48 protein-coding genes and 2 pseudogenes (1 of these 50 cut by a window edge) are annotated in these 57671 nt (G+C 71.9%); 20 read left to right on the top strand and 30 right to left on the bottom strand.

Annotation, left to right across the window (positions count from 1 at the left end):
* Both F5972_RS26905 and F5972_RS39465 read left to right on the top strand, forming a co-directional pair.
* Positions 1-58, top strand: the final stretch of a protein-coding gene (locus tag F5972_RS26905; protein ID WP_150937114.1) for a hypothetical protein. The gene continues 146 nt to the left of window position 1, outside the view; the window shows 58 of its 204 coding nt (coding positions 147-204); the start codon falls outside the window, past its left edge; the stop codon is at positions 56-58.
* 15 nt (positions 59-73) lie between these two features.
* On the top strand, positions 74-724 hold the full coding sequence (locus F5972_RS39465) for a nucleotidyl transferase AbiEii/AbiGii toxin family protein (protein WP_150937112.1): 651 nt from the start codon (positions 74-76) through the stop codon (positions 722-724).
* On the opposite strand, the gene leuA is transcribed toward F5972_RS39465, so the two are convergent.
* On the bottom strand, positions 705-2429 hold the full coding sequence (leuA, locus tag F5972_RS26895; RefSeq protein ID WP_150937110.1) for a 2-isopropylmalate synthase: 1725 nt from the start codon (positions 2427-2429) through the stop codon (positions 705-707). The two genes, F5972_RS39465 and leuA, sit on opposite strands and share 20 nt — an antisense overlap.
* 306 nt (positions 2430-2735) lie before the next feature.
* Here leuA and F5972_RS26890 point away from each other — a divergent pair, with 306 nt between their 5' ends.
* From F5972_RS26890 to F5972_RS26875, 4 genes and pseudogenes are all read left to right on the top strand, one after another.
* Complete coding sequence (locus F5972_RS26890; protein WP_150937108.1) at positions 2736-2981, top strand: DUF2630 family protein; 246 nt, start codon at positions 2736-2738, stop codon at positions 2979-2981.
* A gap of 108 nt (positions 2982-3089) precedes the next feature.
* Positions 3090-4103, top strand: coding sequence for a GNAT family N-acetyltransferase (locus F5972_RS26885; protein WP_150937107.1), 1014 nt, complete (start codon positions 3090-3092; stop codon positions 4101-4103).
* 616 nt (positions 4104-4719) lie between these two features.
* Positions 4720-5502 (top strand): annotated as a pseudogene (locus F5972_RS26880) (alpha/beta fold hydrolase); the annotation flags it as partial.
* Between the two features lie 417 nt (positions 5503-5919).
* Positions 5920-8145 (top strand): tetratricopeptide repeat protein, encoded by a 2226-nt coding sequence (locus F5972_RS26875; RefSeq protein WP_191910325.1) that lies wholly within the window; start codon positions 5920-5922, stop codon positions 8143-8145.
* 140 nt (positions 8146-8285) lie between these two features.
* Here the strand turns inward: F5972_RS26875 and urtE are convergent, their stop codons facing one another.
* The 5 genes from urtE to urtA all read right to left on the bottom strand — a co-directional run bounded on the left by urtE (position 8286) and on the right by urtA (position 13024).
* Positions 8286-8978 carry an urea ABC transporter ATP-binding subunit UrtE gene (gene urtE, locus F5972_RS26870; protein ID WP_150937101.1) on the bottom strand — a complete coding sequence of 231 codons (693 nt, stop codon included), beginning with the start codon at positions 8976-8978 and terminating at the stop codon, positions 8286-8288.
* Complete coding sequence (urtD, locus tag F5972_RS26865; protein ID WP_225311917.1) at positions 8965-9711, bottom strand: urea ABC transporter ATP-binding protein UrtD; 747 nt, start codon at positions 9709-9711, stop codon at positions 8965-8967. Before urtD ends, urtE begins: the two co-directional genes overlap by 14 nt.
* A 74-nt stretch (positions 9712-9785) precedes the next feature.
* The gene (gene urtC, locus F5972_RS26860) at positions 9786-10871 is read right to left on the bottom strand and encodes an urea ABC transporter permease subunit UrtC (protein ID WP_150937097.1); all 1086 of its coding nucleotides are present in this window, start codon (positions 10869-10871) and stop codon (positions 9786-9788) included.
* Positions 10868-11722, bottom strand: coding sequence for an urea ABC transporter permease subunit UrtB (urtB, locus tag F5972_RS26855; protein ID WP_150937095.1), 855 nt, complete (start codon positions 11720-11722; stop codon positions 10868-10870). Before urtB ends, urtC begins: the two co-directional genes overlap by 4 nt.
* A 75-nt stretch (positions 11723-11797) precedes the next feature.
* The gene (gene urtA / locus F5972_RS26850) at positions 11798-13024 is read right to left on the bottom strand and encodes an urea ABC transporter substrate-binding protein (protein ID WP_150937093.1); all 1227 of its coding nucleotides are present in this window, start codon (positions 13022-13024) and stop codon (positions 11798-11800) included.
* Positions 13025-13206: 182 nt separating this feature from the next.
* Between urtA and F5972_RS26845 the strand changes: the two genes are divergently transcribed.
* The 7 genes and pseudogenes from F5972_RS26845 to F5972_RS26805 all read left to right on the top strand — a co-directional run bounded on the left by F5972_RS26845 (position 13207) and on the right by F5972_RS26805 (position 19208).
* On the top strand, positions 13207-13509 hold the full coding sequence (locus tag F5972_RS26845) for an urease subunit gamma (RefSeq protein ID WP_150937091.1): 303 nt from the start codon (positions 13207-13209) through the stop codon (positions 13507-13509).
* Entirely contained in the window at positions 13506-13889 is a 384-nt protein-coding gene (locus F5972_RS26840) for an urease subunit beta (protein ID WP_150937089.1), read from the top strand. The genes F5972_RS26845 and F5972_RS26840 overlap by 4 nt, the downstream gene beginning before the upstream one ends.
* Entirely contained in the window at positions 13882-15600 is a 1719-nt protein-coding gene (locus F5972_RS26835; RefSeq protein WP_150937087.1) for an urease subunit alpha, read from the top strand. Before F5972_RS26840 ends, F5972_RS26835 begins: the two co-directional genes overlap by 8 nt.
* 8 nt (positions 15601-15608) lie before the next feature.
* A complete protein-coding gene (locus F5972_RS38380; protein WP_225311908.1) occupies positions 15609-16856 on the top strand; it encodes an urease accessory protein UreF in 1248 nt (415 codons plus the stop codon).
* Between the two features lie 76 nt (positions 16857-16932).
* Positions 16933-17589: pseudogene (gene ureG, locus F5972_RS26815) on the top strand (urease accessory protein UreG); the annotation flags it as partial.
* 263 nt (positions 17590-17852) lie between these two features.
* Entirely contained in the window at positions 17853-18620 is a 768-nt protein-coding gene (locus F5972_RS26810; protein WP_225311907.1) for an urease accessory protein UreD, read from the top strand.
* Positions 18621-18728: 108 nt separating this feature from the next.
* Entirely contained in the window at positions 18729-19208 is a 480-nt protein-coding gene (locus F5972_RS26805) for a hypothetical protein (protein WP_150937086.1), read from the top strand.
* A 9-nt stretch (positions 19209-19217) separates the two neighbouring features.
* Here the strand turns inward: F5972_RS26805 and era are convergent, their stop codons facing one another.
* The 8 genes from era to F5972_RS26765 form a co-directional block, all read right to left on the bottom strand.
* A complete protein-coding gene (gene era / locus F5972_RS26800; protein WP_150937084.1) occupies positions 19218-20129 on the bottom strand; it encodes a GTPase Era in 912 nt (303 codons plus the stop codon).
* 1 nt (position 20130) lies between these two features.
* Positions 20131-20466: a cytidine deaminase gene (locus F5972_RS26795; protein WP_150937082.1), complete on the bottom strand. Its 336-nt coding sequence runs from the start codon at positions 20464-20466 to the stop codon at positions 20131-20133.
* The gene (locus F5972_RS26790) at positions 20463-21461 is read right to left on the bottom strand and encodes a hypothetical protein (RefSeq protein WP_150937080.1); all 999 of its coding nucleotides are present in this window, start codon (positions 21459-21461) and stop codon (positions 20463-20465) included. Before F5972_RS26790 ends, F5972_RS26795 begins: the two co-directional genes overlap by 4 nt.
* Positions 21462-21711: 250 nt before the next feature.
* A complete protein-coding gene (locus F5972_RS37485) occupies positions 21712-24075 on the bottom strand; it encodes a BTAD domain-containing putative transcriptional regulator (RefSeq protein ID WP_191910324.1) in 2364 nt (787 codons plus the stop codon).
* 39 nt (positions 24076-24114) lie between these two features.
* Positions 24115-25410 (bottom strand): hemolysin family protein, encoded by a 1296-nt coding sequence (locus tag F5972_RS26780; protein WP_225311905.1) that lies wholly within the window; start codon positions 25408-25410, stop codon positions 24115-24117.
* Positions 25407-25877 (bottom strand): rRNA maturation RNase YbeY, encoded by a 471-nt coding sequence (gene ybeY, locus F5972_RS26775; RefSeq protein ID WP_150937078.1) that lies wholly within the window; start codon positions 25875-25877, stop codon positions 25407-25409. Before ybeY ends, F5972_RS26780 begins: the two co-directional genes overlap by 4 nt.
* Positions 25878-25905: 28 nt before the next feature.
* A complete protein-coding gene (locus F5972_RS26770; protein WP_150937076.1) occupies positions 25906-26928 on the bottom strand; it encodes a PhoH family protein in 1023 nt (340 codons plus the stop codon).
* A 58-nt stretch (positions 26929-26986) separates the two neighbouring features.
* Complete coding sequence (locus F5972_RS26765; protein WP_225311904.1) at positions 26987-27331, bottom strand: histidine triad nucleotide-binding protein; 345 nt, start codon at positions 27329-27331, stop codon at positions 26987-26989.
* Positions 27332-27578: 247 nt separating this feature from the next.
* On the opposite strand from F5972_RS26765, the gene F5972_RS26760 reads away from it, so the two are divergent.
* Together F5972_RS26760 and F5972_RS26755 are read left to right on the top strand one after the other, a co-directional pair.
* A complete protein-coding gene (locus F5972_RS26760) occupies positions 27579-28058 on the top strand; it encodes a SigE family RNA polymerase sigma factor (protein WP_150937145.1) in 480 nt (159 codons plus the stop codon).
* Positions 28055-28729, top strand: coding sequence for a hypothetical protein (locus F5972_RS26755; protein ID WP_150937071.1), 675 nt, complete (start codon positions 28055-28057; stop codon positions 28727-28729). The genes F5972_RS26760 and F5972_RS26755 overlap by 4 nt, the downstream gene beginning before the upstream one ends.
* Positions 28730-28758: 29 nt before the next feature.
* Here the strand turns inward: F5972_RS26755 and F5972_RS26750 are convergent, their stop codons facing one another.
* The 3 genes from F5972_RS26750 to hrcA form a co-directional block, all read right to left on the bottom strand.
* A complete protein-coding gene (locus F5972_RS26750) occupies positions 28759-29493 on the bottom strand; it encodes a 16S rRNA (uracil(1498)-N(3))-methyltransferase (protein ID WP_150937069.1) in 735 nt (244 codons plus the stop codon).
* 166 nt (positions 29494-29659) lie between these two features.
* Entirely contained in the window at positions 29660-30796 is a 1137-nt protein-coding gene (dnaJ, locus tag F5972_RS26745) for a molecular chaperone DnaJ (protein WP_150937067.1), read from the bottom strand.
* Positions 30797-31810, bottom strand: coding sequence for a heat-inducible transcriptional repressor HrcA (gene hrcA / locus F5972_RS26740; RefSeq protein WP_111697206.1), 1014 nt, complete (start codon positions 31808-31810; stop codon positions 30797-30799).
* 175 nt (positions 31811-31985) lie between these two features.
* Here hrcA and F5972_RS26735 point away from each other — a divergent pair, with 175 nt between their 5' ends.
* A complete protein-coding gene (locus tag F5972_RS26735; RefSeq protein WP_150937065.1) occupies positions 31986-32801 on the top strand; it encodes a DUF3097 domain-containing protein in 816 nt (271 codons plus the stop codon).
* On the opposite strand, the gene hemW is transcribed toward F5972_RS26735, so the two are convergent.
* Positions 32798-34018, bottom strand: a complete 1221-nt coding sequence (hemW, locus tag F5972_RS26730; RefSeq protein WP_150937064.1) for a radical SAM family heme chaperone HemW — start codon at positions 34016-34018, stop codon at positions 32798-32800. The two genes, F5972_RS26735 and hemW, sit on opposite strands and share 4 nt — an antisense overlap.
* Positions 34019-34082: 64 nt before the next feature.
* Complete coding sequence (locus F5972_RS26725) at positions 34083-34385, bottom strand: hypothetical protein (RefSeq protein WP_150937061.1); 303 nt, start codon at positions 34383-34385, stop codon at positions 34083-34085.
* Between the two features lie 553 nt (positions 34386-34938).
* Here F5972_RS26725 and F5972_RS26720 point away from each other — a divergent pair.
* Positions 34939-36195: a glycoside hydrolase family 18 protein gene (locus tag F5972_RS26720; protein ID WP_150937059.1), complete on the top strand. Its 1257-nt coding sequence runs from the start codon at positions 34939-34941 to the stop codon at positions 36193-36195.
* Between the two features lie 59 nt (positions 36196-36254).
* Here the strand turns inward: F5972_RS26720 and F5972_RS26715 are convergent, their stop codons facing one another.
* The 3 genes from F5972_RS26715 to lepA form a co-directional block, all read right to left on the bottom strand.
* Positions 36255-37916: a cellulose binding domain-containing protein gene (locus F5972_RS26715; protein WP_225311903.1), complete on the bottom strand. Its 1662-nt coding sequence runs from the start codon at positions 37914-37916 to the stop codon at positions 36255-36257.
* 475 nt (positions 37917-38391) lie between these two features.
* Entirely contained in the window at positions 38392-39039 is a 648-nt protein-coding gene (locus F5972_RS26710; protein WP_150937057.1) for an MOSC domain-containing protein, read from the bottom strand.
* A gap of 69 nt (positions 39040-39108) precedes the next feature.
* A complete protein-coding gene (gene lepA, locus F5972_RS26705) occupies positions 39109-40962 on the bottom strand; it encodes a translation elongation factor 4 (RefSeq protein WP_150937055.1) in 1854 nt (617 codons plus the stop codon).
* A gap of 112 nt (positions 40963-41074) precedes the next feature.
* Between lepA and F5972_RS26700 the strand changes: the two genes are divergently transcribed.
* Both F5972_RS26700 and rpsT read left to right on the top strand, forming a co-directional pair.
* Complete coding sequence (locus tag F5972_RS26700) at positions 41075-42154, top strand: glycoside hydrolase family 18 protein (protein WP_191910323.1); 1080 nt, start codon at positions 41075-41077, stop codon at positions 42152-42154.
* A 138-nt stretch (positions 42155-42292) separates the two neighbouring features.
* Positions 42293-42565, top strand: coding sequence for a 30S ribosomal protein S20 (gene rpsT / locus F5972_RS26695; RefSeq protein WP_150937054.1), 273 nt, complete (start codon positions 42293-42295; stop codon positions 42563-42565).
* A gap of 216 nt (positions 42566-42781) precedes the next feature.
* On the opposite strand, the gene holA is transcribed toward rpsT, so the two are convergent.
* The 8 genes from holA to F5972_RS26655 all read right to left on the bottom strand — a co-directional run bounded on the left by holA (position 42782) and on the right by F5972_RS26655 (position 56151).
* The gene (gene holA, locus F5972_RS26690) at positions 42782-43747 is read right to left on the bottom strand and encodes a DNA polymerase III subunit delta (RefSeq protein ID WP_225311902.1); all 966 of its coding nucleotides are present in this window, start codon (positions 43745-43747) and stop codon (positions 42782-42784) included.
* A 77-nt stretch (positions 43748-43824) separates the two neighbouring features.
* Complete coding sequence (locus F5972_RS26685; RefSeq protein ID WP_150937050.1) at positions 43825-44112, bottom strand: hypothetical protein; 288 nt, start codon at positions 44110-44112, stop codon at positions 43825-43827.
* Between the two features lie 513 nt (positions 44113-44625).
* A complete protein-coding gene (locus F5972_RS26680) occupies positions 44626-47115 on the bottom strand; it encodes a ComEC/Rec2 family competence protein (RefSeq protein ID WP_225311901.1) in 2490 nt (829 codons plus the stop codon).
* A 191-nt stretch (positions 47116-47306) separates the two neighbouring features.
* Positions 47307-48341 (bottom strand): ComEA family DNA-binding protein, encoded by a 1035-nt coding sequence (locus F5972_RS26675; protein WP_225311900.1) that lies wholly within the window; start codon positions 48339-48341, stop codon positions 47307-47309.
* A gap of 175 nt (positions 48342-48516) precedes the next feature.
* Entirely contained in the window at positions 48517-49371 is an 855-nt protein-coding gene (locus tag F5972_RS26670) for a DegV family protein (RefSeq protein ID WP_150937045.1), read from the bottom strand.
* Between the two features lie 74 nt (positions 49372-49445).
* A complete protein-coding gene (hutI, locus tag F5972_RS26665; protein WP_150937044.1) occupies positions 49446-50654 on the bottom strand; it encodes an imidazolonepropionase in 1209 nt (402 codons plus the stop codon).
* A gap of 490 nt (positions 50655-51144) precedes the next feature.
* Positions 51145-52548, bottom strand: a complete 1404-nt coding sequence (gene hflX, locus F5972_RS26660) for a GTPase HflX (RefSeq protein WP_225311898.1) — start codon at positions 52546-52548, stop codon at positions 51145-51147.
* A gap of 102 nt (positions 52549-52650) precedes the next feature.
* Positions 52651-56151, bottom strand: a complete 3501-nt coding sequence (locus F5972_RS26655) for a BTAD domain-containing putative transcriptional regulator (RefSeq protein ID WP_191910322.1) — start codon at positions 56149-56151, stop codon at positions 52651-52653.
* A 208-nt stretch (positions 56152-56359) separates the two neighbouring features.
* Between F5972_RS26655 and F5972_RS26650 the strand changes: the two genes are divergently transcribed.
* On the top strand, positions 56360-57671 hold a 1312-nt coding region (locus F5972_RS26650; RefSeq protein ID WP_225311896.1), incomplete at its 3' end, for an FAD-binding oxidoreductase.

Genomic DNA, 57671 nt, shown 5'->3' with positions numbered 1-57671 from the left:
CTACGGACTGCCCGACGCGACCGGTCAGGAGTTCCTGGAGCACCTGACCCACCCATAAGGACAGCCGACCACATTGCAGCCCAGCGACGGGTTTCCCTATACCTCTCCTCACGCTTTCGGCGCCGCTATTACAGACCGCCTCAAGCAAACCGCAGGCGATTCCCCCTACTCGACGACCCGACGTCGCCGCCACTTCGCGTATGACCGCCTGCTCACGCGCCTGTTCAGAAGCGATGATGGCGGTTGGATTCTCAAAGGGGGCGTCGCACTGCTCACCCGTCTCTCCTCTGCCCGGCACTCGGCCGATGTCGACGTCGTGGCCCACGCCGACTCGCCGGAGGCGGGATTCGCAGCGCTACGCGCCGCCGCCGAAACCGACTTGGGCGACTTCTTCATCTTCCGCTTCGACCGCCCGCGAGCCCTGATTCAGGGAGTCGAGGGCATCCGCGTGGGCGCGTCGAAGCACGCGCTCGCTGACGAGCCTGGGTGCTACGCGCCCAGATGGATGCCGGGCGGAGGGGTGGGTGGGGCTGGAAATGACTCGACCGCGCTGCCGCGGGATCTGCGGTGTGCGCGGTCGAGGATCGACGTCGGGACCGGGATGCCGTCCCTACGCCCCGGCGCGCCGGCAGGTCGTGCCGGTCGCGCCCGGTCTTGGGGAGCGCCCGTGGATCAGAGAAGATCTAGGGCACTGCCGGCCGTCTTCAGCGGGTGGCGCGGTTGACGGCGGAGATGATGGCCTTGAGCGAGGCGGTCGTCGTGTTGACGTCGATGCCGACGCCCCACAGGACCTGCGTGCCGTTGGCGTCGCCGACCTCGCACTCCACGTACGACGCGGCCTTGGCGTCGGCGCCCGCGCTCATCGCGTGCTCGGTGTAGTCGAGGACGCGCACCTGCACCCCCACGCTCTCCAGTGCATCGCAGAAGGCCGAGATGGGGCCGTTGCCGACGCCCTCGATCTCCCGGATCTGGCCGTCGATCCGCACGTCGGCGTTGATCGCGTCCTTGTCGTCCACGGCGGAGGTGTGCCGGTGGGCCAGCAGGCCGATGCGGCCCCAGGGGCTGGCCGGGTTGGGCAGGTACTCGTCCGAGAACCGCTCCCACATCTCCGCCGCGGTGACCTCGCCGCCCTCGGCGTCCGTACGGGCCTGGATGACGCGGGAGAACTCGATCTGCAGGCGACGCGGCAGGTCGAGCTGGTGGTCGGCCTTCATGATGTAGGCGACGCCGCCCTTGCCCGACTGGCTGTTGACCCGGATCACCGCCTCGTACGAGCGGCCGATGTCCTTGGGGTCGATCGGCAGGTACGGCACGGCCCAGGTGAACTGGTCGACCGGCACTCCGGCCGCCGCCGCGTCGCGCTCCAGGTGGTCGAAGCCCTTCTTGATGGCGTCCTGGTGGGAGCCGGAGAAGGCGGTGTAGACCAGCTCGCCGCCCCAGGGGTGGCGAGGGTGCACGGGCAGCTGGTTGCAGTGCTCGACGACCCGCCGCAGCTCGTCCATGTCGGAGAAGTCGATCTCGGGGTCGATGCCCTGCGAGAACAGGTTCATCCCCAGCGTGACCAGGCAGACGTTGCCGGTCCGTTCGCCGTTGCCGAACAGGCAGCCCTCGATCCGGTCGGCGCCGGCCATGTAGCCCAGCTCGGCGGCGGCCACCGCGGTGCCCCGGTCGTTGTGCGGGTGCAGCGACAGCACGACCGAGTCGCGGTAGGCCAGGTTGCGGTGCATCCACTCGATCTGGTCGGCGTACACGTTGGGGGTGGCCATCTCGACCGTCGCCGGCAGGTTCAGGATCACCTTGCGGTCGGGCGTGGGCTGCCACACGTCGTTGACGGCGTTGCAGACCTCGACGGCGTACTCCAGCTCGGTCCCGGTGAAGGACTCCGGCGAGTACTGGAAGTAGATCTCGGTGCCCTCCATCGTGGCGGCCAGCTTCTTGCACAGCTTGGCGCCCTCGACGGCGATCGCGGTGATGCCGTCCCTGTCCTGGCCGAAGACGACCCGGCGCTGCAGGGTGGAGGTGGAGTTGTACAGGTGGACGATCGCTTGGCGGGCGCCGCGCAGCGACTCGAAGGTCCGCTCGATCAGCTCGGGCCTGGCCTGCGTCAGCACCTGGATCACCACGTCGGAGGGGATGCGGTCCTCTTCGATGATCTGGCGGATGAAGTCGAAGTCGGTCTGCGACGCCGCCGGGAAGCCGACCTCGATCTCCTTGTAGCCCATGCGTACCAGCAGGTCGAACATCTTCAGCTTGCGGTCGGCGTCCATCGGGTCGATCAGCGCCTGGTTGCCGTCGCGCAGGTCGACCGCGCACCACCGCGGCGCCTTCGTGATGACCTTGTCGGGCCAGGTGCGGTCGGTCAGCCGTACGGGCTCGTACGGCGTGTAGCGATGAAAGGGCATGGGGCTGGGCTGCTGTTCGGTGGTCATGATGCTCCTCGTCGGACGCGCGGCGGCCCCGTCTTCCGCCCACGTGAACACGACGATCCTGTCGTCACGATGGGTGAGGGGGCGCCGAGGGATGAACCAGGGCGGCCGACGCGCATGACTCTCGCCACCGCGGCGAGGGAGCCGGCCTCTTACAGGCCCTCGCCGCGGCGGATAAGAAGAAGAAGTCCGCGCAGCATGTCAAGCAGACTAGCAGACGCCTCAGCGGGACGAGACACGCGATCAGATGCCGAGACGGACCGCGGAGCGGGGGCGGGTTAGGGTGTGCCGTGACGAAGGAGGGGTCAGATGGAGGACAACCAGATCCTGGGGCAGATCAAGGACCTCGTCGAGGAGGAGCACTCGCTGCGCGAACGGCTCGTCGCGGGTGAGCTGACCTCCGAGGAGGAGCACACCAGGATCGCCTCGCTGGAGGAGCAGCTCGACCGCTGCTGGGATTTGCTCCGCCAGCGCCGCGCGCGGCGCGAGATGGGCGAGGACCCCGACAACGCCGCTCCCCGCCCCGTCAGCGAGGTCGAGAACTACCTGCAGTAAGTCCGTCCACGCCGCCCCGGCCCCTACCCGCGCCGTTCCACCGCCGCCGCACGACCGCCGCGCCAAAATGGTTCGCGTCGCGAAAAGGCGGTGCGGTTTCCTGTCGGCATGCACATCGAGCGCGTCGCCGCCGCGGAGCGGGAAGCCGGCCCCAAGGACGGCCCGGAGGACAGTCCGAAGGGCCTGGGCGGACTGTATGAGATCGCCCGGGTCTGCGCCCTGCCCGGCCCTGCGATGTCGTGGCCGCACTTCGTGGCGGGCGCCGCGAGCGGGTCCAGCGGTGAGCGTACGGAGACCTGGGTGGCGCGTGACGGCGGGCAGGTGGCCGGCGGTCACATCCTCCGCCTGCCCTCGCACGACAACACCCACGTCGCCCTGCTCCAGCTGATGACCCATCCCGGGCGCCGGCGCGAGGGCATCGGCGGAGCGCTGCTCGACCACGCCATCGCGCGGGCCCGCGCGGAGGGCCGGAGCGTGCTCGTCGGCGAGGCCCCCGCGGACGGCCCGGGCTCGGCCTTCGCCAACGCCCGCGGTTTCTCCCGCGCCACCACCGAGACCAGGCTGGTGCTCGACCTGCCCACCGCCGACTGGTCCGGCCTCGAACTCCTGCGGGCCCGCGCCGTACGGCACGCCACCGGCTACTCGCTCGAACGGTGGGCCGGGCCGACCCCCGCCGACCTGCTCGACGACATGGCCCGGCTGAACGAGGGCATGAACGACGAGCCGCTCGGCGACCTCGCGATGGAGGACCAGCGGTGGACCGCGGAGCGCGTGCGCGCCCGCGACGAGATGCTCTCCCGGGCGGGCCAGCGGACCTACACCGTGATCGCCCGGCACCTGGGCGGCGGTGGCCCGGCGGCATACACCCAGCTCATGATCGACGCCGAGCGGCCGGAGGGGTGGGTCCGCCAGTCCTCCACGGCGGTGCTCAAGGCGCACCGCGGCCGGCGGCTCGGCCTGGTGCTCAAGCTCGCCAACCTCATGTGGCTGCGCGCCTGCGAACCCTCGGCCGAGCGGGTGATCACGTGGAACTCCGTCGAGAACCCCCACATGCGAGCCATCAACGAGACGATCGGCTTCGAGGTCTTCGACACCTGGCACGGGCTGCAGCTCGCCATCTGACCATGGGCACGGTCTCCGCTCGTTCAGCCCTGTCCGGCGCCTCGGCGGGGCCACCAGGCTGACCGCAGGCGCGTCGAGGTGTCCCGATCCGCTCTTTCGATCGTGATTGATCTGACGACCGAATCCGCTGTACGAATAGCGGAGTCAGGGATCCAAGGTTCGACCGCAGCTCTCGTCCGTCCTTTTTGAGGGTTGTCGAAAACCGGCGCAGGTGGAGGGCGATGAATCGCTCGATCCGCAGCAGGAGGATCATCGTCAGGACGCTGTCCGGGCTCGTCTCAGGCACGATCGCCGGGGCCGCCTTGAGCGCGGCCTACCAGACCTACGGGGCCCGGCGTGATCGCCGCCGGTTCCCTCCGCCCGGTCGGATGGTCGACATCGGCGGTCGCCGGATCCACCTGTGGACCGCGGGCACCGGCTCACCGACCGTCGTGATCGTGCCCGGCCTGGGTGAGCCGCGACTGAACTGGGCCGCGCTGCTCCCCGAACTGGCGGTGGAGTCATCGGTCGTCCTGTACGACCGCGCCGGGCTCGGGTGGAGTGACCCGTCCGTGCGGGCGGGAACGGCGTTGAGAGCGGCACGCGACCTGCGACGCGCGCTGAACAGAGCGGGGATCCCCCCCCGTACGTTCTCGTGGGGCATTCCGCCGGGGGGAACATCGTCCGGCTGTTCACCGCCGAAACGCCTGACGCCGCCGCGGCGGTCGTCCTCGTCGATTCCAGCCATCCCGAGCAGATCCGCCTGCCGCACCGGACGAGAGCCGCCATCGCCCGGGAAATGCTGCGCTCGCGCCTCACGCCGCTGGGCCTGCGGCGCCTGGCCTTCGACGCCGGGTGGAGCGACCGCGCCCGCCGCGAAGCCGAGGCCCGGCGTCTGCCGTCCGATCCGCTCTCCACCAGGATCGCCTTCGACCTGGGCGATGGGCGACGCCGCGCGGGTCTGCGCGAGGCGGCGGCCGCGATCACCATCAATCCCGTACAGGTACGCCGCCGAGCGCCAGACCTCGGGGCGATTCCGGTCACGATCGTCTCCTCCAGCCCCGGCGAACCGCCGGAAACCGATACCAAGGCGGCCGCTGAACAGCGTCGTTTCTCCTCCGTCTGGTCGCGGCCACAGGCCGACCTGGTCCGGCTGTCCTCGAACGCCGAACACGTCGTCGCGGAGCATGCGGGGCACCACATTCACCGGGACCGGCCGGAGCCGGTCGTCAAAGTGATACTCGACCACGTTCGGCGAGCCCGGATCGCCCCTCACGGGCGGCAGCGGCGGAGACGACGGAGGAAGCGGTCGGGCCGTGCGCAGTGCCGGGTCCGTACGGCTCCCATCCCGAAGGGTGTGGAACCCACGGCGCGGCCAAAGGCGTTCACACGCGCGATCGCTTCCTCCCCTCCAGCGTAAGCGCCTTCCCTCGCAGCGTCTTCCCCCCACCCCGGCTGGACGGCACCGGCGACCATTGGCGAGGCTGAAACGGTCGCTTTCTCCGCCCGTGCGGCGAGGTGACACGTTCGTTACTCTGCGCGACACTTCTGGGGCCGGGCAGCACGCTGGAAGCATGGCGAATGCGAGGAACAGCTCAGCATCGGCGCCGCGACCAGGTGCGGCCGCCGGACTCGGCGCCAGTCCGGGCGTGTATCTACGACCGCATCTCCGATCTACGGAAATCGCATGGCGCCTCGCGGACCGTCGGCCCGGCCCGCAGCCGCACGAGGTGATTCGATGACGGGTGGATCAGGGGCTCGGCGGGGGCGTCTGGTCATCGTCGGGTTGGGTCCCACGGCCGGCGTGACCGCTGGAGGACTCACCAACCTGCTCACCATGACGTGGAACTGGTGGCTGTTCGGCGGGCTGGTCTTGATGACGAGCCTGGTGAGTGCGGGCACACTGATCGCTCTTCCGCGCGGCGGCCCGCCGCACCCGGTGACGCCTCAGGCAGAAAATCAGGAGGCCGGTGCGCTACTACAGCCTCCGTCCGGCACCCGGGTCTTCATAGGTCGCAGCAGGGAACTGCGCCGACTGACAGCACCTGCCTCCACGGAGAGCCGGCTCGGACCTCTCATACTGGTGATCACCGGTATGCCCGGGACCGGGAAGACCGAACTGGCAATCCGCGCCGCCCACGCACTCACCGCGCGTTATCCCGACGGATTGTTCTGGCTGGGCCTGCGCACCTATGCCGCGGCCGAATCCCGGATGACCAGCACCGAAGCGTTGCGCACCTTGCTCAACGCCCTGGACGTACCGCCCAACCCGAACGCCACCACTGTGAACGCACTCAGCCGCGAGTGGCGTGCCGCCACGATGGGCAAGAAGATGCTGATCGTCTTGGACGACGCCGATTCCGCCGAACAGATCCGCCCTCTGTTGCCTGCAGCGGAAGAAGCGGCGGTTCTGGTCACCACCCGTCACGTGCTGATCGGTCTCGACCCCGACCAGAGCATGACCTTGACACCGTTCACCCGCGCCCAGGCGGCCGGCCTGGCCGGAGCCATCCTGCGCCGCGCCGGGCTTCACGACCCCCAGGCGGTTGCCGCGATCGCCGCCGCCTTCCGGCTCCCACTCGCGATCCGTCAGATGAGCGATCTGAAAGCGGCCAACCCCACCCAACACATCCCCACCTCTCCTGGGGAGACAATCAGCGACGAGACGGCCGCTGCGTTCGCCCGCTCTCTCGCGGCCCTGACCAAGGCCGCTCGTCTCGTGCTGCGCCGTGTCGCCCACTACCCCGGCTCGCTGATCACCGCGCCCATCGCCGCCGTCCTCGCCGATCAGCAAATCAGCAAGGCCGCCACACTGCTGGCCACCCTCTATCAGCGCGGTCTGCTCATCGCAGACAACCGGACCAGCGGCGGCTACCGCATACACGACGCCGTACGCGCCGCCGCGCTGATCGAATCGGACAAGCGCGACAGCTCCCGACACCTGGCCGCCGCCGACGAACGACTCTTCCGGTACACGAGAAGCGCCATCGGCGCCGCGGTTCTGATGGTTGACTCCAATGCACTCATCGCCTGTATAGAGGCCGACGGACATCACCTGGCGTCACTTCTCCGGCACGAATCGGACGTCGCCGCGCTGCGATGGCTCGATCGGCATCACCCGGATCTACTCGCTGTGGCCCGCCGGTGCCTGTCCGCTCGCTCCCCCGAAGCATGGCGGCTGATCTACCAGCTGGAGTTCTACCAGCGGATGCGCGGCTTCTATACCGAGATCATCGAACTGCACAGCCAGGCGCTGAGCCTGACCCAGCACACCGGCGACTCTCTCGGTCAGGCAGCCATGCATCACAATCTCGGCCTGGTGGACATGCGCACCAGCAACTACCAAGCCGCGCTCGCGCGCTTTCAGACCGCGCTCGCGCTTTACGAGCAGGTCGGCAGTCGAGCCGGCCAAGCGGAGATCCACCACGAGCTCTCCAATGTCAACAAGTGGCTCGGCGACCTCGCCCAGGCCCGAGCCCACGCGACGTTCTGCTTCGAAGTCGCCTCCTCGGGCGAAGACCTCGTCGAGCTGGCATTCGCCCACGCCACCCTCGGCATCCTCGACCGGTTGGAAGGCAGCTACACCGCTGCCCGCGAACACCTCACCCAGGCGATGACACTGTTCGAGCAGGCGGGGCAACGCCGTGGCTTGGGCATCTGCCACCGGCAACTCGGCATGCTGGACGAGCGCCTGAGCCGGTACCACGACGCGCGAGCTCACCTGGACCATGCCCTCTCCCTGTTCCAAGAGTTGGGAGACCTCATGAACCAGGCTGACGCCCACCACAACCTCGCCGTCGTACACCGCGGGCTGGGCTCGCTGGTGACCGCCCACGAGCACGCCACCACCGCCCTCGTCCTGGCCTCGCAGATCAACCACTTCCAAGGACAAGCCGACGCGCACACGGAACTCGCCCAGTTGGCGCAGGCCACGGGTGACCACACGGCGGCACGTGCCCACCTCCACCACGCTCGCGACCTTCACCGGCGCCTCCACCAGCACGGCGAACCGGGTCCAGACGTTCTGGACGCCGGAGGTCCGGCGGTTCGGCGGGACGGCTAGGTTCAGAAGCCGCAGCATCGTTCACACGGCCCGGGCACGAGCCGCCGGTGTTCTCTGCATTCCGGCCGCATCCCCTCCGCTGACGGCAGTCACCTCCGGAACCGCGAGAAGGGGGCATGCGTATCGATCACAAGCAAGTGTCAGACCGACAGGAGGCGGTGGACCTCCTCGTCCCGCAGGTCCTGGGCCGCGCCGGAGCGCACCACATGCCCGGCGTCGAGGATCAGGAACGCGTCGGCCAGCCGCAGCGCGAGGTCCAGATACTGCTCGACCAGCAGGATCGCGAGCCCGGACGCGTGCAGGCGCTCGACCGCCTCCTCGATCTCCAGAATGATCGAGGGCTGGATGCCCTCGGTCGGTTCGTCCAGGATCAGCAGCTTCGGCCGGGTGACCAGGGCGCGGGCCATCGCGAGCTGCTGCTGCTGGCCGCCGGACAGGAAGCCCGCCGGCCGTTTGAGCAGCGGTTTGAGCCGGGGAAAGACCTCCAGGGCCTCCTCCACCGCCGCCTGGTCGCGGTGCGCGGACGCCTCCAGCGTGACCAGCAGGTTGTCGATCACGCTGAGCTGCGGAAACGTCTCGTGCCCCTGCGGCACGTAGCCCATGCCGAGCCGTACGCGCTGGTCGGGACGCAGGCGGGTGACGTCCCTGCCCTCGAACGTCACCTTCCCGCCGGTCGCCGGGAGCGCGCCCATGACGGTGTTGAGCAGGGTGGTCTTGCCGACCCCGTTGCGGCCCATCACGCAGACGAGGCGGCCGGGGGGCACCTCCAGCGAGACTCCGAACAGCACCCGGGCCCGGCCGTACCCCGCTTCGAGTCCCTCAACGGACAGCATCCTCGGCATCCTCCCGCGCGCGTCCCAAGTAGATCTCCTGCACGTGCGGATCGGCCCGCACCTCGTCGACCGAGCCCTCCATCAGCACCTTGCCCTCGTGCAGGACGGTCACCTGGGAGGCGTACCGGCGCAGGAAGTCCATGTCGTGCTCGACCACGATCACGGTGTGGTCGCGGGCGATCTCGGTGAGCAGTTCGCCGGTGCGCTCGCGCTCGTCGGACGCCATGCCGGCGACCGGCTCGTCGAGCAGCAGCAGCCGCGGCCGCTGGACGATCAGCATGCCGATCTCCAGCCACTGCCGCTGCCCGTGGGAGAGCACCCCGGCCCTGCTGCGCGCCAGCGAGGTCAGACCGATCGTCTCCAGCGCCGCCGCGACCTCCTCCGACACCCCGCGCCCGCGGCGCAGCAGCGACCACAGGGGACGGCGGAACGAGGCGGCGAGGTCGAGGTTCTCCAGCACCGTGAGCTCCTCGAAGACCACGGAGGTCTGGAAGGTGCGGCCCACGCCGAGCCGGACGATCTCGTGCTCCCTGCGGCCCGCGAGGTCCCGGCCCTCGAACCGCACCGTTCCCGCGGTGGGTTTGGTCAGGCCGGTGATCACGTCGATGAGCGTGGTCTTGCCCGCGCCGTTCGGCCCGATGAGGAACCGCAGCTCGCCGCGCCCGACCGTCAGGTCCACACCGTCGAGGGCCCGGAAGCCGCCGAACGCGACCTGCAGGCCCCTGATCTCCAGTAAGGCGGTCTCCTCCGGTAACGCGGTCTCAGATGCCGCCGTCTCCGCAGGCGTGGTCTCCGCTGGGGCCTCGCTCACGTCCCGGCCTCCCTTCTCCTCCGTACGAGCCCGGCGGCCAGTCCGGCGATGCCCCTGGGTGCGAGCGTCATGACGAGGACGAACAGGGCGCCCTGCAGGTACAGCCAGGCGGCCGGGAGCTCCTCACTGAAGTACGTCCGGGCGTAGCCCATGACCACCGCGCCGAGGATCGCGCCCGCGAGGGCGAACCGGCCACCGACGGCCACGCCGACCACGAGCTCCAGCGAGGGGACGACGCCGAGCAGCGCCGGCGAGATGATCCCGACGACCGGGACGAACAGCGCTCCCGCGATGCCGGCCATGCCCGCCGAGACGGCGAAGGTCAGCGTCTTCACGGTGGCCGGGTTGTAGCCCAGGAAGCGCACCCGGTCCTCGCCGTCCCTGACCGCCAGCAGCAGCCGCCCGAACCGGCTGCGGACGAGCTGCCGTGCACCCAGGTAGAGCACTCCCAGCACGACCGCCACCGTCAGGTAGAGGCCCCGCTGCGTCTCGTCGGCGGCGAGGTCCTGACCGAAGAAGTCGAAGAAGTTGGTCAGCCCGTTCGTGCCGCCGGTCAGCCCCTGCTGCCCGACCAGCAGGATCACCAGGGCCGCCGCCAGCGCCTGGGTGAGGATCGCGAAGTACGCCCCGCGTACGCGCTGGCGGAACACCAGCGCGCCGAGCAGCAGCGCGACCACGACGGGCACCGCGACGGCCATGGCGAGCGCGAAGACCGGGTTGCCGAACGGTGTCCAGAGCGCCGGGAGCTTCTCGACCCCGCTCCAGACCATGAAGTCGGGCAGGTCCCCGCCCGCGTCGTGGAGCTTGAGATACATGCCCATCGCGTAGCCGCCGAGGCCGAAGAACACCCCCTGCCCGAGCGTCAGCATGCCGCCCTGTCCCCACGCGAGGCCGATGCCCAGAGCCACGATCGCGTAGCACAGATACTTCGCCAGCAGCCCGAGGCGGAACGGCTCCAGCAGCAGCGGCGCCACGACCAGGGCGAGCAGCGCCACCGCCGCGAAGGCCGCCGGGCCCTGCCACCGGCGCGGCTCCCGCCGTACGACGGGGGGCGCCTCGACGGGCGCCTCGACGGCCGTCACGTCAGCGCCCGCGATCGGACGAAGAACAGCCCCTGCGGCCGGATCTGCAGGAATCCGATGATCGCCACGAAGACGATCACCTTGGCCAGGCTGGCGTCGCTCCAGAACTCGGCGTAGGAGTTCAGCAGGCCGAGCCCGATCGCGGCGAGCACCGCGCCGCGGAGCTGCCCGAGACCGCCCGCCACGACCACCAGGAACGCGTCGACGATGTAGTACGTCCCGAGCGTCGGCCCGACGGGCCCGATCAGCGTGAGGGCGACCCCCGCGACCCCGGCCAGGCCGGAGCCGATGAAGAACGTCCGCTGGTCGACCCGCCCGGTGTCGATGCCGCTGGTGGCCGCGAGCCTGCGGTTCTGCATCACCGCCCGCATCCGCCGGCCCTGCCCCGTCTTGTGCATGTACGCCCAGATGGCGAGCACCGACAGCACGGCGAGGGCCATGATGAACAGCCGGTTGTACGGCAGGATGCCGAGGCCGCCGCGCAGCCAGGCCGGCGAGACGACCTGCACGTTGGGCGCCCCGAACAGGTCCCGGGCCAGCTGCTGGAGCATCAGGCTGACTCCCCAGGTGAGCAGCAGCGTGTCCAGCGGGCGGCCGTAGAAGCGCCGGATCAGCGTGCGCTCCAGCACCAGGCCCATGAGCCCGGCGACCACGAAGGCCGCCGGCAGGGCCACCAGGAAACCCACGCTCTGCAGCAGGAAGGCCGTGTAGGCCCCCGCCATGATGAACTCTCCGTGGGCCATGTTGATCACGCCCATCTGCCCGAACGTGAAGGTCAGCCCGAGAGCGATGAGCAGCAGGACCGCTCCGATCGACAGTCCGATCGGGAGCTGGTTCAGCACCCCTTCCACGTCACCTCCCGACGTTGTCCCGCGCCGGGGCGCGGCGCGCCCCGGTCGCGGCTGTGCACGGTCATTCGGCGGCGGTCAGACCAGGCCGCCGGCCCAGGAGTACGTCTTGAGGTAGGGGTCCGGCTTGATCGGCTCGCCGGAGTTCCAGACCTCCTTGATCTGGCCGTCCGGCTGGACGACGCCGATGCGCGCGGTCTTGTACACGTGCTGGTTGTCGCCGTCGATCGTGACCTTGCCCTCGGGGCGGTCGAGCGAGACGCCTCCGGCCGCCTTCTTCACGGCCTCGACGTCGGTGCTCCCGGCCTTCTTGGCGGCCTCGGCCCACAGGTAGACGGCGTTGTATCCGGCCTCCATGGGGTCGGAGGTCACCTTGTCCGCGCCGTACTTGGCCTTGAAGGCGGCGACGAACTTCTGGTTCGCCGGGGTGTCGGTCGTCTGGTAGTAGTTCCAGGCCACGAGTTGCCCGGCGACGTTGTCGACGCCGATGCCCTTGACCTCCTCCTCGGCCACCGAGACCGACATGACCGGCATCTGCTCGGCGCTGACCCCGGCGCTCTTGAGCTGCTTGAAGAAGGCGACGTTGCTGTCGCCGTTCAGGGTGTTGAACACCGCGTCCGGCTTCGCCTCGGTGATCTTGTTGACGAGCGTGCTGTACTCGGTGTGCCCGAGCGGGGTGTACTCCTCGCCGAGGACCTCCATGCCGTTCGCCGCGGCGTACGCCTTGATGATCTTGTTGGCGGTTCTCGGGAAGACGTAGTCGCTGCCGACGAGGAAGAGCTTCTTCTTGCCCTTCTCCTTCAGGTAGTCGAGCCCCGGGACGATCTGCTGGTTGGTCGTGGCGCCCGTGTAGAAGATGTAGGGGGAGCTCTCCAGGCCCTCGTACTGGACGGGGTACCACAGCAGAGCCTTGCGCTTCTCGAAGACGGGGAGCATCGCCTTGCGGCTCGCCGACGTCCAGCCGCCGAAGACGGTGGCGACCTTGTCCTGCGCGATCAGCTTGGTGGCCTTCTCCGCGAACGTCGGCCAGTCGGAGGCGCCGTCCTCCACGACGGGCTCCAGCTTCTTGCCGAGCACTCCGCCCGCCGCGTTGATCTCGTCGATGGCGAGCAGTTCGGCGTCCCTGACCGTGACCTCGCTGATGGCCATGGTGCCGCTCAGGGAGTGCAGGATGCCGACCTTGATGGTGTTTCCGCCCCCGGACGAGGCCGACGTGTCACTTTTTCCAGATTGTCCAGCGCATGCCGCGAGCGTCACCGCCGAAAGCGCGATGACCGCCCCGGTACGCCATAATGAGTTACGCAAGTGCCTCTCCTTGCCGCCTACGGCCCCCGCGCCGATCCGTCTGCCGCAAAGGTGAGCGCGCGCTATTTCCCGTCGAAATCACGACGGTTAACAACTCATTAGCGAAGCCTCACCACCGTCCGGATACGCATACGAAATGCCTGGGTAACGCGGGAGAAACCGCGGGTACCTATCGTCCCGCCATGCGGCTCACTCCACACGAACAGGAACGGCTCCTCATCCACGTCGCCGCCGGCGTGGCCCGCGACCGGAAGGAGCGCGGCCTTCGCCTCAACCATCCGGAGGCGACGGCCCTCATCGCGTCCTTCCTCCTGGAGGGCGCCCGGGACGGCCGGAGCGTCGCCGACCTCATGGACGCCGGCCGCAGGGTGCTGCGGCGCGAGGACGTCATGGAGGGCGTGCCCGAGATGCTGGAGTCCGTGCAAATCGAGGCCACCTTCCCCGACGGCACCAAGCTCGTCACCGTCCACCACCCGATTCCATGACCGGGCCGAGTGGTGCGGGCGCGCCGGGCGAGATCCTGTACGGCGAGGGCGACGTGCCGCTGAACCCCGGCAGGGAGCGGATCACCCTGAGAGTCGTCAACACCGCGGACCGGCCGGTGCAGGTCGGGTCGCACTACCACTTCGCCGCCGCCAACCCCGGTCTGGAGTTCGACCGGGAGGCGGCCTGGGGCCGCCGCCTCGACATCCCCGCGGGCACCGCCGTCAGGTTCGAGCCCGGTGTGGAGCGCGACGTGACGCTGGTTCCGCTCGCGGGCGGGCGGGTGGTGCCCGGCCTGCGCCCCGAGTGGGCCGGGCCCCTGGACGAGAGACCGACGGGGATCGAAAGCCCGGCGGGGACCGAAAGGACGACGGGTGCCTAGCATCGAGCGCTCCCGCTATGCCGCGCTGTACGGGCCGACCACCGGCGACCGGGTGCGACTGGCCGACACCGACCTGTACGTCGAGGTGACCGAGGACCTCTCGATAGGGCCGGCCGGGGCCGGAGACGAGGCGGTGTTCGGCGGCGGCAAGGTCATCCGCGAGTCGATGGGACAGGCGCGCGCCACCAGAGCCGAAGGCGCGGCCGACCTCGTCATCACCGGCGCGGTGATCCTGGACCACTGGGGGATCGTCAAGGCCGACATCGGGGTGCGCGACGGCCGCATCGTCGCCATCGGCAAGGCCGGCAACCCTGACACGATGGACGGCGTCCACCCCGATCTGGTCATCGGCCCGTCCACCGAGATCCTCGCGGCGAACGGCAAGATCGTCACGGCGGGTGCGGTCGACTCGCACGTCCACCTGATCTGCCCGCAGATCCTCGACGAAGCGCTCGCCTCGGGCGTGACCACGATCGTGGGCGGCGGCACCGGGCCCGCCGAGGGCACCAAGGCCACCACCGTCACCGGCGCCTGGTACCTCGGCCGGATGCTGGAGTCCCTGGACGCGTACCCGGTCAACGTGGCCCTGCTCGGCAAGGGCAACACCGTCAGCGAGGAGGGGCTGCTCGAACAGCTCAGGGCCGGTGCCTCGGGATTCAAGCTGCACGAGGACTGGGGCACCACTCCCGCCGCCATCGACGCGTGCCTGCGGGTGTGCGACGCGACGGGCGTGCAGGTCGCCATCCACACCGACACCCTGAACGAGGCGGGGTTCGTGGAGTCGACCCTGGGGGCCATCGCCGGTCGCGGGATCCACGCCTACCACACCGAGGGCGCGGGGGGCGGGCACGCGCCGGACATCATCACGGTCGCCTCACACGCCAACGTGCTGCCGTCGTCCACGAACCCGACCCGGCCGCACACGGTCAACACGCACCACGAGCACCTGGACATGCTCATGGTGTGCCACCACCTCAACCCCTCCATCCCGGAGGACCTGGCCTTCGCCGAGTCGCGGATCCGGCCGTCGACGATGGCGGCCGAGGACGTGCTGCACGACATCGGCGCGATCTCGATGATCGGCTCGGACTCGCAGGCGATGGGACGCGTGGGTGAGACGGTCATCCGCACCTGGCAGACGGCGCACGTCATGAAGCGCCGCCGGGGCGCGCTGCCCGGCGACGGCCCGGCCGACAACCTGCGCGCCCGCCGGTACGTCGCGAAGTACACGATCAACCCGGCCGTCGCCCACGGGCTCGACGCGGAGATCGGCTCGGTCGAGCCCGGCAAGCTCGCGGACCTCGTCCTGTGGAGCCCGGCCTTCTTCGGGGTCAAGCCCGAGCTCGTGATCAAGGGCGGGGTCATCGCGTACGCGCAGATGGGCGACGCGAACGCGTCGATCCCGACGCCGCAGCCGGTGCTGCCCCGCCCGATGTTCGGCGCGGCCCCGGTCACCGCCGCGGCGACGTCGCTGCACTTCGTCGCGCCGCTCGCGCTGGAGGACGGCCTCGCCGACCGGCTGGCCGTCCGCAGGCGGCTGGCCCCGGTGGCCGACGTACGCGCCCGGCGCAAGGACGCGATGCCCCTCAACGACGCCCTGCCGGACATCCGGGTGGACCCGGACACCTTCGCCGTACACGTGGACGGCGAGCTCATCGAGCCCGCCCCGGCCGAGTCGCTGCCGATGGCGCAGCGCTACTTCCTCTTCTGAGAGGTGCGATGGACGGCATGCGCGGAGACCCGGCGGCACTGCTGCTGCTGGCCGACTCCCGGCTGCCCGCGGGCGGTCACGCCCATTCGGGCGGGGTGGAGGAGGCCGTGCGGCTCGGCACGGTCACCGACGTCGACGACCTCGCGCGGTTCCTGCGGGGCAGGCTCGCCACCGCCGGTCTCGTGACCGCGGCCCTGTCTGCCGCCGCCTGCGAGCTCGCGGCCGGCGAACCGGACCTCAACGGAGGACCGGACCTCCTTGGAGGACCGGGCGCCGTTGGAGGACCGGGCTCCGGTGGCGAAGCCGGAGAGCAGGCCACGGCCGTCGCACCCGGGCCGCACACCCCGCACGCCCGGCCGTACGCCGCCGACGTGTCGTGGCGGACGGGCGTCAACGGCGGGCCGGGAGCGGCGGCGGCCGGGGTCGCGGCGGCGGAGGACGTCCGCCGCCGGCTGTGGCGGCGGCTGGACGACGAGGCGGACGCGCGGACCGCATCGCCCGCGCAGCGGGAGGCCGCGCGGACCCAGGGGCGGCTCCTGCTGCGCACGGCCCGCCGGTTGTGGCCCTCGGCGGCCCTGGACACGCTGGCGCGGGCCATTCCGGAGGGCCCGCATCACCCGATCGCGCTGGGCGCCGCCGCGGCGTCCGCGGGCTGCGAGCCCCAGCAGGCGGCGCTGGCCGCCGCCTACACCTCGGTGACGGGCCCGGCCACGGCCGCGGTGCGGCTCCTCGGCCTCGACCCGGTGACCGTCCACCGCCTGCTCGCCGACCTCGCGCCGGCGCTCAACGACGCGGCGCACGCCGCCTGCGCGTCCCTCATGGACACGGTGCTGACGGAGCCGGTGCTGACAGACACGGCACTGATCAACGGAGTGCCGGCGGGCGGGACTCCGATGGACACGACACTCACGGGCACGACGCCGGCAGAACCGGCCCTGAGTGACCCGGCCCTGAGTGACCCGGCCCTGGGTGACCCGGCCCTGGGTGATCCGGCCCTGGGTGATCCGGCCCTGGGTGATCCGGCCCTGGGTGATCCGGCCCTGGGTGATCCGGCCCTGGGTGATCCGGCGCTGAGTGACCCGGCGGGCATCGACACCCCGCCGGGCGACGCCGGTCCTCCGCCGGGCGACGCGCCCGGAGCCGCCCGGGCGGAGTGGCGAGGGGGCTGGGCGGGGCTGCCCGGGCACAGCGCGCCTGCCCTCGACCTCCTCGCGGAGGGACACCTGGCCAACCCGATGAAGCTCTTCGTCTCCTGACACCTCCGAGACGTCCCCCGACGTCGCCGACCGAGCCGCATCTCACGCAGCGGCTCACGAGCAGAAGGGTCCAGACATGGGCGCTTACCACGACGACCTCCACGACGCGGCCGAGCCGGACGGGCGGGCGCTCCGCCTCGGCATCGGCGGCCCGGTCGGCAGCGGCAAGACGGCCCTGGTGGCGGCGTTGTGCCGCAGCCTCGGGCCGTCGCTGCGGCTCGGGGTCGTGACCAACGACATCTACACCACCGAGGACGCCGACTTCCTGCGCCGGGCGGGAGTGATCGACCCGGAGCGGATCCAGGCGGTGCAGACCGGCTGCTGCCCCCACACCGCGATCCGCGACGACATCGCGGCCAACATCGACGCCGTCGAGACGCTGGAGGAACGGTTCGGGCCGCTCGACCTGGTGATCGTCGAGAGCGGCGGCGACAACCTCACCGCGACCTTCAGCCGGGGCCTGGCCGACCGGCAGATCTTCGTGCTTGACGTGTCCGGCGGCGACAAGGTGCCCCGCAAGGGCGGGCCGGGGGTGACGACGGCCGACCTGCTGGTGATCAACAAGACCGACCTCGCGCCGATGGTCGGCGCCGACCTGACCGTGATGTCCCGCGACGCGGCGGCCGTACGGGAGGGCAGGCCGGTGCTGTTCACGTCGATCAGGGAGGACCGGAGCGCGCACATGGTCGCGCAGTGGGTGACCGACATGGTCGACGTCTGGCGGCACGAGCACGGCGTCGCCCACCACCACGGCCTCTCCGCGCATGGCACCTCAACGCATGGTGCCTCAACGCACGGTGCCTCAGCGCGGCGCGTGCCGGAAGGCGTCTCCCTCGATGACCTCTCAGCGGACGGGATATCCGTCGACGGGGTCACCGTGGACGGAATCTCGGCAGACAGGCTCTCTGCGGACGGAATCTCCGTGGACGGGGTCTCACCGGAGCGGAAGGAGCACGAGGAGCACGGGGAGCAGCCGTCGCGTCCCGTCACCGCGCCGTGAGCACGGCGGCGGCGGTCACCGCGCGGGCGCTGATCAGGACGAGCATGGCCGGCGGCGGCACCCGGCTGGAGACCCTGCGGTCGGATCCGCCGCTGACCCTGCGGCAGACCGGCCCGCATCGGGTGCATCTGGTCTCGACGGGCGCCGGGCCCCTGCGGGGCGACCACCTCGATCTCGGCGTGGACGTCGCGCCGGGCACGTCGCTGGAGGTGTGCTCGGTGGCCGCCACGCTGGTGCTGCCGGGGCTCGCGGAGGCTCCCTCGATCATGCTGGTGCGGGCCCGGGTGGGGGCCGGCGCGACGCTGCGCTTCTCCCCCGAGCCGACCGTGCTCGCCGCCGGATGCTCCCACCACCTCGTCGTACGGCTCTCTCTGGCGGAGGACGCGACCGTCCTGTGGCGCGAGGAGATCGTGTTCGGACGGCACGGGGAACGGCCGGGCCGCTGTCACGCGAGGTTCGACGCGACCGTCGCCGGACGGCCCCTGCTCCGGCAGAACCTGGTGATCGGCGAGGAGACCGTGGACGGCAGCCCCGCCGTCTACGGAGACGCCCGGTGCGTCGGCTCCACCCTGGTCGCGGGCCCCGCCTGGCGGCCGTCCCCCGAGGACAAGCGGGAGCGGCGGGCGGTGGTCGGAGAAGGCTGGGCCGCGCTCCCGCTCGCCGGTCCCGGCGTGCTGGTCTCCGCCCTGGGTGCGGACGCGGTGCAGCTCAGACAGCGGCTCGAACGCGGCGAGGACGCCGCCGCGTCACACGCGACCGGCTGAGCACCTCGTCGGATCCCCGTCCAGAGCCGCACCCGGCCCTCACACAATCACCAGCCGGAACGCACCCGATCTCCGCATCGGGTGGCGCCGGGCCGTAGCCTGGTGATCGTGTCGGAACCCACGCCGCATTCCGCCTCCCGTCCGCGCCGCACGAGCGTGGCCGGCGCCCTGCGGGCCGCCGGGGTGATCGCCGCGGGGTTTGTGCTGGCCGTCGCCGCACTGCTCCCGTGGGCCGGGCTCACGGCCGAGTTCGGCGTCTTCGACGCGTCGTTCACCGCCGTACGCGGCGTCGACGAGGGCCCCGGGTGGATCGTCCTGGGTGCCGGGATCGCCGCGATGCTGCTCGGCGTGCTCGGCGCGGCACGTAGCTGGCTGTTCACCGGGCTGGCGATCCTGCCGGGCGCGGTCGCGGCGTTCGCGCTGGCGATGTTCCTCGCCGATCCGCGCGACCTGGTGAGCCGGCTCGACTTCCACGTCTCCGGGCTGCTCCGGGTGCACCCGACGGTCCAGTACGGCTGGTTCACCGGGCTGCTGGCCTCTGTCGCGCTGGCCGTGCTGGCCTGTGTCGCGCTGCTCCGCCGCCGCTGACCGGCGGGGTCAGTCGTAGAAGCCGAGCCGGCGCAGCTGCTTGGGGTCGCGCTGCCACTCCTTGGCCACCTTCACCCGGAGGTCGAGGTAGACGCGGGTGCCGAGCAGGGCCTCGATCTGCTGCCGGGCACGGGTGCCCACGTCCTTGAGCCGGGCGCCGCCCGGGCCGATCACGATCGCCTTCTGGGACTGCCGCTCGACGAACATGTGGGCGTACACGTCGAGCAGGTCGTCGCGGCCCTCCCGGGGGTTCATCTCCTCCACCGTGACGGCGATCGAGTGGGGCAGCTCGTCCCGCACGCCCTCCAGCGCCGCCTCTCGGATCAGCTCGGCGACGAGCACCTGCTCCGGCTCGTCGGTCAGCTCGCCGCCGGCGTACAGCGGGGGCGACTCGGGCAACCGCTTGATCAGCACGTCGGCGAGGATGTCGAGCTGCTCGCCGCTCTGCCCAGATACCGGGACGATCTCCGCGAACTCGGCCAGTGCGGACACCGCCAGAAGCTGGTGCGCGATCTGCTCGCGGGTGGCGAGGTCGCACTTGGTCACGACGGCCACGACCGGCGTCTTCTTGACCGCGGCGAGCTTCTCCACGATGAACCTGTCGCCCTTGCCGATCGGCTCGTTGGCCGGGACGCAGAATCCGATGACGTCGACCTCGGTGAGTGTGGACAGCACCAGGCTGTCCAGCCGCTCACCCAGCAGGGTGCGCGGACGGTGGAAGCCGGGGGTGTCGACGATGACGAGCTGGGCGTCCGGCCGGTGGACGATGCCGCGGATGGCCCGCCGCGTGGTCTGCGGCTTCGACGACGTGATCGCCACCTTCGTGCCGACCAGTGCGTTCATCAGCGTCGACTTGCCGACGTTGGGCCGGCCGACGAAGCAGGCGAAGCCCGCGCGGAAACCGCTGGGTTCGGCGTTCACGTCAGATGTACCGGCCCTTCAGCGAGCCGTCCGGGGCGGCCAGGAACAGCGTGCCGTTGCCCATGTCCTCGACGACGGAGACGTCCTGCTCGCCGGGTTCGTCGGCCTCGCTGACGATCGCCGCCGCCTCCAGCGACTTCGCCCCGCTGGACACGGCCATGGCCACGGCCGCCTGGAGCGCCGAGAGCCGGAGCGAGGGCAGCGCCACCGTGGTCGCGGCGTACGTGCGGCCCGTCTCGTCACGCACCGCGGCGCCCTCCGCCACGCCCGCGCGTGCCCGCGCCGACCTGGCCAGCGTGATGATTTTGGTGTCCTCGGGGTCCAGCTTCTCTGTCACCCGTCAAGCGTACCGACCTCCCGGACGAGCAAACGGGCCAGTTCGGCCGTACGGGCGGGATCGGGCGGGGTCAGGCCCGCGTGCACGAGCGTGATCAGCGTGTGGCCGGAGCGGGCGACGACCAGGTGCATGCGGTAGGGATAGCCGCCGACCCGGCCGGTCAGCCCGCGCCCGGCGGCGTCGGGGCCGCCGATGCCCGGCAGCGGCACCGGCGAGGCCTTCAGGCGGTCGTACGGCGTGCCCGCGTCGGCGGTGCCGCAGCGGATCAGTGCGGCGCGCAGCGCGTCGAGGCGCCCGGCCGCCTCGTTCCCGTCGTAGACGGCGAGCCCGACGCCGGCCAGTTCGCCGAGGTGCGGGCCGTCGTACGTCGCGGCGGTCACGGCGGTGGCGCCGCCGAGGCCGTCACGCGCAGGTTTGCCCGCCGCGGCGTCGAAGAGCGCGCGGCAGGCGCTCGCACGGGGGCGGAACGGCGCCCGCCAGGGGGCCCGCGCGTGGCTGAAGAAGCCCTCGGGGAGATCTCGCATCGTCCCCAGCACGCCCCTCAGCCGCCCCGCGCTCCGCGCCGCCATGGCGTCCCGCGTGGTTCCCGCGCCCTGGGCGACCCCCGCGCCCGCGCCGGACCCTGTTCGCGTGCCCGCTCCCGGCGTGGCACGGCTGTCCCGGGCCGCACCGGCGCCCGGCATCGCTCGCGCGCCCGCTCCCGGCGTGGCACGGCTGTCCCGGGCCGCACCGGCGCCCGGCATCGCTCGCGCGCCCGCTCCCGGCGTGGCACGGCTGTCCCGGGCCGCACCGGCGCCCGGCGTCGCTCGCGCGCCCGCGCCGGACCCTGTTCGCGCACCCGCGCTGTGCATGGCAGGGGTCTCGCGGGCGGCCCGCTCGGTGGCTGTGGCTCCCCCTGCGGCTCCCCCTGTGACTCCCACGGTGGCGTGCGTCGCGACGCTGGGCCCGGTGGCGAGGGCCAGGAAGCCCGCGACTGCCGCGTGGACGATTCGCATGCCCGCCTCCCCGCCGCTCGGGCGCATTGCCGGAGGTTGTCCTTCCCCGGACCGGAAGCGGGTAATCACTTTGCGTAACCGATACGGGGCTTCCACCTCGGAAGGTGAAAGCCCCGCACCGCTTACGGATCCCCCATGGGAGTTGCCGGTGCTCCGCGAACCCCTCCCGGAGCGCCGGACTCCCTATGAGGCGCCCCGAACCCCTTCTGGGCGCCTGGGACAACAGTGGCAGGGCACACTTGCAACCCGCTTAAAGGAGGCTTGCACCCGTCGGCGGGCTCTGTGTCTCGCGGAGCCGGTCCCGGGCCACCGAGGCGTAGTCTCGGACGGGCCGCGACCCGGGCGCCCGGGTGAGCCCGCTCTCCCGCCGCGCGTAGCGGAGGTCGGCCCGCTCGGCGGCGGTCAGCGCGTACCGCGCCGCCTTCACCGGGTCCCCGCCCAGCGCGTAATGGTGCGCGAGCGCCGCCGCCTCGTCCGGGCGCAGCCGTTCGAGCACCGCCGCCACCCGGGCATGCGTGCGGGCGCGGCGCAGTCGCGGCATCGCGCCGTACACGGTGTCGCGGAGGACCGGACTGGCGAAGCGGAGCCCGCCGTCGTCGGGTTCGACGAGCACCCCGGCCAGGAGCGCCTCCTCAGCCGCGTCCACCACCGCGTCCACCACCGCGTCCTCACCACCGCCGTGGACGGCCGCGAGCACGTCGAGGTCGACGCCCCCGGCGTGCTTCCCCGGGATCTCGGCGTCGAGCACCGCCGCCACGCCCAGCACCGTACGCACCCGGGCGGGCAGGACGGCGAGGCGCGCCGCGAGCACGTCGCGAACCCCGGCGGGAACGGTGGTCGGGGCCGCCGCCTCACCCTCGGCCGCGATCAGGCGTGCGGTCTCCCGGAGGAAGAAGGGGTTGCCCCCGGTTCGCGCGGCGACCGCGGTCAGGGCCGGGCGGGTGACGGGCATGCCGGCGACGGCGGTCACGAGGCCGGCGGCGGCGCCGGGCCGCAGGCCGCGCAGGCCGATCCGGAGCGGTTCGTGCCGGGCGAGCGCCGCCGTCGTCCCCGCGAGCCGGCCCGCCTCCTCCTGCCGGAAGGTGCAGACGACGGAGAGGGCCGCGCCGGCCGTCTCCGCGACGACGTCCAGGAGGGTGTCCAGCGTCTCGCGGTCGGCCCGGTGCAGGTCCTCGACGACGAGCAGGATCGGCGCCTCCGCCGCGGCGTCCCGCAGGTAGGCCGCGACCGCCCGCCGCCCGCGGAAGCTCTCCCCCCGCGCGCCCTCCCGCCGCGAACGCTCTTCCGGCGCCTCGTTCGCCTGCGACCCGCCCTCGTACGAGCCGTCCTCGCGCGCGGTCTCGGGGAAGGCGGCGAGCAGCCGGGTGATCGGCTCGGCCGTGTGCTCGCGGGGCGGCACGGCCGTCGTGAGCGTACGGAGGATCTCGGCCCAGGCCCAGCCGGGCGGCGCGCCCCTGGTCGCCGGGCAGCGCCCGATCGCGACCCGCGCGCCCTGCCCGGCCCGGACGGCGGCGACCTCCTCCACGAGCGCGGTCTTGCCCATGCCCGCCTCGCCCGTGACGAGTGCGATGCCCTCGGACAGGCCCAGCAGAAGCGACACCTCGCTCCGCCGCCCGAACAACCGGATCCGGCCCTCCTGGCGGGCCGCCGCCACGGGAACCGCTGTGGGGATCTCCGCGAGGCCCGCCGCGGGAGCCGCTGCGGGAACCTCTGCGGGAGCCGTTGCGGGAACCTCTGCGGGAGCCGTTGCGGGAACCTCTGTGGAGACCTCGAGGAGAACTACCGGGAGGTCGCGCGGGAGAGGGAGATGTGCGGCCGGGTTGTCGGGCTCGGCCGTACGGGCCGGGCCGGGCAGGTCCAGTTCGGGGGAATGGGCGAGGATTCCGGCCTCCAGGCGGCGCAGCGCGGGGCCGGGATCGACGCCGAGCTCCGCCGCGAGCAGGCGGCGGGCCTCGCGGAGCGCGGCGAGCGCGTCGCCCTGCCTGCCCTGCCGGTAGAGCGCGGTGGCGAGCAGCCGCCAGCCCTCCTCGCGCAGCGGGTGCTCGGCGAGGTGGGCGCGCAGGTCCGCGATCACCGAGCCGGGCGTGCCGAGCGCCATCACCGCGGAGGCCCGCTGCTCGACGGCGGTCGCCCGGACCTCGTCGAGCCGGGCGATCTCGTTGAGCGCCCAGTCCGCCGAGGCGAACTCCTGGTACGCCGGGCCCTTCCACAGGGCCAGCGCCTCCTCCAGGGCGGCGACCGCGGCTGTGGCGTCACCGTCGAGCAGCCGGCGGCTGCCCTGCCGCACCAGTTCCTCGAACCGCCAGGCGTCCACGTGCTCGGCGCGCAGGGCGTACCCCGGGGGCACCGTTACGAGGAGCCGTGCGGGCGTGCGGATCGTCCGCTGCGGCTCCAGGGCCCGACGCAGGTGGGAGACGTACGTCTGGATGGAACCGGCGGCGCCCGGAGGCGGCTGGTTCCGCCACAGGTCGCTGATCAGCCGCCCGACCGGCACGACCTGGCCCCGGGCGACCAGAAGACGCCCGAGCACCGAGCGCTGGCGAGGGCCGCCGAACTCGATCGGCCCGTCTTCGCCGATGGCTTGTAGCGCTCCAAGTACGGAGAAGACCGCCATGGGGGGCACATTACAAGGCTGGATATTTCCAGACCAGATTCACTCGTGGTCGGCGCTCGCGGCCACGACCTCGTCGCCGGGAGCGGGCTCCTCACGGCGTACGACGACCGTGCTGATCCGGTTGCGGCGTCCCGCGAGGTTCTCGGCGGTCAGGCGCAGGTCGCCGATCAGGGCCTCGGAGCCCGCGATCGGCACCCGGCCCAGGGCGTGCGCCAGCAGGCCGCCGACCGTGTCGACGTCCTCGACCTCGATCTCGGTGCCGAACAGCTCGCCCAGCTCACCGGCCGGGAGCCGCGCGGTCACCCGGGCGGCGCCGTCGTCGAGCCACTCGATCCGCGGGGTCTCCTGGTCGTACTCGTCGGCGATCTCCCCGACGATCTCCTCGATCACGTCCTCGATCGTGACGAGGCCGGCGGTGCCGCCGTACTCGTCGATGACGATGGCGAGGTGGATCTGCCGCGCCTGCATCTCGCGCAGCAGTTCGTCGATGGGCTTGCTCTCCGGCACGTACGTCGCGGGGCGCATGAGCTCGTCCACCCGGACGTTGTCGTCGCCGGTGTCCTGGATGCGGCGGACGATGTCCTTGAGGTAGGCGATGCCCACCACGTCGTCCTCGTTCTCCCCCACGACGGGGATGCGGGAGAAGCCGCTGCGCAGGGCCAGCGAGAGCGCCTGGCTCAGCGTCTTGCCCCGCTCGATGAAGACCATGTCGGTGCGCGGCACCATGACCTCGCGCACCAGCGTGTCGCCCAGCTCGAAGACCGAGTGGATCATCTCGCGCTCGTCGGGCTCGATGACCCGGCGCTGCTCGGCGAGGTCGACCAGGTCGCGCAGCTCCGCCTCGGAGGTGAACGGCCCCTCCCGAAACCCCTTACCCGGGGTGAGCGCGTTGCCCAGCAGGATCAGCAGCTCCGGCAGCGGCCCGAAGATCTTGGTCAGGCCGTACACGACCGGCGCGCTCGCCAGGGCGACGGGCTCGGCGTGCTGTCGGCCGAGCGTGCGCGGCATGACCCCGACGATCACGTAGCTCACCAGGATCATGGCCAGGGCCGCCCCGGCGTACGCCTGGCCGCGGTCGCCGAGCCAGTCGATGAACAGCAGCGTCGCGATCACCGTGGCGACGAGCTCGCAGCTCAGCCGCAGCAGGAGCACCAGGTTGAGGTAGCGCGGGGGGTCGGCGACGATCGTCTGCAGCCGCACCGCGCCGCGCCGCGCCTCCTTGACGAACTCCTCGGCCCGTACGCGGGAGATGCGGGTCAGCGCGGTCTCGGCGCTCGCGAGGAGGCCGCCGACCACGATGAGGACGACGGCCGAGATCAGCCAGCCGTTGTTCACGGCTTCCGCCGCACCTCCCGCCAGGCACCCAGGAGCTCGTCCTGCAGCCCGAACATCTCGGCGTGCTCCTCGGGCTCCGCGTGGTCGTAGCCCAGCAGGTGGAGGATGCCGTGCGTGCACAGCAGCTCCAGCTCGTCCTGGGCGCTGTGCCCGGCCTCGGCGGCCTGCTTGGCGGCCACCTGCGGGCACAGCACCACGTCGCCCAGCAGCGCCGGGTCGGGGGAGGCGTCCTCGTCCCGCCCGGTGTTGGGCCGCAGCTCGTCCATCGGGAAGGCCAGCACGTCGGTCGGGCCCGGCTCCCCCATCCACTGCTCGTGCAGCTCGGCCATCGCCCCCGCGTCGATCACCAGGATCGACAGCTCGGCCAGCGGGTTGATCCCCATCCGGCCCAGGACGTGCCCGGCGAGCTCGACGAGTGCCGTCTCGTCGACCTCGACGCCGGACTCGTTGGCCACCTCGATGCTCACGGGGTCTCCTCACCCGCCATGGTCGTGCTCACCGCCGGTTGTTCCGCGGCCGTTTGCTGATCGCCCGCGGCTCGGAGGCCATCGCTGCGTCATATCGGCCGTAGGCGTCGACGATGTCGCTCACCAGCTTGTGCCGGACCACGTCCGCGCTGGTCAACCTGCTGAAATGGATGTCCTCGATGCCTTCGAGGATGTGCTGGACGACCTTCAGGCCGCTGTCCTGGCCGCCGGGCAGGTCGATCTGGGTCACGTCGCCGGTGACCACGATCTTCGAGTTGAACCCGAGCCGGGTCAGGAACATCTTCATCTGCTCGGGCGAGGTGTTCTGCGCCTCGTCCAGGATGATGAAGGCGTCGTTGAGCGTGCGCCCGCGCATGTAGGCGAGCGGCGCGACCTCGATCGTCCCGGCCGCCATGAGGCGGGGGATCGAGTCGGGGTCCAGCATGTCGTGCAGGGCGTCGTACAACGGCCGCAGATAGGGGTCGATCTTCTCGTAGAGCGTGCCGGGCAGGAACCCGAGCCGCTCCCCCGCCTCGACGGCGGGGCGGGTGAGGATGATGCGGTTGACCCTCTTGTTCTGCAGGGCCTTCACGGCCTTCGCCATCGCCAGGTACGTCTTGCCGGTGCCGGCGGGGCCGATGCCGAAGACGATGGTGTGCCTGTCGATCGCGTCGACGTACCGCTTCTGGTTGACCGTCTTCGGGCGGATGGTCCGGCCCCGGGAGGACAGGATGTCCAGGGACAGGACCTCGGCCGGGCGGTCGGTGGCCATCCGCAGCATGTGGATGCTGCGTTCGACGGCGTCGGGGGACAACTCGGCACCTGAGCCGATCAACTCCATCAGCTCCTCGAAGAGGCGGACGACGACGCCGCTCTCCTCGGGACTGCCGGTGATGGTGATCTCGTTGCCCCGCACGTGGATGTCGGCGCTGAAGGCGCCCTCGATGACCCGCAGGAGTTCGTCACCCGACCCGAGGAGGCTGACCATCGGCTGCCCCTCGGGGATGACTACCTTGGCCTGGGTCTGGTTGATGTGCTGTGACTCGGACATGGGCGGCCCTTGCGGCCCTGATCGCCTCCTCGGTTCCCTCTTATGCTACTAGTGCGTCCTAGCCTGGGGGCCAGGTGAGGCTCCGGCCGCCGAGCACGTGCGCGTGGACGTGGAAGACCGTCTGCCCGGCGCCCGGCCCGGTGTTGAGCACGACCCGGTAGCCCGGCTCGGCCACACCCTCCTGGACGGCCACCGCGTGGCAGGCTTTGAGCAGGTCGTCCGCGAGGCCGTCGTCGGCCGCGGCCAGGGCGGCGGCGTTCTCGTGGTGTGCCTTGGGCACGACGAGGACGTGTGTCGGGGCCTGCGGGTTGACGTCGCGGAAGGCGAGCGCCCGCCCGGTCTCCAGGACGATCTCCGCCGGGATCTGCCTGGCCACGATCTTGCAGAATAGGCAGTCGGTCACGCGCCTCAGCCTAACGGTCGCCGACGATGATTGATGACGGCAATGATCCTCCCGGCTACTGTGGTTGTGCGAGACTTCACCAGACCACCCCCCTAGTGTCGCGCGAGGACACCGTCGGGCCATGCCCTCTAATGATTCGGAAGAACGTAAACCCCCCGGGGATGACGAGCGTCCTATTGACGTGACCACCGAGACCCTCGTGGCCGACAGGTCGTTGGGGACGGTGCCCGTCGGGTGGGATGCCGACATGGCCGTGACGGCGCTCTACAGCGCTCACTATCGGTCACTGGTGCGTCTCGCGGTGCTGCTGGTCCGTGACGTGGCCAGCGCGGAAGAGGTCGTTCAGGACGCCTTCGTCGCTCTCCACGGAGCGTGGCGGCGCCTGAGGGACACCGACAAGGCACTGGCCTACCTTCGCCAATCGGTCGTGAACCGCTCGCGTTCGGTGCTGCGGCACCGCGCGGTCGTCGAGAAGTACGCCCCGAAGGGCCTGCCGGACGCGCCGAGCGCCGAGAACGGCGCGATCGGCGAGCTCGAACGCTCCGCCGTCATCGAGGCGCTCCGCGGCCTGCCCACCCGGCAGCGCGAGGCGCTGGTGCTGCGATACTACGGCGACCTGTCGGAGGCCGAGATCGCACACGCGATGGGCATCAGCAAGGGCGCGGTGAAGAGTCACACGTCCCGCGGCATGGCCGCACTACGGATGGCACTGGAGCAGTTCTCATGACCTTCCCGTCCGACGACGAGTACGGCGAGTCGCTTCGCCGTGCCCTGCGCGCGGAGGCGGACTCGGTCGTGCCGTCTCCCGAAGGACTCGACATCATCCGCCGGCGGATCGACCAGCGGGGCCTGCGCGGCCTGCGGAACGTGCTGTGGCTGCGGGTGGGCGCCGCGGCCGCCGGAGCCGTCCTCGCGGCGGGCGCGGTCGTGATGCTCGTCCCCGGCCTGCGCGAGCAGGTCGCCGACCGCACCGGTATCGCGGACGTGGGTGACACCCGTGAGCAGGAGCCGCAGAGCTCCACCTGGACGCGCCCGCCCGCGGGCGGGGCTCCCTCGCGGCCCGGCGTGGTGATCATCGTCACCACCACCCCGAGCCCGTCGCACGGGCGGACCAGCCCGTCTCCTTCACACCGGCCGGGCCCGGCCACCAAGCCGTCGCCGTCGCCGTCCGACCCCTGCGCGTCGCCCCCGGCGCGGGCCGGAGTGGTCGACCCCGAGCCGACCCTGCCCGCGACGTGCCCGCCGGTCCAGACGGCGCAGCCCGCGCCGCCGTCGGCCACACACACCACCGCCCCTTCGTCGGCTCCGCCCACGGCGACCGCCACGCCCTCGGCCACCCCCAGCGCCCCGCCCACGGAGACGGTCACGCCCAACGCGGCCGACACTCCCACTCCCTGACAGCCGTCAGGTGGTGAGGGCCGCGGTCCTCACCAGCGGCCGCAGCGGGCCAGCAGGACGGCCGCCGCGGCCACGCCCGCCGTCGAGGTGCGCAGCACCGTGGGGCCGAGCAGGGCCGGTACGGCTCCCGCCGCGCGGAACCCGGCGATCTCCTCGTCGGTGACGCCGCCCTCCGGGCCGACGATCATCACGATGTCGCCCGGGACCTCCGGCAGTTCGAGCCGGCTCAGCGGCTCAGCGGCCTCCTCGTGCAGCACGACCGCGAGCGCCGCCGCCGAGACGAGCGAGCGGACCCGCGCGGTCGTGGCCTGCTCGGTCACCTCGGGCAGGTGGAAGCGCCGGGCCTGCTTGGCCGCCTCGCGCGCCGTGCTCCGCCAGCGGGCGAGCGACTTGCCGGCCCGGTCGCCCTTCCACTGGGTGACGCAGCGGGCGGCCGCCCAGGGGACGATCACGTCCACCCCGGCCTCGGTCATCATCTCGACCGCGAGCTCGCCCCGGTCGCCCTTGGGCAGGCCCTGCACGACCACCAGCCTCGGCCGCGGGGGCGGCACCTCGAACCGGCGCAGCACCGCGGCGGTCAGCGCGTCCTTGCCGGCCGTCGTGACCGTGCACTCGGCCACCCGGCCCGCGCCGTCGGTGAGGTCGACCCGCTCCCCCGCCCGAAGGCGGCGCACCGACGCGGCGTGCCGCCCCTCGGGCCCGTCGAGGACGATCGTGTCCCCCGCCTGACCGGCCGCCTCCGACAGGAACACCGGAACGCTCATGCCACCCCCTCGCCTGGCGGCTCGGGGTCGCATGCGCGAAACGCACTGTGCCCACCGACTCGCTCGCTCCGCTCGCTCATGCCACCCCCTCGCCCGGCGGCTCGGGGTCGCATGCGCGAAACGCACTGTGCCCACCGACTCGCTCGCTCCGCTCGCTCATCCGGCGTCAGCGGCCGTTGAAGGCGTCCCGCAGGCGCGAGAAGAAGCCCTGCTGGCCGGGAGAGAACTTGCCGGGCGGCCGCTCCTCCCCGCGTAGCTTCGACAGCTCCTTGAGCAGTTCCTCCTGCTGCGGGTCGAGCTTGGTCGGCGTCTCGACGTTCACGTGGATCAGCAGGTCGCCCCGGCCGGTCTCGTTGAGCCGCTGGATGCCCTTGCCGTACAGGGGGATGACCTGACCGGCCTGGGTGCCGGGCCGCACGTCGATGGCCTCCGCGCCGTCGAGGGTGTCGATCGACAGCACGGTGCCGAGCGCGGCGGCGGTCATCGGGATCTGGACGGTGCAGTGGAGATCGTCGCCGCGGCGTTCGAAGATCTGGTGCGGCCGCTCGGCGATCTCCAGGAACAGGTCGCCCGGAGGGCCTCCGCCCGGCCCGACCTCGCCCTCGCCCGCGAGCTGGATGTGCGTGCCGTCCTCGACGCCGGCCGGGATCCGCACCTTGATCGTGCGCCGGGTCCTGACCCGTCCCTCGCCCGAGCACTCCATGCAGGGGTGCCGGATGACGCTGCCGTACCCCCCGCACTGCGGGCAGGGGCGGGACGTCATGACCTGGCCCAGGAACGAGCGGGTGACCTGCGAGACCTCGCCCCGCCCGTGACACATGTCGCAGGTGTCGGGGTGGGTGCCGGACGCCGCCCCGGAGCCCTGGCAGACGTCGCAGACCACGGCCGTGTCGACCACGATCTCGCGTGTGGTGCCGAAGGCGGACTCCGCGAGGTCCAGTTCGACCCGGATGGTGGCGTTGCGGCCCCGGCGGGCGCGTGAGCGGGGGCCCCGCGCGGCGCCGGCCGAGCCGAAGAAGGCGTCCATGATGTCGCTGAACGGGAAGCCCGCGCCGAAGCCGCCCGCACCGGCCGGCCCGCCGCCACTCGCGAACGGATCGGCGCCCATGTCGTACATGCGGCGCTTGCCCGCGTCGGACAGCACCTCGTACGCCTGGTTGATCTCCTTGAACCGCTCCTGGGTCTCCGGGTCGGGGTTGACGTCCGGATGCAGCTCACGGGCGAGACGGCGATACGCCTTCTTGATCTCTTCCTGGCTGGCGTCGCGCCGGACGCCAAGGGTCGCGTAGTAGTCGTTGGACACTTATGACCCCGCCAGGATCTGGCCGACGTACCGCGCCACAGCGCGCACCGCACCCATCGTCACCGGATAGTCCATTCGTGTCGGGCCCAGCACTCCCAGCCGGGCCAGTTCCTTGTCGCCCGAACCGTATCCGGCGGCCACGATAGAGGTGCCGCGCAGCCCGCTGTAGGGGTTCTCGGATCCGATTCTGACGGTGAGTTCGGACAGCCCGCCGGTCTCGCCCAGCAGGCGCATGAGCACGACCTGCTCCTCCAGAGCCTCGAGCACGTCGCGCAGGCCCACGCTGAAGTCGGCGCCCGCCAGATTGGCCGTGCCACCGAAGACGATCTTCTCCTCGTGCCGCTCGACGAGCGTCTCAAGGAGCACGGACATGATGGTCGCCACCACCGGTCTCTCCTCCGGCGGCAGCCGTTCGGGAATGCCGGCCACGGTCTCGGGCACCTGCGAGAGCCAGCACCCGTCGAGGCAGCCGTTCAGCACGGAGCGCAGGTTCGCGATCCGGTCCTCGGCGAGCGCCTCGGGCAGATCGACCACCCGCTGCTCCACCCGCCCGGTGTTCGTGATCAGCACCAGCATGACCCGGCGCTCCGCCAGCGGGACGATCTCCACGTGGCGGACCGACGACCGGGTGAGAGAGGGATACTGCACGACGGCCACCTGCCGGGTGAGCTGCGCGAGCAGCCGCACCGTGCGCATGACGATCTCGTCGAGGTCGACCGCCCCGGCGAGGAACGTCTCGATGGCCCTGCGCTCCGCCCCGGACAACGGCTTGATCTGCGACAGCCGGTCGACGAACAGGCGGTATCCCTTGTCGGTCGGGACCCGTCCGGCGCTGGTGTGCGGCTGCGTGATGTAGCCCTGCTCCTCCAGCGCCGCCATGTCGTTGCGGATGGTCGCCGGGGAGACGCCGAGGTTGTGCCTGTCCGCCAGGGCCTTGGACCCCACCGGCTCGTTGGTGGACACGTAGTCCTCGACGATGGCGCGCAGGACGGCGAGCTTGCGGTCGTCGAGCAATGTGTCACCTCCCTGTGCCTGGAAACACCGACTCTGGCACTCTGTGTTCCCGAGTGCCAAGTGTACGGCTACGACCGCTCGGCGTGCGATAACGAGGAGACGATCAGGGGCAACGCGACTTGATTGCGGGCGCATCGGGCGAGCCGGCGGCCCGGGATTTGCTAGCGTTCCCCGCATGTACGGGCGGGACGTGCTTTCCGGAGACTGGCGGCGACCACGGCGGGGGCAGATCCCCGAGATCCCGGCCGAGCCCGACCTCGTGGTCGAGGACGCCGAGGGCCGCTTCTGCGGCGCGGTGGTGGACTGCGACAAGGAGGCCGTGACGCTGGAGGACCGCTTCGGGCGGCGCCGGGTGTTCCCGCTGACCCCCGCCGGGTTCCTCCTCGACGGCAGGCCGGTGACGCTGGTCCGCCCCCAGGCGCGGCCGTCCGGCCCGCTGCGGAGCGCCTCCGGGTCGATCGCGGTCGAGGGGCTGCGCGCCCAGGTCGCCAAGGAGAGCCGCATCTACGTCGAGGGCGTCCACGACGCCGCGCTGGTCGAGAAGATCTGGGGCCACGACCTGCGTGTGGAGGGGGTCGTCGTCGAGTTCCTGGAGGGCGTCGACGATCTGCCCGCGATCGTGGAGGAGTTCGGCCCGGAGCCGGGCAGGCGGCTGGGCGTGCTCGTGGACCACCTGGTGCCCGGCTCCAAGGAGAGCCGCATCGCCGCCCGGGTCTCCGGCGCGGACGTGCTCGTCGTCGGGCACCCCTTCGTGGACATCTGGCAGGCGGTCAAGCCTCGGGCGCTCGGCATCCCGGCGTGGCCGGACGTGCCGCGCGGCGTGCCGTGGAAGGAGGGCGTGATCGCCGCCCTGGGCTGGCGGATGGACCCCCAGGAGGCGTGGCGGCACATCCTCGGCCGCGTCACGACCTTCGCGGACCTGGAGCCCGAACTGCTCGGCCGCGTGGAGGAACTCATCGACTTCGTGACAGCCCCGGATCAGGCGGATTAGGGGGTCAGGTCGCGTACGACCGCGTCGGCGAGGAGCCGGCCGCGCAGCGTGAGCACGGCCCGGCCCGCCTTGAACGCCTCGGTCTCCAGCAGGCCGCTCCCCAGCGCCCGCGCGCAGGCCGTACGCGCCTCGGGGGCGAGGTCGGCGAGCGGGAAGCCCGATGCGAGGCGCAGCTCCAGCATGACGCGCTCGACGGCCCGGTCCTCCGCCGTCAGCACCTCGCGGGCGTGCGCCGGCGAGGCCCCCTCAGCCAGGCGGGCGGCGTACGCCACGGGGTGCTTGACGTTCCACCAGCGGGTGCCGCCGACGTGGCTGTGCGCCCCCGGGCCGACCCCCCACCAGTCGCCGCCGGTCCAGTAGAGCAGGTTGTGGCGGCAGCGGGCCTCGTCTCCCGCCGCCCAGTTGGAGATCTCGTACCAGCTCAGGCCCGCGGCCGTCAGGGCCTCCTCGGCGATGAGGTAGCGGTCGGCCGCCACGTCGTCCTCGGGCATCGGCAGCTCGCCGCGCCGGATGCGGGCGGCGAGCCGGGTGCCGTCCTCCACGATCAGGGAGTACGCCGAGACGTGGTCGGGCCCGGCCGCCAGGGCGGCCTCCAGCGAGGCCCGCCAGTCGTCGTCGCTCTCCCCCGGCGTGCCGTAGATCAGGTCGAGGTTGACGTGCTCGAACCCGGCCGCGCGGGCCTCCCGTACGGCCTCGGCGGGGCGGCCGGGCGTGTGCCGCCGGTCGAGGACGGCGAGGACGTGCTCGCCCGCGCTCTGCATGCCGAAGCTCATGCGGGTGAAGCCGCCCTCCCGCAGTTCCTTCAGATAGGTCGGGTCGACGGACTCGGGGTTGGCCTCGGTCGTCACCTCGGCGCCCGGCCGCAGGCCGAACTCCTCGGCGACGGCGTCCAGGATCCGTACGAGGTCGGCGGCGGGCAGCAGCGTCGGCGTGCCACCGCCGAAGAAGACGGTCTCGACCGGCGGCGCGGTGTCCCCGAGCACCCGCCGGGCCAGCCGCACCTCCTCGATCGCGGTGGCGGCGTAGTCGCGCTGCGCGGCGCCCGGGCCCAGCTCGGCGGCCGTGTAGGTGTTGAAGTCGCAGTAGCCGCAGCGCGTCGCGCAGAACGGCACGTGCACGTAGAAGCCGAACGGACGGGAGCCGAGCCCGTCGAGGGCTCCGGGCGGCAGCGCGCCGCTCGCGGGGACGGGATCGCCGTCGGGAAGAACGGAAGGCACCCCTCCAGTCTGCCGCCAGTCGCACCCTGCCGAGGCAGACCAGGGCGGAACCGGGACAGGCCCGTCAGGTGGGACGCTCGTCGGGCCGCGACGGCCAGTCACGCAGAGGCAGGCGGACGATCCGCCAGAAGATTATGAAGGGAAATACGAAAACCCCGTAAAAGGGGATCAGGTACATGAGACAGTCTCGCCGCCGGTAGGACACCTTCGGCGCCAGGAAGAAAAGGGCCGCCATAGGTGAAAGCCGGGTGCCCACGGCCATCACGTCCCGGAGGGGCAGCGGCCAGTCGATCTGATCGTCGATAGACCACGAAAGACTGATCGGAAACGCCACAAGGGCGACCCAGAGAAGAAGCGTGAGAATCACCCGAACGCCCTTGTGCCGCCGGACCCCCAGCGACCGTCGGGCGTCGGTGCCTGCCGGGCCGGATTCTTGTGTCATATACGGCGCTTCCGTAGGGATTTGTCTGACTTTGTCGCTAGTTTCGACTCCAACGGTATCCGCCAATGTGGCTCGGCAACTCCGGAAACGTTCAACAGTGTGAGGGATAGGCACTTTTCCGGTGCATGCCGGCCAAAGTTTGAACAGGAACGGCGATCGCGCACGGCCCTCAGGTCCGCATGCGCAGGCCGCCGGCCCCGAGCAGCCGGGCGGACGCCGTCTGCCGTACAGCCGCAGGCCGCGGAGCAAAGCGCATGCCAACTCGTCAGCCGCCTCCCCGTGCCTGAGCGCGCGCGGTCTCCGCCCTCATGAGCGGTGCCCGTCTCGGCCGCCGTGGATGTCGTGCGTCCGTTGCCCGACCCCGGGGAGTTGGCGGTGTGGAACCCGTGCCGTTGACGGGGTGATCAGCGCGGTCTACGATCGCGACAATTATCAGGAAACTTTCCTATAAGTTCGCCCACCGGAGGCCGGCGTGCTCATGAGAAGGACACTCGCCGTGGCGGTCGCCGCCACCCTGGCCGCCGGGCTCGCGCCGGTCCAGGCCCAGGCCACGACGGGCGCGGACGGCTACAAGCGCGTCGCGTACTTCATCCAGTGGGGCGTGTACGGCCGGAACTTCCATGTTCGGGACGTCGACGTCAGCGGGGCGGCGGCGAAGCTGACCCATCTCAACTACGCCTTCGGTTTCGTCGGCCCGGAGGGCACCTGCTATTCGGCCGACCCCTGGGCCGACTGGCAGCGCCCGGTGCCCGCCGAGCAGAGCGTCGACGGCGTCGCCGACGCAGACGACCAGCCGCTCAAGGGCAACCTCGGCCAGCTCAGGAAGCTCAAGGCCCGCCACCCCGGCCTCAAGGTCCTCATCTCCCTCGGCGGCTGGACCGGATCGAAGTACTTCTCCGACGCCGTCCTCACCCCCGCCTCACGGGCCACGCTCGCCGCCTCCTGCGTCGACCTGTGGCTCAAGGGCAACCTGCCCGGCCTGCCCACCGGCGCCGCCGCCGGAGTGTTCGACGGCATCGACCTCGACTGGGAATGGCCCGGCTCCGCCGGAAACGACGGCAACGTCATCCGGGCCGAGGACAGGCAGAACTTCACCTTGTTCCTGGCCGAACTGCGCCGCCAGATGCGGGCCCACGACCGGCGCGCCGAGCTCAGCGCCTTCCTCCCGGCCGCGGCCGCCAAGATCGACGCGGGCTTCGAGGTGAAGAAGGTCTTCGGCCTGCTCGACTTCGCCACCATTCAGGGCTACGACCTGCACGGCTCGTGGGAGAACCGCACCGGGCACCAGGCCAACCTGCTCACCGACCCCCGCGACCCCAACCCGGTCAAATACAGCGTCGACCAGACCGTACGGGACTACCTCGGCCGCGGGGCGCCGGCCCGCAAGATCGTCGTCGGCGTCCCCGCGTACGGCCAGGGCTGGACCGGGGTCACCTCCCGCGGCGACGGCCGCTACGCCCCCGCCGCCGGGCCCGCGCCCGGCACCTGGGCCGCCGGCAGCGACGACTACAAGAACCTCGCCGGCAAACCCGGCAAGCGCCACCGCGACCTGCTCACCGGCGCCCTGTGGCTCTACGACGGCAATGAGTTCTGGTCGTACGACGACCCCGCGGTCATGCTGCAGAAGGCCGCCTACATCCGCCTCAAGGGCCTCGGCGGCTCCATGCTCTGGTCCATCGACCAGGACGACGCCAAGGCCTCCCTGACCACCGCCCTCTACTCCGTCCTCAGGTGAGCGGATGGGGGACCGGGGCGCTGCCCCCGCCCCGGTCCCCCATCCGTACCGTCAGAGGGTCAGGGGCTGGTGCAGGTCGCGGTGGGGGTGGCCGCGTTGCCGTTGGCGGTGAAGCCGAACGTCGTGGACGCGCCCGCCGCGATCGAGCCGTTGTAGGTCTCGTTGGTGACGGTCACCGAGGAACCGGACGTGCTCTGCCGGCCGTTCCACAGGCTGCTGATGCTCTGGCCGCTCGGCCAGGTCCACTTGACGGTCCAGCCGTTGACCGCCGAGCTGCCCGCCTGCACCGTCACCTCGGACTGGAACCCGCCACCCCAGCTGTTGATCGTCTTGATCGTCGCCGAGCATCCGCCGGGAACCGGGGACGTCGACGGCGAGGCCGACGGGCTCGCGCTCGGACTAACGCTAGGGCTCACACTTGGACTGGCACTCGGGCTGGCGCTCGGGCTCGCGCTGGGGCTCGGGCTGCTCCCCGGGCCGCTGACCCGGTAGACCACGGTGCCGTGCGCCGGAACGCTGGCGGAGATCGTGCCGCTCGTGGTGCTGGTCGCGTTGGTCCACGCGTCCGTCAGCGTCACCGTGCCGCCGGGCTTGCCGATGGCGGAGGTGGTCGTCGAGACCGTGGTGGTCGAGCCGCCCTGGTTGAACAGGGCGACCGCGACGTCGCCGTTGGCGAGCTTCTTGGCGAGTACGCGGCGGGTGCCGTCGTTGGAGACCTGGGTGGCCTGCAGACCCAGCGAGTCCTGGTTGATGGCGATGAGGTTCTTGTTCTTGAGGATCGTCTGCGTCGCCGAGTCCATGGAGCGGATGTCGTTGCCCGCGATCAGCGGGGAGGCCATCATCGCCCAGAGCGCGAAGTGGCTGCGCATCTCGGTGTCGTTCATGCCGCCCCGGCCGATCTCCATCATGTCCGGGTCGTTGAAGTGCCCGGGGCCGGCGTACGAGGCGAGCGGGACGGTGACGTTCACGATGTTCTGGATGCCCATGGGATAGCCGTTGGTCTGGCCGGTGTCCCACTTGTTCGTGATGTCCTCGGTGGTGCGCCACATGTTCGCGACGTCGCCCCAGTTGCGCTGCGGGCCGGTCTTCGAGTGGATGCTGTTGGGGTTGATGCTGTAGACGATCGGCCGGCCGGTCGCCTTCAGCGCGTCGCGCATCTTCGCGAACGTCGTGACCTGGTCGTTGATCGTGCCGTTCGGGGAGCACCAGTCGTACTTCAGGTAGTCGACGCCCCACGCGGCGAACTGCCGGGCGTCCTGCGCCTCGTGGCCCTGGCTGCCGGTAGCGCCGGGGTAGCTGTTGAAGTACTGCGCGCAGGTCTTGTCCACGGGCACCTGGTAGATGCCGAACTTCAGGCCCTTGTTGTGCAGGTAGTCGCCGAGCGCCTTCATCCCGCTGGGGAAGCGGGAGGGGTCGCCCTGGATGTTGCCCGACGAGTCGCGGTTGGGGTTGAACCAGCAGTCGTCGACCACCACGTACTGGTAGCCGAGGTCACGCAGTCCGCTGTTGACGATGGCGTCGGCCATCCCCCTGATCAGCGACTCGTTGATGTTGCAGCCGAAGGTGTTCCAGCTGTTCCAGCCCATCGGCGGGGTCCTGGCCACCCCGTTCTCCAGTGCCTGCGCCGGGCTCACGGTGGTAAGCGCCACGGCGCCCGACGCGAGGGCCAGCGCCGCCGTGACGGCGGGGACCAGCTTCGCGCGGATGCGTTTCCTGTCCATCGGCATCGCTCCTCAGTGGGTGCGCTTCAACTGACGGGGATGTTAGCGTTAACAAAACCAGTGATCGTCGCCGATCACAGACGTATCCCCCTTGGCGAAGGTCCGGTGGTCACCACGGACGGCGCCACGGCGCGGAGCCAATCCCATGTACGGAGAACGGTCAAGACACCCACGCGGGCGACGCCGGCGCACGATCCGGCCAGCACCGGCCTGATCTGGGCGCGGGAACCCGCGACGGGTCATCCCGCCGCGGAGCACGGGCTGTAACTTTCACCTCCTGCCCACCTGGGCGAGAGGTGCCCGAGTCGCGTTCTCGCGTGCCCGCCGTCACACCGTACGGCCGAGATAGCGCGCTCCGCGGCGGCTCCCATGGGCGCGTACGTGCCCGGCTCGCCCCCGATGCCACGACGGGGATCAGAAGAGCGGCGCCGATCAGGCGACGCGGGGTCGGGCCCAGGCGATCAGGGCCGGGCGATCAGGAGCTGGTGGCCTCGGTGCGGCTGCCGAGCACGCGCCGGGCGACCCTGTCCCACTTGTCGCTGTGGCCGGGCAGGCCGAGGATCCGCCGCAGCAGGTCCCCGTCCCCGTGGTAGGCCCGGAACGACTCGCCGATGGTGACGCCGTCCGCGGGCCGGTCCAGCACCTCGATCTCGTCGCCGGCGCCGAGCTCGCCCTCCTGGATCACCCGGAAGTACGCTCCCGTACGGCCCGCCTCGGTGAAGCGCTTGACCCAGCCGCGCTCGTCGAGCCAGTTGCGGAAGACGACGCAGGGGATGCGGGGATAGGTGACCTCCAGGACGGCGGTGCCGACCCGCCACCGCTCGCCGAGAAGCGCCCCGGTCAGGTCGGCCCCCGATGTCGTGAGGTTCTCCCCGAACCGGCCGTCGCGCAGGTCGCGGCCCATCCGGGGCTCCCACCAGTCGTAGTCCTCCCGGGCGTACGCGTACACCGCCTGGTCCCGGTGCCCATGGTTGGTGGTGTCGGCGCGCTCGTCCCCCGCCAGGCCGTTCTCGCGTACGGCGACCCGCCCCTCGGCGCGGCGCTTGTCGATGGCGGTACGCCGGAGGTCGCCGGCCCACTCGGCGTCGACCGCCCGGCCCACGTTCACAGAGAGGATGCGCATGGCAAAACGTTAACGGATGGTCATGTTTCCGCGCGATCTCATTAAGTTGTCTTGAAACCAGGCAAAAAGCTACTTCTTGGTTTTGTCCGGCGCCTCGGACGAGAGGGCGGCGACGAAGGCCTCCTGCGGGACCTCCACGCGGCCGACCATCTTCATCCGCTTCTTGCCTTCCTTCTGCTTCTCCAGCAGCTTGCGCTTCCGGCTGATGTCACCGCCGTAGCACTTGGCGAGGACGTCCTTGCGGATCGCACGGATGTTCTCACGGGCGATGACGCGGGCGCCGATCGCGGCCTGGATCGGGACCTCGAACTGCTGCCTCGGGATCAGCTCCTTGAGCTTCTTGGCCATCTCCACGCCGTAGGCGTACGCCTTGTCGCGGTGGACGATGGCGCTGAAGGCGTCGACGGTCTCGCCCTGCAGCAGGATGTCCACCTTGACCAGGTCGGCCGCCTGCTCGCCCGACGGCTCGTAGTCGAGCGAGGCGTACCCCCGGGTCTTCGACTTGAGCTGGTCGAAGAAGTCGAAGATGATCTCGCCGAGCGGCAGCGTGTAGCGGATCTCGACCCGGTCCTCCGACAGGTAGTCCATGCCCTGGAGGTGGCCGCGGCGGCCCTGGCACAGCTCCATGATCGCCCCGATGAACTCGGCCGGCGCGAGCACCGTGGCCTTCACCACCGGCTCGTAGATCTCACCGATCTTGCCGGCCGGGAACTCCGAGGGGTTGGTGACGACGTGCTCGTTGCCGTCCTCCATGATCACCCGGTAGATGACGTTGGGGGACGTCGAGATCAGCGACAGGTTGAACTCGCGCTCCAGCCGCTCCCGCACGATCTCCATGTGCAGCAGGCCGAGGAAGCCGCAGCGGAAGCCGAAGCCGAGCGCCGCCGACGTCTCCGGCTCGTACACGAGCGCGGCGTCGTTCAGCCGCAGCTTGTCGAGGGCCTCGCGCAGCTCGGGGTAGTCGTCGCCGTCGATCGGATAGAGACCCGAGTAGACCATCGGCTTCGGATGCTCGTAGCCGCCCAGCGCCTTCGCGGCCGGCTTGACCGCGTTGGTGACCGTGTCGCCGACCCGCGACTGGCGCACGTCCTTCACGCCGGTGATCAGGTAGCCCACCTCGCCGACGCCGAGACCCCGGTCGGACGGCATGGGCTCCGGCGAGATGACGCCGATCTCCAGCAGTTCGTGCTGGGCGACCGTCGACATCATCAGCACGCGCTCACGCTTGGACAGGTGCCCGTCCACCACCCTGACGTACGTCACCACGCCCCGGTAGGTGTCGTACACGGAGTCGAAGATCAGCGCGCGGGCGGGGACGTCGGGGTTGCCGACCGGCGCCGGGACGTGCTCCACGACGTGGTCGAGCAGCTCCTTGACGCCCACACCGGTCTTGCCGGACACGCGCATCACGTCGCCGGGGTCGCAGCCGATGAGGCCCGCGATCTCCTCGGCGTACTTGTCGGGCTGCGCGGCGGGCAGGTCGATCTTGTTGAGCACCGGGATGATGTGCAGGTCGGCGTTCATGGCCAGGTAGAGGTTGGCCAGCGTCTGGGCCTCGATGCCCTGCGCCGCGTCGACCAGCAGGATCGCACCCTCGCACGCCTCCAGCGAGCGCGACACCTCGTAGGTGAAGTCGACGTGGCCGGGCGTGTCGATCATGTTGAGGACGTGGCCGTTCCAGGGCAGCCGCACGGCCTGCGACTTGATCGTGATGCCCCGCTCCCGCTCGATGTCCATGCGGTCGAGGTACTGGGCACGCATCGACCTGTCGTCCACCACGCCGGTGAGCTGCAGCATGCGGTCGGCGAGTGTCGACTTGCCATGGTCGATGTGCGCGATGATGCAGAAGTTGCGGATCAACGCGGGGTCGGTCTGGCCAGGCTGAGTGCGCACCGGAGTCCGTTTCAACAAGGGTGTGGTCATACGGGTTTCGACTGACTGCTGTCGATCGGGCCGCCCTCGCCTCGCGTCCGGCGGGCCCTCTCGCGGCTGGCGGACCAGCCACCCTCCATGGTGGCATGTCCGGGTGCTTGCCTTGACCACCAGACGGACCATCAGACGCGTTCTCCGCTGGACCGCCCTCGCCGCGGCCGTCCCGCTCGCGCTCGGCCTCGCGGCGGCGGCCGCGCTGCGCGTCCAGTTCGCCGGGACACCCGCCGCCTGGACCCGGACCACCGGGCACGACGCGCTGTGGATGGGCCACGCCTGGGTGGACGGCCGCCGCACCGAGGCCGACGTGCGGGCCCTCGCCGTACGGCTGCGCGCGAGCGGGATCAGGGACGTGTACGTCCACAGCGGGCCCTTCAAGTACGACGGGAGCCTGCCGTCGGACCGATACGCCAACGCCGGAAATTTCCTGAAATGGTGGCGCAAGAACGTGCCCGGTGTCCGGGTGTCGGCCTGGCTCGGCCAGACCGTCAACGACAACGGCAAGCCCCACCTGAGCCTGGCCGACCCGGCCGCGCGGGCCCGGATCGTGGCGGGCGCCCGTGACCTGGTCGCCGTCGGGTTCGACGGGATCCACTACGACTTCGAGCCCGTGCCCGACGGGGACGGGCCGTTCCTCGGCGTGCTGCGGGAGACGCGGGCGGCGATCGGCGCCCGGCTCCTGTCGGTCGCCACCCAGCAGATCGAGCCGCTGCCCGGCCTGCGCGGCCCCACCGGTCTCGCGATCGGCCACGACAAATACTGGACGCCGGACTACTTCCGGCAGGTAGTCGGCCTCACCGACCAGGTGGCGATCATGACGTACGACTCGTGGACGCCGCTGCGCTCCCTCTACGGCGGCTACGTCGCGCGGCAGACCTCGCTCGCGCTCGGCCTGGTGCCCGAGGACAAGACCCTCCTCATCGGTGCGCCCGCCTATCACGACCATGGCGTCCCGTACGCCGACTGGGCCGAGAGCGTCGAGGCCGCGGCCGAGGGCGCCCGGCTCGCGCTCGGCGAGCACGGGCCGCGCACCGAGTTCGGCCTGGCCCTGTACGTCGACTTCGCGGCCACGGAGGAGGACTGGAGGGAGTACGAGACGGCCTGGGTGCGCGGAGGAGCCGGCGGAGGGTCCGCCGAGTCGCTCGGGCGGGCCGATGTGCGGACCACGGCGGTCGTGCCGCGATAACATGGGTGCAGGGCTGCCCGCCGTCGTGGATTTGAGCGACGGCCCGGGCTGTTGGTATCCTGTCCAACTGCGTGTGGCGCGCCCTCTCACGAGCCCGCGCGCCCCATCCGACCGAGACTTAACACTGAGGCTCTCTTCGTGGCGAACATCAAGTCCCAGATCAAGCGGAACCGGCAGAACGAGAAGCGCCGGCTGCGCAACAAGGCCGTCAAGTCGTCCCTGAAGACCGCGGTCCGCAAGTTCCGCGAGGCCGCCGACCAGGGCAACGTGGACGACGCCCTCGTCGCGCTCCAGGCCGCGTCGCGGCAGCTCGACAAGGCCGTCAGCAAGGGCGTGATCCACAGGAACCAGGCCGCCAACCGCAAGTCCGCGATCGCCAAGCGCGCCGCGGCTCTGCAGGCCGCCAAGTAGTTCCGCACCAGCGCACGCCGCATCTTCCCTGATCGGGAGATGCGGCGTTTTCGCGTTCCGGCTCCCGCCCCTCGCCCCGGCCTTTTCCCGCAACGAGGCCCGCAATCGAGGCCTCCTCCAGTGGGGCACGCGGTGAGGCCTGCATCCCGCCCACAGGAGAGGCCCTGTCGACCGGCCCCGTTGACCGGCTGTCGCCTCGCTCCGCCCGCGAGCGCGTCAGCGGGCGGTGCGGCTGGCGACGATCGTGTGGACGGCCTTCTCCAGCGCGTACCCCGGGTCGGCGCCGCCTCCCTTGACCTGCTCGTCCGCGACGGCGACCGCCTGAAGGGCGGCGGAGATGCCCTCCGGGCCCCAGCCGCCGAGCTGGCGCTTGACCCGGTCGATCTTCCACGGCGGCATGCCCACATGACTCGCGAGCTGGCCGCCCCTGAGGTTGCGGGGCGCGCCTCCCACCTTGGCGAGCGAGCGCAGGCCACCCGCCAGGGCGCTGACGATCAGCACCGGCGCCACGCCCGTCGCCAGGGCCCAGCGGACCTGCTCCAGCGCCTCACCCAACCGGCCTTCCACGGCCAGGTCCGCGATCGTGAAGCCGCTGACCTCGGCCCTCCCCCGGTAGTACTTCGCGACCGCCGCCTCGTCGATGTTCTTGCCCTGCGTGTCGAACGCGAGCTGGCCGCAGGCCGCCGAGAGCTCCCGCAGGTCGCTGCCCACGGCGTCGAGCAGCGCCTGAGCGGCGGCGGGCGAGATCGTACGGCCCTCCCTGCGGACCTCGGCCTTGATGAAGTCGAGCCGCTCCCCCGCCTTGGTCGGCTTGGCCACGGTGACGACGTCGGCGCCCGCCTTCTTCACCCCGTCGACCAGTGCCTTTCCCTTGACCCCGCCGGGATGGGCCAGCACCAGCACCGCCTCGTCGGCCGGGCGCGCGGTGTATTTCACCACCTCGGCGACGACGTCCTTGGGCAGGTCCTGCGCAGCGCGGATCACGATGATCGACCTGTCGCCGAACAGCGAGGGCGAGGTGAGCCCGGTCAGCTCCCCGGGCTCCACCTTGCCCCCCTGGAGATCGTGCACCTCCGCCCCCGGGTCCTCGGCGCGGACCGCCGCCACGACGGCCCGGACCGCCCGATCGGCCAGGAACTCCTCGTCGCCGACGACCAGGGTCACGGGTGATGCGTTCGCCATGGCACGCAGCATGCCACGCCGGCCGGGCGGCGGCACACCCGGCGCCCGGCACGTTCGCGACGGTAAAGGCCGCCCGGCTAGGCCCGGGTGGCCGCGGCGCGGCTCCGGGCCTGCGTCTGGGTGGCCGGCGTCTGCTGGGTGGCGGTCTCCCTGGCCTTCTCCCGCTCCTCCATCTCCTGCGTGCGGCGAGCGGTCCTGGAGAGGTCCTCCAGCTCGTGCGCCGTCTCCTGGAACTCCTGCGCGGCCTCCCTCGTCATCCTGCCGACGAGCCTGCGGCCGCGGAGAGCCATGTCCTCGTAGACCTCGTTGGCTTTGGCGATGGCGTAGGGGCCCACGCCGGCGAGGGCGCAGAATGGCTTGGACATCGTGATCCTCTTGACCGGTGTCGTCACTTGGTCACTCTCCGTTAAGGTCGCTCTGGCGAGGCTGCTCGGTTCCGTCTGTTCTGGTCAGGGGAGGAACGGCACGTCCACGTCGGCAGGCGGGACGAGCCGGCGCTCTCCGGGTTCCGCCGCCGGGGTCGTGCCTGGAGTGCGCGCCCGCTCCCCGACAGGCGAGCGCACACCGGCACCATCCCCGCACTCGTCCCAAGGACACCGGGCAGGAAAGCAAGCGCGGATCAAAGAGCGGCCCCGCGGGTCCCTCCACGCTCACCCCACGGAACCCCAGCCGAATCAGCGCCTCAACCGGAACGGGAACGCTTCGAGCCTGAGCCGTAAAGTGACGAGGTTGGAGTTTCGCAGGTCCGGCCCCACTCGATCGAGGAGTTCCACAGCCTGGTGCGCCCTGTCCTGCCACCGGATATCTTCGTGGCGAGCGGCGCGGCCCACCTGAGCCGACCTCAAGATTCGGCGGCGCGCCACAGGGCCTGTGCTCGGTCATCTGCCGCGTACGACTATGGCGAGATGGCCGTGGGCGGCGACGACGGCGATGTCTCCGGACAGGTCCGTGCGGTAGGGCCGCATGCCGAGCCCGCGCAGGCGGCGGAGCGTCACCTGGGCGGGATGCCCGTAGTCGTTGACCGCGCCGACGCTGACGAGGGCCGCCCGGGCCCCCGTGGCGGCGAGGAACGCCGGCACCTGTCTGGACGATCCATGATGGGGAACCTTCAAGACGTCCACCCGGGGGACGCCGTCGCGCAGCAGGGCCTCCTGTGCCTCCGTCTCCAGATCCCCGGCGAGCAGGGCCGTGCCCAGGGCCGTTCCCTGATCCTCTGGCGTCCCTGAAACGCCCTCGCCCTCCGGCGCTCCGCCGGTCTGTGCCCCGCCCGCCCCCCTGGTGACCGAGGCCTCTTCCACCACCGAGGAACCCTCGGCTACATGGGCTCTGGCGGTCGGCGGCGGACCGGACCAGCGGACGAGCAGCACGACGCTGGCGTTGTTGGCGATCGAGCCCTCTCCGGTGCCCTGGGGCGCGGTGCCGGGCTCCGGCGCCAGAACGGTGATCTCGGTGGGCCCGAACCGCCACCGCATGCCGCGCACGGCCCGCCACTCCGGGATCCGGGCCGCTTGGAGTTGCCGGGAGACCCGGCCAGCCTCCCCTTCCGGCACCCGGCCCGGGCTGACCACCACCGCGCCGACCGACCGGCCACGCAGCACCCCCGGGAGCCCGCCGACGTGATCCAGGTGCGGATGCGTCAGGACGACAAGCGGCACCTGCCGTACGCCGAGGGCACGCAGGCAGCGGTTGGCAGGGCCGGGCGCCGGTCCCGCGTCCACCACCACCGCCCGGCCCGGACCGGCGGCCAGCACCAGGGCGTCGCCCTGGCCCACGTCGCAGGCGACGAGCAGCCATCCGGGCGGTGGCCACGGCGAGACCACCGGCACGGCCACGAGAGCGGTGAGCAGCGCCCCCGCCGCGAGCGCGGCCGCGAAGCGCCTGCGCGCACGGCCCCGGAGGACGGCCCAGCCCAGCAGAGCCATGGCCGCGAGCGCGGCCAGGCCCAGGGCTCCTCCCGGCCACTCGGCGGCGGCGAAAGGAAGGTCGGAGGCCCGCTCCGCCACCGCGATGATCCAGCCGACCGCCCATCCCGCCGGACGCACCAGCAACCGGGCCACATCCATACTGATCGGCGCCGTCACCGCGGCGGCGAACCCCAGCACGGTCGCTGGAGCGACGGCGGGCTCGGCGAGCAGGTTGGCCGGGATCGCGGCCAGATCGAGCCGCCCGGACATCAGCACCAGCAGCGGCGTGACCGCCGCCTGCGCCGCGACCGTCACGGCCAGCGCCTCGGCGAGCAGACGGGGCATACGGCGCTGCAGACGGTCACGCCAGCGCGGCGCGAGGACCAGGATGCCGCCCGTGGCGAAGACCGACAGCGCGAATCCCCACTCGCGGGCCAGACCTGGGTCGAACACCAGGAGTCCGAGCACGGTGGCGGAGAGGGCGGCCACGCCGTCCCTCGTCCGGCCCGTGCCGAGCGCGACGGCCGCGACCATGCCCATGACGAGGGCTCGCAGCACGCTGGGCGACGGCCTGGCCACGATCGAGAAGGCGATCATCGCGATGACCGCGACGACCGCCCGGACGGCGAGAGGCAGCCCGGCGAAGCGGCTCAGCGTGAGCACCGCACCAGCCACGATGGCGAGGTTGGTCCCGGATACCGCGGTGAGGTGGCTGAGGCCCGCCGTCTTCATGTCGAGGCGCACCTCTTCGTCCATGCGGGACACATCGCCGACGACCAGGCCCGGCAGCAGGCCGCGCTGGTCGTCCGGCAGCACGTCGCTCGCCTCGCGCAGGCCCGCGCGCAGCACCTCGGCCGCGCGCTGCACGGCGGACGGGCCGCCGATCGGCTCGGGCGGCCCGCGGACGAGCAGCACGGCCGCGACCGGCTCACCCGGCCGCGCCGGGCCCAGCCTTCCGCGTACCCGCACCCGCTGGCTCGGCAGCAGTGAGCGCCATCCGGCGGCGGGGCCGAGCAGCACGACGGGGACGTCCACGGCATACCGCTCCCGAGTGGCCGACACGAGCAGCGCCCTCGCCCGCACCACGGCCATGTCGCGACGGGTCACGCCACCCGGGTGCGGCCGGATGCGCGGGTCGTCGGTGATCTCCGCCTCCACGGAGACCGCCGCCTGACGCCGGGCCAGGTCCGGCACCGGCCCGGTCGTCACCTCGTGCACCCGGAACGCCACCACGGTCGCGGTCGCCGCCACGGACGCCAGCACGGCGAGACCGGCCCTCGCGGCTGTGCCCGGCCCTCCCCCTCGCCCCCGTCGCCGGGACGCCGCCGTCCGGAGGGCGACGGCCGCGACGGCGGCGGTCAGCGCCACCGTCGCCCCGGCGACCACCGGGCAGGTCAGCAGCACAAGCGCCGCGAGCCACGAGGCCAGCGCCGGAGCCACCAGAGCCGCCGGACCCGCACCCACCGGACCCGCACCCACCGGACCCGGGCCTGCCGGGCTGCTTCGGCCGGCGCGGCCACCGGCTCCGGCTCTGGGCAGGCCGGACCCGTCAGCGTCGTCCCCCGGGGACGACGCTCTGGGGCGCCCCGCGGAGGGTGCCCGGTCTGCAACGGCCGGACGCGCGGCAGTGAGACGGCGAGGAGGCTCGGCGGGCATCAGACCGTGACCTTGTCGCGGAGTTCGGCGAACTTCCTCTCCCCGATGCCGGGGACGTCCTTCAACTGGTCGACGCTCTGGAAGCCCCCGCGGGCGTCGCGGTAGTCGACGATGCGTTGCGCGATCACACCCCCGACCCCGGGCAGCGCGTCGAGTTGCGCGGCGGTGGCGGTGTTGAGGTTGACGACTGCGCCTCCCGGCGTCCCCGCCCCTCCCGGCGGCGCGTCCGGGCCGGCCGCCGCGCCGGACTGGGCCGGGCTCCCCACGGTGATCTGCTCGCCGTCCACCACGTGCCGGGCGAGGTTGACGCCGCCCGGGCTCGCTCCCTTGCGGACGCCTCCCGCCGCCTCGATCGCGTCCGCCACCCGCGCGCCCGGCGGCAGGACGAACACCCCTGGTCTGCGGACCTTGCCGGTCACGTAGACCACGACCCGCGCCGCCGGCCCGGACGACGGACCGCCGAATCCACCGGCCCCCGGCGTGTAGGCCGTCGCGCCCGGCCCTCCGGTCTGCACCGAGTCCTGGTCCCGATCCGGACCCAGGCCCGGACCTCGGCCCGCTGCCGGGTTCGGAGGCGCTGCGGGAGGCGCACCTGGGTCAAGTTTCAGGTTGGCGGCGGCCGGGAGCGGGGGTGCGACGGGTTCGGCCACCGCCCGTGACCGCCACACGACCACCCCGGTGACGACGGCGGCGAGCAGACCGGCGGCCACCAGCATCCGCAGGCCCGGTACCCCCGGGTCCATCCGCGCCAGAGCCCGGCCCAGCGACGCCCGCTCCAGCACGGGTTGCGCGTACGGCTCGCCGTCCTCCTCGTCCGGCGGCAGGACCGTCCCCCGGTGATCGCGGTCATCACGATCGCGGGCCTCCCCCACCGGATGAGGGGCGCCGAACGACGGCGGCGGGCCGGGCGGGGACGGCACCGATCGCAGGCGTGCGGACGGCGGGACCGGGTCCGCCGGTCGCAGCAGCCCGCGCAGCCGGGACTCACCGACGGCGACGTCGCGTGCGGTTCCGCGAAACTCCTTGCTCAGCACGCCATGGACGGTAGACACGCGGAGGACGCCCGGCGGCTCCCGAACTCGGTTCTGTGGACAACCATCGGGCCTGCCGCTCCCCCGCCCGCGTGACGCCGCCGTAAGCCCGGAAAGCCGCGCCCCGGACACACGCCGCCTGCGGCACGAGAAAGCGCGGCCGCGGGTCTGGCGTGGATCAGTCCGCGGCGCCGGGGGCGATGGTGACGCCGAGCACTCCGGGGCCTGTGTGGGCGCCGAGGACCGGCCCGATCTCGACCACCCACATCCGTACGAGCCGGGGCAGCCGAGCCGTCAGGCCCTTCATGAGCGCCTCGGCCCGCTCGGCCGCCATCAGGTGCTGCACCGCGACGTCGACCGGCCGTTCGCCGGCCTCCTCCACCACCAGGTCCTCCAGGCGGGCGAGGGCGCGGCTCGCGGTGCGGACCTTCTCCAGCACGGTGATCTCGCCGTCGGCCAGGCGCAGCAGCGGCTTGATCGACAACGCCGAGCCCAGGAGGTTGGCCACGCGGCCGATGCGTCCGCCGCGCCGGAGATATTCGAGCGTGTCGACGTAGAACACCGTGTCGGAGGCGGCGGCTGTGCGGCTCGCCACCGCGGCCACCTCGACGGCCAGGGCTCCGGTTCCGGCCGCCCGCGCGGCGGCGAGAACCGCCAACCCCAGTCCCATCGCGATCGACCGGCTGTCGACCACCTGCACCGGTACGGGCGCCTCACGGGCGGCGAGGCGGGCGGAGTCGACGGTGCCGGACAGCGCGCCGGACAGGTGGACGGAGACGATCTCGGTGGCGCCGCCCGCGGCCGCCCGCTCGTACGCCTCGGCGAACCGCTCGGGAGACGGGCGGGAGGTGACGATCGGCGAGCGGCCCTGCAGGGCGTGGGTGAGAAGCCCGGCGTCGAACGGGGTCACGTCGTCGATCTCGTGGCCCCCGAGGATCACCTGGACCGGTACGACGGTCACGTTCCATCTGCCGGTCGCCTCGGCGCCGAGATACGCCGTGGAGTCGGTGACGACCGCGACGGATGGTGACATATCGCGAGATTACCCGGCGGTGATCGCCCGGGAACCCGCCTGGGAACCCGCGCGTGAACCGCGCCGCACCGGCTTCACTGGACGGGGACGCCGCCCCGCCAGACGCGCCGCGGCTTGAGACCGAACGACCAGGCGAAGGCGCCCTCGTGGTCGGCGTCCCACTGCACGATGTCGGCGAGGCGGCCGGGAGCGAGGATGCCGCGGTCCGGCGCGCCGAGAACCTGGGCGCCGCCCAGCGTGGCCGCCCGCAGAGCGTCGCCGACGCTCATCCCGAACGCCGCCACGGCCAGGCTGATCACCAGGGACATGGAGGTGATGCCGCAGTGGCCGGGATTGTGGTCGCTGCCGAGGGCCACGGACACGCCCTGGGCCAGCATCCGGCGCACCGGCGGGAGATGCCCCACCTGGAGCGCCGCGCCCGGGCACACGACCGCGGGCACGCCGTACCTCGCCATGAGGGCGATGTCCTCGTCGGAGGCGTGGTGGAGCAGGTCGGCGGAGGCGCAGCCCATCTCGGCGGCGAGCTGGACGGCGCCGCGGCGGTTGTACGCGCCCGCGTGGACACGCGGCAGGAGCCCGACGTTGCGGCCTGAGGCCAGCACCCAGCGGGCCTCCTCGGCGGTGAAGTGGCCGTCGTCGCAGTAGACGTCGACGCTGTCGGCCCCGGCTCCGGCGGCGTCCGCACACCAGGAGGCGACCGCCTCGACGTAGTCGCGCTGGCGGCCGAAGTATTCCGGCGGCACCACGTGGGCGGCCAGGAACGTGACGTGGACCCGCGGCATCATCGGCTCTTTCTCGAGCTCGCGCAGGAGCCGCACGTCGGCGAGCTCGCCGTCGCGGGTCAGGTGGTAGCCGGTCTTGGCCTCGACGGTCGTGGTGCCGCTGAGCAGCCACTCGCGCAGCCGCTCCCGCACGCCGTTGCACAGGGTCCAGGGGTCGGTGCCGCGGGTCACGGTGACGGTCGAGCCGATGCCGCCGCCCGCCGCCGCGATGGCCGAGGAGCTGGAGCCGCCGGAGCGCATCGCCATCTCGGCGTAGCGGTTGCCGGCGTAAACGGGATGGGTGTGCGCGTCGATGAGGCCGGGCGTGACGAGGGCTCCGCCGAGGTTCTCCACGTGGTCGACGTCGACGATGTCGTCGACGACCCCTGGGACGCTCTGCGGGAGGTCGGCGGCGCGGCCCACCCAGGCGATGCGGTCGTTGTGCACCAGGATCGCGGCGTTGCTGCACACATCGTGCCCGGTCCACAGCCGGCCGATGTTGGTGAGAAGGCGAACGGTCATCCGACCACCCGCCGGTCACCCCTGGACGTCGAGCGGCCCCAGCCGGTGGGCTCCGGGCCCGCCGTGTCCGCTTCGTATTCGGACGTCATTGGGGGTCTCCTGCCTCATCGCGCACGGGGTTGTTGTGCGATGACACTACCGCCGGGGTGTCGAACCCGGGCGATTCAGTTCAGTTACGTTATTTCACGGGTGGGTTCGATGTACAGGGTCAACGACAAGAACCCACGTCAGCCTCGCGAGCACCGAGACATACCAGAAGTTTCACGCGCCGCGGCGAGGTTCGGATGCCCGGCTCCGACCTGCTTGTCCACGAGCGCCTGCGGATGGGTGACCACGCTGCCTGGAGACATATTCCACCCGTACCATAAGGTCCCATTGGGCTTTCCTTATCGTACCAAGGGCATGCCTTGACGGGCCACCGACACGCCGGAGGTGGCCCGCCAGAAAAGGCGCGGATCAGGCGGTCCGGATCGGAGCGATCCGGACCGGATCAGACGGTTTCGACGGGCTTCGCCACCCTGTCGAGCTCCGCGTACAGGTCGGCGAGGACCCGCGCGTGCAGGACCGTGCCGTCGCCGGTGTGCTCCAGCGACAACACCTCGCCCTCGCTGTGCGCCCGCGCGACGAGGTCGCCCCTGTCGTACGGCACCAGCATCCTGACCTCGTGGTCGAGGCGGGGAAGCTCGCGCTCGATCATCGCCATCAGCTCGCCGATCCCGGCCCCGGTGCGGGCGGAGACGACGATGCTGTGCCGTTCCTTCATGGTCAGCCGGGTCAGCACGACCGGGTCGGCGGCGTCGGCCTTGTTGACGACGATGATCTCCGGGATGTCCCGGGCGCCCTCGATCTCCGCCAGCACCTCGCGGACGGCCGCGATCTGCGACTCGGGGTCGGGGTGCGATCCGTCCACCACGTGCAGGATCAGGTCGGCGTCGGCCACCTCCTCCAGCGTCGAGCGGAACGCCTCGACGAGCTGGTGGGGCAGGTGCCGGACGAACCCGACGGTGTCGGCCAGCGTGAACAGCCGGCCCTCGGGCGTGCGCGCCTTCCGCACGGTGGGATCGAGGGTCGCGAACAGGGCGTCCTCGACCAGCACGCCCGCGCCGGTCAGCCGGTTGAGCAGCGACGACTTGCCGGCGTTGGTGTATCCGGCGATCGCCACCCCGGGCACCTCGCGGGCCTGCCTGCGGTGCCGCATGGTCTGCCGGGCGGTGGACATCTCCTTGATCTGCCGCCGCAGCTTGGCCGTGCGCTCGCGGATCCGCCGCCGGTCCAGCTCGATCTTGGTCTCGCCGGGGCCGCGGCCGCCGATGCCGACGCCGCCGGCGGCCCGGCCGCCGACCTGACGTGACAGGTTGCCACCCCAGCCGCGCAGGCGCGGCAGCAGGTACTGCAGCTGCGCCAGCTCGACCTGGGCCTTGCCCTCGCGGCTCTTGGCGTGCTGCGCGAAGATGTCGAGGATGAGCGCGGTCCGGTCGATGACCTTGACCTTGACGACCTCTTCGAGCTGGCGGAGCTGGCCGGGGGTCAGCTCGCCGTCGCAGATCACGGTGTCGGCACCGCTGGCGGCCACGATGTCACGCAGCTCGACCGCCTTGCCGGAACCGATGTAGGTGGCGGGGTCGGGCCGGTCGCGGCGCTGGATCAGACCCTCCAGCACCTGGGATCCGGCGGTCTCGGCGAGGAGCTTCAGCTCCTGCAGCGAGTTCTCCGCGTCCGCGGCGGTGCCGCCCGCCCAGACGCCCACCAGCACGACGCGCTCCAGACGGAGCTGGCGGTATTCGACTTCGGTGATGTCTTCGAGCTCTGTCGACAGACCCACCACGCGGCGGAGCGCCTGGCGCTCTTCCAGGTCGTAATCGCCCACGGCGAGGTCTTCGGGCTCGTATCGCATATATGTCATCTCTACTAGACAGAACAGTCGGACGCCCCGATGCCTTCCCGCACGGACGTCTTCTGTCGATGGTGACACGAGGCCCGGGAGCGACGCACTCCCTTATGCCCGGAGCCGATCCAGGAGTCGCGCGCTCTGCCCGGCCCAGTAACCGAGCTTCAGGCGGACGTGGGTCTCGTGGGCCCGGCGCGCGTGGTCCAGGGCCCTTTCGCGGTCGCCCATCGCCTCCGCCAGCAGCGCCAGGGCCTGGTGGATGGAGCCCCAGCCGGCCGTGCCGTGGCCGTGCAGGGCCAGCCGGTCCCCGTACGGCGCCAGCCTGTCGTACAGGCCAGAGGGATCGGGGACGCCGAGCTGAGCCGCCACGTACGACCAGACGACGGCGACGAACTCCCCCGACCAGTCGTCGGGGATCGTCGTGCCCCATCGGGCGATCAGGCTCTCGGCCAGCTCGCGGTCGCCCACGTCGAGAGCCGCGAGCACGGCCAGGGGACGCAGCGGGTCGTTGTGCGGCTGCGCCGCCGCCCTGACGATCTCGTCGAGGATCTCGGCGACCCTGCCCTGGCCCCGCCGGCAGGTGTAGAGCATGGTCGGCCGCACGTTGCCGAGGCCCCACATGCTGCTGTCGCCGAAGACCTCGCCGAGCTCGGCGACGAGGTCTTCGACCTCGTCCCAGCGGCCCTCCAGGGTCAGCCGCGCCGCCTGGGCGATGCGCACCATGGCCGTCAGCTCGGCGCTCCTGACCTCCTTCAGCAGATGTTCGGCGCGGGCCAGATCCCGGCCCCACGCGGTCAGCTCCCCCTCCCTGAACAGGCACGACATCCGGCGTACCCGGGCCACGACCTCGGCCGCGGCGGGAAGATCGGGCACCGCGAGCATCTCGTCGGCGGCGCGGCGGCGCTCGTCCTCCCGCTCCGGCACCCAGGACGCGATCATGTAATTGTTGAGCACCTGGAGGAGCAGGGCGGGGTCGCCTATCCTCCGGGCGATCTCCAGGGCCTCCACCACCATCGCCTCGCCCTCCGCCCGGCGCGGCCCGTAGTTGAGCTCGATGCCGAGGGTGCCGAGCAGCGCCGCCCGGTGGGCGTCGTCCAGCGGGCCCGCCAGCAGCTTCTCGAGCAGGGCGACCGTGTGGTCGTCGACCACTCCGTACGACCGCCAGTTCCAGACGCTGAGGGTGCCGAACACCGCCACGGCCTCCACCAGGGCCGTCCGGTCGCCGGTGTCCTCCGCCAGCCGGATGGCCTCCTCGAGTGCCGCCTGTGCCCGCAGGGCGTCCCCGACGACGCGCAGCGACCGGCCCAGCTCGATCAGCAGGCGGCACCGCCGGGCCGGGTCGCGCCTGCCGAGGGCGAGCAGCGCCTTGTCCCACAGCTCGACCGCCTCGTCGTACGCGCGCTGCGCGGTGGCCTGCCTGGCCGCCCGGGCGGCGTAGTCGACGGCCTTGTCGGCGCCGCCGACCCGCGCGGCCATGGCGAAGTGGTGGGCGAGGACGGGCAGGCGCGCCGTCCCGTCGCCCGCGGGCAGCGTCGTCGGCAGGGACTCCAGGGCCTCCGCCACGTGCAGGTGGAGCCGGGCCTTGTCGAGGCGGCCGAGCCCGGCGTAGAGCGCGTCGCGCACCAGCGCGTGCGAGAAGCGGTAGTCGAAGCCGTCCGGCGCCTCGGCCAGGATGCCCACGGCGACGGCGGGCTCCAGCAGCGACATCACCTCCTCGGCGGGGGTCCGCGTGAGCGCCTCCAGCACGTCGAGGCTGACGTCGCGGCCCAGGACGGCGGCGCGGCGCAGCAGTTCCGTGGTGGGCCCGGGCAGCCGCGCGACCCTCCTCCCGATGACCTCCATGACGCCTTCGGGCACGCCCAGCGAGGCGGCGTCGAGCCGGTGCTCGCTGCCGAGCAGCCGCAGCAGTTCGCCGAGATAGAAGGGATTGCCGCCGGTGCGCCGGTAGAGCAGGCCGGCGAGCGCGGGGTCGGTCACGTCGTGCCGCCGCAGGAACGCCACGACGTCCTCCGGGGTGAACGGCCTGAGGGTGAGGCGTTCTGTGCCGGGCTCGCGGGTGAGGGCCGCGAGGGCGTCACGCAGTCGCTCGGGCTCCCTGCCCGGCTCCGGCCGTACGGTGGCCAGCACCAGCACTGGCCTGCGGTGCAGCTCGGAGGCGAGGAAGCCGAGCAGCCGCAGCGAGGCCGCGTCGGCCGCGTGGAGGTCGTCCAGCACCACCAGCGTCGGCGTGCCGGACCGCGCGAGCGCGGCCAGCACTCCCTCGTACAGCTCGAAGAGCGCGGCCTCGGGGTCGGCGGGGGCGTCGGCGCCCTCGCCCGCGAGGAGCCGCGCCGCGGCCCGGCCCCGCTCCCCCAGCTCGCGCAGCGCCTGCAGCCACGGCCAGAACGGCGGGGCGGCCTCGGCCTCCACGCACCGGCCCCAGACGACCGCGACGCCGCGTGCCTCGGCCTCCTCGGCGGCGAGCTGGGCGAGTCTGGTCTTGCCGATCCCCGCCTCGCCGGTCACCAGCAGCACGCCGCCGCGTCCCCGCCGTACGGCGCCGAGCCGCTCGCCGAGACGGGCGAGCTCCTGCTCGCGCGCGATGAACGCCCCGTACGGCGACGCCACGGGCGGCGCCGGCTCGGGGGCCGGCTGGGACACCACGTGCCAGGAGGACGTCCGCAGGGACGTTCCCTCCGCGGGCGCTCCCTGCTCAGCCACCCCCTGCTCAGCCGCTCCCTGCTCAGCCGCTCCCTGCTCAGACGGTCCCTGCGAGGACGGCGGCTGCCGCGACGATGCCTGCTCGAAGGACGCCTGCGGGGGCGCGTTCAGGGCCGCCTCCGGGGGCGTGGGCGCGTCCAGGGCCGCCGACTGCTCCAGCACGGCCTGCTCCAGCCGCCGCAGCTCCGGGCCGGGCTGGAGGCCCATCTCCTCGTCGAGCAGCGCGCGCACCCGGCGGAGCGCGCCGAGCGCGTCGGTCTGCCGGCCCGACCGGTAGAGGGCGAGGACGAGCAGGCTCCACAGCCGCTCGCGGTACGGGTACGCCTCGACCAGCCGCTCCAGGTCGGCCACGCAGGAGGCGCCGTCGCCCATCGCGAGCCTGGCGTCGAACCGGTCCTCGACCGCCACCGCCCGCAGTTCGCCCAGGCGCGCGATGACGGGCTGGGCGAACTCGTAGGCCGCGAACTCGGCGAGCGGCTCGCCCCGCCAGGTCTCCAGCGCGCGGTCGAGCAGCCCGAGCGCGGCGGCGTGCTCGCGCCGGCCGAGCGCCTTGCGGCCGTTCTCCACCCAGGAGACGAAGCGCGCCAGGTCGACCTGGATCGGCGCGACCGACAGCAGGTAGCCGGGCTCGCGGGTGAGCAGCACGGCCGGGGGCGTGCGCGGCCTGCGTCCCGGCTCCAGCGCCTTACGCAGGTTCGAGACGTACGACTGGAGCGTCGCGGTGGCGCTGGAGGGCGGCTCGCCGGCCCACAGCTCGTCGATCAGCCGGTCGAGGGAGACGATCCTGCCGGGGTCCAGGGCGAGCACGGCGAGCACCGCCCGCTGCTTGCGCGGGCCGAGGTCGAGGACCCGGCCGTCGCCGTCGATCACCTCGAAGGGGCCGAGCAGCCGGAAGGACAGCGAGTTCATGACGACGTGCTCCGATCGCTCTCCTGTGACCGCCGCGTGTAAGCGTAAAGCCGGGACAGGCCCAACCGGAACGGTCCATTCGGGACGGCACTTGGGTGCGACTTGGACGGTCTTCAAGCGGCGCTCATACCCGCCCCAATCCCCGTGTTCCACGGTGGTTCCGCAGGGTGGTTCCGCACGAGGAACCCACACATGTGGAGGGGAAGACATGAACCAGATCGAGGCGCTCGGCGCCGATCTCCGCCGGGTGGTGCGCGGCCGGGTGCTGACGCGCGGCGACGAGGGCTTCGACGGCGCCCGCCGCCCCTGGGACCTGGCCGTCGACCAGCGGGTCGCGGCGGTCGTCGAGGCGCGGGACGCCCAGGACGTCGCGGCCGTGGTCGGCTACGCGGGGCTCGCCGGGCTGCGCGTCGCCACCCAGCCGAACGGGCACGCTCCCGCCGCCTTCGACGACGCGATCCTGCTGCGTACGGGGAACCTGCGGGGGCTCACCGTACGGCCCGGGGAGCGGGCGGCGCGGGTGGAGGCCGGTGTCTCCTGGGGCGAGGTGCTGACGGCGGCCGGAGAGCACGGGCTGACGCCGCTGGCGGGCAGCACGGGAGTCGTCAGCGCCACCGGCTTCACCCTGGGCGGCGGCCTGGGCTGGTTCGGGCGCAAATACGGCTTCGCCGCCGACAGCGTGCGGGCCTTCGAGGTCGTGGACGCCTCCGGCGAGCAGGCGACCGTCACGGCGGGCAGCGACCCGGAGCTGTTCTGGGCGCTGCGCGGCGGCGGCGGCGACTTCGCCGTGGTGACCGCGATGGAGCTCGACCTGCACCCGGCGCCCGTGCTGTACGGCGGGCGGATCCTGTGGCCGGCGAGGCGGGCCGCGGAGGTGCTGGCCGCCTTCCGCGCCGTCACGGCGGAGGCGCCCGAGGAACTGACCGTCTGGTTCCACCTGCTGCAGTTCCCGCCGCTGCCCGAGCTGCCCGAGCCGCTGCGCGGCCTGTCGGCGGTGACAGTCGACGTCACCTACCTCGGCGACCCGGAGGAGGCGCGGGCCCTGCTGCACCGGTTCGACCGGATTCCCGGCCCGATCTTCGACACGCGCGGCCGGATGCCGGTGGCGAACCTCGCGGACATCTGCGCGGAGCCGACCGATCCGACGCCCGCGCTGCTGCGCGCCGAACTGCTCCACGGGCTGGACGACGCCACCGCGGCGGCGATGCTCGCCGCCGCCGGGCCCGGCACCGTCGCGCCGCTCGCCTCCGTGCAGATCCGCCACCTCGGCGGGGCGCTCGCCCGGGTGGACGAGAAGGGCGGGGCCTGCGGCCACATCGCGGAGCCGTACCTGCTGAGCGCGCTCGGCGTGCTCGCGGCGCCCGGCATGGAGGAGGCGATCCGGGAGCGGCAGTCGGCCGTCGCCGCGGCGGTGGCGGGGGCCGCGAGCGGCCGCAGGCCCTTCACCTTCCTCGGTCATGGCGAGCCGGCGGCGTCCGCCTTTCCCGCCGAGGTCCTGGCTCGCCTGCGCGAGATCAAGC

Source organism: Microbispora cellulosiformans (assembly GCF_008728085.1).
In the GTDB taxonomy this organism is placed as follows: Bacteria; Actinomycetota; Actinomycetes; order Streptosporangiales; family Streptosporangiaceae; genus Microbispora; species Microbispora amethystogenes.
The sequence above is the reverse complement of the archived record's forward strand: the minus strand, read 5'-3'. Positions and strand labels throughout refer to the sequence as shown.

Bases quoted from the DNA above. Each gene is read 5' to 3' on its own strand.
- leuA (WP_150937110.1), bottom strand. From the start codon at position 2,429: ATGACCACCGAACAGCAGCCCAGCCCCATGCCCTTTCATCGCTACACG.
- F5972_RS26890 (WP_150937108.1), top strand. From the start codon at position 2,736: ATGGAGGACAACCAGATCCTGGGGCAGATCAAGGACCTCGTCGAGGAG.
- F5972_RS26885 (WP_150937107.1), top strand. From the start codon at position 3,090: ATGCACATCGAGCGCGTCGCCGCCGCGGAGCGGGAAGCCGGCCCCAAG.
- F5972_RS26875 (WP_191910325.1), top strand. From the start codon at position 5,920: ATGACGTGGAACTGGTGGCTGTTCGGCGGGCTGGTCTTGATGACGAGC.
- urtE (WP_150937101.1), bottom strand. From the start codon at position 8,978: ATGCTGTCCGTTGAGGGACTCGAAGCGGGGTACGGCCGGGCCCGGGTG.
- F5972_RS26845 (WP_150937091.1), top strand. From the start codon at position 13,207: ATGCGGCTCACTCCACACGAACAGGAACGGCTCCTCATCCACGTCGCC.
- F5972_RS26840 (WP_150937089.1), top strand. From the start codon at position 13,506: ATGACCGGGCCGAGTGGTGCGGGCGCGCCGGGCGAGATCCTGTACGGC.
- F5972_RS38380 (WP_225311908.1), top strand. From the start codon at position 15,609: ATGGACGGCATGCGCGGAGACCCGGCGGCACTGCTGCTGCTGGCCGAC.
- F5972_RS26790 (WP_150937080.1), bottom strand. From the start codon at position 21,461: ATGCGAATCGTCCACGCGGCAGTCGCGGGCTTCCTGGCCCTCGCCACC.
- F5972_RS37485 (WP_191910324.1), bottom strand. From the start codon at position 24,075: ATGGCGGTCTTCTCCGTACTTGGAGCGCTACAAGCCATCGGCGAAGAC.
- F5972_RS26770 (WP_150937076.1), bottom strand. From the start codon at position 26,928: ATGTCCGAGTCACAGCACATCAACCAGACCCAGGCCAAGGTAGTCATC.
- F5972_RS26760 (WP_150937145.1), top strand. From the start codon at position 27,579: ATGGCCGTGACGGCGCTCTACAGCGCTCACTATCGGTCACTGGTGCGT.
- F5972_RS26755 (WP_150937071.1), top strand. From the start codon at position 28,055: ATGACCTTCCCGTCCGACGACGAGTACGGCGAGTCGCTTCGCCGTGCC.
- F5972_RS26750 (WP_150937069.1), bottom strand. From the start codon at position 29,493: ATGAGCGTTCCGGTGTTCCTGTCGGAGGCGGCCGGTCAGGCGGGGGAC.
- F5972_RS26735 (WP_150937065.1), top strand. From the start codon at position 31,986: ATGTACGGGCGGGACGTGCTTTCCGGAGACTGGCGGCGACCACGGCGG.
- F5972_RS26720 (WP_150937059.1), top strand. From the start codon at position 34,939: ATGAGAAGGACACTCGCCGTGGCGGTCGCCGCCACCCTGGCCGCCGGG.
- F5972_RS26715 (WP_225311903.1), bottom strand. From the start codon at position 37,916: ATGGACAGGAAACGCATCCGCGCGAAGCTGGTCCCCGCCGTCACGGCG.
- F5972_RS26710 (WP_150937057.1), bottom strand. From the start codon at position 39,039: ATGCGCATCCTCTCTGTGAACGTGGGCCGGGCGGTCGACGCCGAGTGG.
- lepA (WP_150937055.1), bottom strand. From the start codon at position 40,962: ATGACCACACCCTTGTTGAAACGGACTCCGGTGCGCACTCAGCCTGGC.
- holA (WP_225311902.1), bottom strand. From the start codon at position 43,747: ATGGCGAACGCATCACCCGTGACCCTGGTCGTCGGCGACGAGGAGTTC.
- F5972_RS26685 (WP_150937050.1), bottom strand. From the start codon at position 44,112: ATGTCCAAGCCATTCTGCGCCCTCGCCGGCGTGGGCCCCTACGCCATC.
- F5972_RS26670 (WP_150937045.1), bottom strand. From the start codon at position 49,371: ATGTCACCATCCGTCGCGGTCGTCACCGACTCCACGGCGTATCTCGGC.
- hutI (WP_150937044.1), bottom strand. From the start codon at position 50,654: ATGACCGTTCGCCTTCTCACCAACATCGGCCGGCTGTGGACCGGGCAC.
- hflX (WP_225311898.1), bottom strand. From the start codon at position 52,548: ATGCGATACGAGCCCGAAGACCTCGCCGTGGGCGATTACGACCTGGAA.
- F5972_RS26655 (WP_191910322.1), bottom strand. From the start codon at position 56,151: ATGAACTCGCTGTCCTTCCGGCTGCTCGGCCCCTTCGAGGTGATCGAC.